Origin of the sequence: Mesorhizobium sp. M0030 (assembly GCF_040323695.1) — a bacterium.
Classification (GTDB): domain Bacteria; phylum Pseudomonadota; class Alphaproteobacteria; order Rhizobiales; family Rhizobiaceae; genus Mesorhizobium.
Genome location: NZ_JAMYVE010000012.1, coordinates 1 through 55,136, shown reverse-complemented (window position 1 = coordinate 55,136; position 55,136 = coordinate 1). Strand labels below are relative to the sequence as shown.

61 protein-coding genes and 4 pseudogenes are annotated in these 55,136 nt (G+C 60.3%); 42 read left to right on the top strand and 23 right to left on the bottom strand.

Going from position 1 to position 55,136, the window contains the following annotated elements; genetic code table 11:
* Window positions 1–239 precede the first annotated feature (239 nt).
* The 14 genes and pseudogenes from NKJ80_RS22660 to NKJ80_RS22595 all read left to right on the top strand — a co-directional run bounded on the left by NKJ80_RS22660 (window position 240) and on the right by NKJ80_RS22595 (window position 14,272).
* On the top strand, window positions 240–1,853 hold the full coding sequence (locus NKJ80_RS22660) for an extracellular solute-binding protein (RefSeq protein WP_023689432.1): 1,614 nt from the start codon (window positions 240–242) through the stop codon (window positions 1,851–1,853).
* A gap of 81 nt (window positions 1,854–1,934) precedes the next feature.
* Window positions 1,935–2,795, top strand: a complete 861-nt coding sequence (locus NKJ80_RS22655; RefSeq protein ID WP_023689431.1) for a carbohydrate ABC transporter permease — start codon at window positions 1,935–1,937, stop codon at window positions 2,793–2,795.
* Entirely contained in the window at window positions 2,792–3,748 is a 957-nt protein-coding gene (locus NKJ80_RS22650; RefSeq protein ID WP_023689430.1) for a carbohydrate ABC transporter permease, read from the top strand. Before NKJ80_RS22655 ends, NKJ80_RS22650 begins: the two co-directional genes overlap by 4 nt.
* The gene (locus tag NKJ80_RS22645; protein ID WP_023689429.1) at window positions 3,745–4,836 is read left to right on the top strand and encodes an ABC transporter ATP-binding protein; all 1,092 of its coding nucleotides are present in this window, start codon (window positions 3,745–3,747) and stop codon (window positions 4,834–4,836) included. The genes NKJ80_RS22650 and NKJ80_RS22645 overlap by 4 nt, the downstream gene beginning before the upstream one ends.
* A 1-nt stretch (window position 4,837) precedes the next feature.
* The gene (locus NKJ80_RS22640) at window positions 4,838–5,899 is read left to right on the top strand and encodes an ABC transporter ATP-binding protein (RefSeq protein ID WP_023689428.1); all 1,062 of its coding nucleotides are present in this window, start codon (window positions 4,838–4,840) and stop codon (window positions 5,897–5,899) included.
* Window positions 5,900–5,934: 35 nt separating this feature from the next.
* A complete protein-coding gene (locus tag NKJ80_RS22635; RefSeq protein WP_286456739.1) occupies window positions 5,935–7,032 on the top strand; it encodes a Gfo/Idh/MocA family protein in 1,098 nt (365 codons plus the stop codon).
* A 26-nt stretch (window positions 7,033–7,058) separates the two neighbouring features.
* Complete coding sequence (locus NKJ80_RS22630) at window positions 7,059–7,973, top strand: sugar phosphate isomerase/epimerase family protein (RefSeq protein ID WP_023689427.1); 915 nt, start codon at window positions 7,059–7,061, stop codon at window positions 7,971–7,973.
* Between the two features lie 55 nt (window positions 7,974–8,028).
* Complete coding sequence (locus tag NKJ80_RS22625; RefSeq protein WP_023689426.1) at window positions 8,029–8,970, top strand: sugar ABC transporter substrate-binding protein; 942 nt, start codon at window positions 8,029–8,031, stop codon at window positions 8,968–8,970.
* Window positions 8,971–9,031: 61 nt separating this feature from the next.
* Window positions 9,032–10,036 carry an ABC transporter permease gene (locus tag NKJ80_RS22620; protein ID WP_050586906.1) on the top strand — a complete coding sequence of 335 codons (1,005 nt, stop codon included), beginning with the start codon at window positions 9,032–9,034 and terminating at the stop codon, window positions 10,034–10,036.
* Window positions 10,033–10,830 carry an ATP-binding cassette domain-containing protein gene (locus NKJ80_RS22615; protein WP_023689425.1) on the top strand — a complete coding sequence of 266 codons (798 nt, stop codon included), beginning with the start codon at window positions 10,033–10,035 and terminating at the stop codon, window positions 10,828–10,830. The genes NKJ80_RS22620 and NKJ80_RS22615 overlap by 4 nt, the downstream gene beginning before the upstream one ends.
* Window positions 10,824–11,999, top strand: a complete 1,176-nt coding sequence (locus tag NKJ80_RS22610; RefSeq protein ID WP_023673170.1) for an aldose 1-epimerase family protein — start codon at window positions 10,824–10,826, stop codon at window positions 11,997–11,999. The genes NKJ80_RS22615 and NKJ80_RS22610 overlap by 7 nt, the downstream gene beginning before the upstream one ends.
* Before the next feature lie 118 nt (window positions 12,000–12,117).
* Complete coding sequence (locus NKJ80_RS22605; RefSeq protein WP_023685252.1) at window positions 12,118–13,212, top strand: fatty acid desaturase family protein; 1,095 nt, start codon at window positions 12,118–12,120, stop codon at window positions 13,210–13,212.
* 27 nt (window positions 13,213–13,239) lie between these two features.
* Window positions 13,240–13,532 (top strand): annotated as a pseudogene (locus NKJ80_RS22600) (Rieske 2Fe-2S domain-containing protein).
* Window positions 13,533–14,104: 572 nt separating this feature from the next.
* Window positions 14,105–14,272 (top strand): hypothetical protein, encoded by a 168-nt coding sequence (locus NKJ80_RS22595; protein ID WP_155927361.1) that lies wholly within the window; start codon window positions 14,105–14,107, stop codon window positions 14,270–14,272.
* A 253-nt stretch (window positions 14,273–14,525) separates the two neighbouring features.
* On the opposite strand, the gene NKJ80_RS22590 is transcribed toward NKJ80_RS22595, so the two are convergent.
* From NKJ80_RS22590 to NKJ80_RS22555, 8 genes are all read right to left on the bottom strand, one after another.
* Entirely contained in the window at window positions 14,526–14,699 is a 174-nt protein-coding gene (locus NKJ80_RS22590; RefSeq protein WP_023689424.1) for a DUF3606 domain-containing protein, read from the bottom strand.
* A gap of 317 nt (window positions 14,700–15,016) precedes the next feature.
* Complete coding sequence (locus NKJ80_RS22585; protein WP_023673164.1) at window positions 15,017–15,223, bottom strand: hypothetical protein; 207 nt, start codon at window positions 15,221–15,223, stop codon at window positions 15,017–15,019.
* A gap of 203 nt (window positions 15,224–15,426) precedes the next feature.
* Window positions 15,427–15,819, bottom strand: coding sequence for a hypothetical protein (locus NKJ80_RS22580; RefSeq protein WP_023689423.1), 393 nt, complete (start codon window positions 15,817–15,819; stop codon window positions 15,427–15,429).
* 87 nt (window positions 15,820–15,906) lie between these two features.
* Complete coding sequence (locus tag NKJ80_RS22575) at window positions 15,907–16,263, bottom strand: hypothetical protein (protein WP_023685250.1); 357 nt, start codon at window positions 16,261–16,263, stop codon at window positions 15,907–15,909.
* Between the two features lie 75 nt (window positions 16,264–16,338).
* Window positions 16,339–16,971 (bottom strand): DUF4142 domain-containing protein, encoded by a 633-nt coding sequence (locus tag NKJ80_RS22570; RefSeq protein WP_023689422.1) that lies wholly within the window; start codon window positions 16,969–16,971, stop codon window positions 16,339–16,341.
* Between the two features lie 462 nt (window positions 16,972–17,433).
* On the bottom strand, window positions 17,434–17,661 hold the full coding sequence (locus NKJ80_RS22565) for a KTSC domain-containing protein (protein ID WP_286456740.1): 228 nt from the start codon (window positions 17,659–17,661) through the stop codon (window positions 17,434–17,436).
* Window positions 17,662–17,704: 43 nt separating this feature from the next.
* The gene (locus NKJ80_RS22560; RefSeq protein ID WP_023673158.1) at window positions 17,705–17,899 is read right to left on the bottom strand and encodes a hypothetical protein; all 195 of its coding nucleotides are present in this window, start codon (window positions 17,897–17,899) and stop codon (window positions 17,705–17,707) included.
* 193 nt (window positions 17,900–18,092) lie between these two features.
* The gene (locus NKJ80_RS22555; protein WP_023693356.1) at window positions 18,093–18,278 is read right to left on the bottom strand and encodes a DUF3606 domain-containing protein; all 186 of its coding nucleotides are present in this window, start codon (window positions 18,276–18,278) and stop codon (window positions 18,093–18,095) included.
* Window positions 18,279–18,404: 126 nt separating this feature from the next.
* On the opposite strand from NKJ80_RS22555, the gene NKJ80_RS22550 reads away from it, so the two are divergent.
* The 5 genes from NKJ80_RS22550 (at window position 18,405) to NKJ80_RS22530 (ending at window position 20,846) form a co-directional block, all read left to right on the top strand.
* Window positions 18,405–19,283, top strand: a complete 879-nt coding sequence (locus tag NKJ80_RS22550) for an ATP-dependent DNA ligase (protein ID WP_352498347.1) — start codon at window positions 18,405–18,407, stop codon at window positions 19,281–19,283.
* Between the two features lie 71 nt (window positions 19,284–19,354).
* On the top strand, window positions 19,355–19,504 hold the full coding sequence (locus NKJ80_RS22545; RefSeq protein ID WP_023673151.1) for a hypothetical protein: 150 nt from the start codon (window positions 19,355–19,357) through the stop codon (window positions 19,502–19,504).
* 23 nt (window positions 19,505–19,527) lie between these two features.
* Complete coding sequence (locus NKJ80_RS22540) at window positions 19,528–19,749, top strand: DUF768 domain-containing protein (protein ID WP_023673150.1); 222 nt, start codon at window positions 19,528–19,530, stop codon at window positions 19,747–19,749.
* Window positions 19,746–19,976 carry a DUF768 domain-containing protein gene (locus NKJ80_RS22535; RefSeq protein ID WP_023734068.1) on the top strand — a complete coding sequence of 77 codons (231 nt, stop codon included), beginning with the start codon at window positions 19,746–19,748 and terminating at the stop codon, window positions 19,974–19,976. The genes NKJ80_RS22540 and NKJ80_RS22535 overlap by 4 nt, the downstream gene beginning before the upstream one ends.
* 207 nt (window positions 19,977–20,183) lie before the next feature.
* Window positions 20,184–20,846, top strand: coding sequence for an outer membrane protein (locus tag NKJ80_RS22530; RefSeq protein WP_023673148.1), 663 nt, complete (start codon window positions 20,184–20,186; stop codon window positions 20,844–20,846).
* A 575-nt stretch (window positions 20,847–21,421) separates the two neighbouring features.
* Here the strand turns inward: NKJ80_RS22530 and NKJ80_RS22525 are convergent.
* Window positions 21,422–21,613 carry a hypothetical protein gene (locus tag NKJ80_RS22525; RefSeq protein ID WP_023673145.1) on the bottom strand — a complete coding sequence of 64 codons (192 nt, stop codon included), beginning with the start codon at window positions 21,611–21,613 and terminating at the stop codon, window positions 21,422–21,424.
* A gap of 219 nt (window positions 21,614–21,832) precedes the next feature.
* On the bottom strand, window positions 21,833–22,294 hold the full coding sequence (locus NKJ80_RS22520) for a Ros/MucR family transcriptional regulator (protein ID WP_023673144.1): 462 nt from the start codon (window positions 22,292–22,294) through the stop codon (window positions 21,833–21,835).
* Window positions 22,295–22,563: 269 nt separating this feature from the next.
* Between NKJ80_RS22520 and NKJ80_RS22515 the strand changes: the two genes are divergently transcribed.
* From NKJ80_RS22515 to NKJ80_RS22475, 9 genes and pseudogenes are all read left to right on the top strand, one after another.
* A complete protein-coding gene (locus tag NKJ80_RS22515; RefSeq protein WP_023686036.1) occupies window positions 22,564–23,313 on the top strand; it encodes a Crp/Fnr family transcriptional regulator in 750 nt (249 codons plus the stop codon).
* Window positions 23,314–24,625: 1,312 nt separating this feature from the next.
* Entirely contained in the window at window positions 24,626–24,859 is a 234-nt protein-coding gene (ligD, locus tag NKJ80_RS22510; RefSeq protein ID WP_156937204.1) for a non-homologous end-joining DNA ligase LigD, read from the top strand.
* Window positions 24,849–25,467: pseudogene (gene ligD, locus NKJ80_RS22505) on the top strand (non-homologous end-joining DNA ligase LigD). Before ligD (NKJ80_RS22510) ends, ligD (NKJ80_RS22505) begins: the two are co-directional and overlap by 11 nt.
* Before the next feature lie 168 nt (window positions 25,468–25,635).
* Window positions 25,636–26,602 (top strand): annotated as a pseudogene (locus NKJ80_RS22500) (ArdC family protein).
* A pseudogene (locus NKJ80_RS31490) lies at window positions 26,599–26,820 on the top strand (DUF2958 domain-containing protein); the annotation flags it as partial. The pseudogenes NKJ80_RS22500 and NKJ80_RS31490, both read left to right, overlap by 4 nt.
* A gap of 157 nt (window positions 26,821–26,977) precedes the next feature.
* Window positions 26,978–27,331, top strand: coding sequence for a hypothetical protein (locus tag NKJ80_RS31485; RefSeq protein ID WP_084023758.1), 354 nt, complete (start codon window positions 26,978–26,980; stop codon window positions 27,329–27,331).
* A gap of 188 nt (window positions 27,332–27,519) precedes the next feature.
* Window positions 27,520–28,128, top strand: coding sequence for a hypothetical protein (locus NKJ80_RS22485; RefSeq protein WP_352498346.1), 609 nt, complete (start codon window positions 27,520–27,522; stop codon window positions 28,126–28,128).
* Entirely contained in the window at window positions 28,125–28,517 is a 393-nt protein-coding gene (locus tag NKJ80_RS22480; protein WP_023702904.1) for a phage holin family protein, read from the top strand. The genes NKJ80_RS22485 and NKJ80_RS22480 overlap by 4 nt, the downstream gene beginning before the upstream one ends.
* A complete protein-coding gene (locus tag NKJ80_RS22475; protein WP_352498345.1) occupies window positions 28,514–29,356 on the top strand; it encodes a hypothetical protein in 843 nt (280 codons plus the stop codon). The genes NKJ80_RS22480 and NKJ80_RS22475 overlap by 4 nt, the downstream gene beginning before the upstream one ends.
* Window positions 29,357–29,503: 147 nt before the next feature.
* Here the strand turns inward: NKJ80_RS22475 and NKJ80_RS22470 are convergent, their stop codons facing one another.
* The 6 genes from NKJ80_RS22470 to NKJ80_RS22445 form a co-directional block, all read right to left on the bottom strand.
* A complete protein-coding gene (locus NKJ80_RS22470) occupies window positions 29,504–31,135 on the bottom strand; it encodes an ABC transporter ATP-binding protein (protein ID WP_031262582.1) in 1,632 nt (543 codons plus the stop codon).
* A complete protein-coding gene (locus tag NKJ80_RS22465; protein ID WP_023734823.1) occupies window positions 31,125–32,009 on the bottom strand; it encodes an ABC transporter permease in 885 nt (294 codons plus the stop codon). The genes NKJ80_RS22470 and NKJ80_RS22465 overlap by 11 nt, the downstream gene beginning before the upstream one ends.
* Window positions 32,006–33,052: an ABC transporter permease gene (locus NKJ80_RS22460; protein WP_023734822.1), complete on the bottom strand. Its 1,047-nt coding sequence runs from the start codon at window positions 33,050–33,052 to the stop codon at window positions 32,006–32,008. The genes NKJ80_RS22465 and NKJ80_RS22460 overlap by 4 nt, the downstream gene beginning before the upstream one ends.
* A gap of 87 nt (window positions 33,053–33,139) precedes the next feature.
* Window positions 33,140–34,747: an ABC transporter substrate-binding protein gene (locus tag NKJ80_RS22455; RefSeq protein ID WP_352498344.1), complete on the bottom strand. Its 1,608-nt coding sequence runs from the start codon at window positions 34,745–34,747 to the stop codon at window positions 33,140–33,142.
* Window positions 34,748–34,868: 121 nt separating this feature from the next.
* Complete coding sequence (locus tag NKJ80_RS22450) at window positions 34,869–35,222, bottom strand: Rieske (2Fe-2S) protein (RefSeq protein ID WP_023690448.1); 354 nt, start codon at window positions 35,220–35,222, stop codon at window positions 34,869–34,871.
* Between the two features lie 11 nt (window positions 35,223–35,233).
* Complete coding sequence (locus NKJ80_RS22445) at window positions 35,234–36,316, bottom strand: amidohydrolase family protein (RefSeq protein ID WP_031201701.1); 1,083 nt, start codon at window positions 36,314–36,316, stop codon at window positions 35,234–35,236.
* Window positions 36,317–36,445: 129 nt separating this feature from the next.
* Here NKJ80_RS22445 and NKJ80_RS22440 point away from each other — a divergent pair, with 129 nt between their 5' ends.
* From NKJ80_RS22440 to NKJ80_RS22430, 3 genes are all read left to right on the top strand, one after another.
* A complete protein-coding gene (locus tag NKJ80_RS22440; RefSeq protein ID WP_352498343.1) occupies window positions 36,446–37,303 on the top strand; it encodes a LysR family transcriptional regulator in 858 nt (285 codons plus the stop codon).
* A gap of 210 nt (window positions 37,304–37,513) precedes the next feature.
* Window positions 37,514–38,470 carry an FAD-binding oxidoreductase gene (locus NKJ80_RS22435; RefSeq protein WP_198027084.1) on the top strand — a complete coding sequence of 319 codons (957 nt, stop codon included), beginning with the start codon at window positions 37,514–37,516 and terminating at the stop codon, window positions 38,468–38,470.
* Between the two features lie 1,068 nt (window positions 38,471–39,538).
* Window positions 39,539–40,270, top strand: coding sequence for a hypothetical protein (locus NKJ80_RS22430; RefSeq protein ID WP_023694064.1), 732 nt, complete (start codon window positions 39,539–39,541; stop codon window positions 40,268–40,270).
* Between the two features lie 1,568 nt (window positions 40,271–41,838).
* Here NKJ80_RS22430 and NKJ80_RS22425 read toward each other — a convergent pair.
* From NKJ80_RS22425 to NKJ80_RS22420, 3 genes are all read right to left on the bottom strand, one after another.
* On the bottom strand, window positions 41,839–42,141 hold the full coding sequence (locus NKJ80_RS22425) for a DUF1330 domain-containing protein (protein WP_352498342.1): 303 nt from the start codon (window positions 42,139–42,141) through the stop codon (window positions 41,839–41,841).
* Window positions 42,142–42,432: 291 nt separating this feature from the next.
* The gene (locus NKJ80_RS31480; RefSeq protein ID WP_502902222.1) at window positions 42,433–42,576 is read right to left on the bottom strand and encodes an exopolysaccharide production repressor protein; all 144 of its coding nucleotides are present in this window, start codon (window positions 42,574–42,576) and stop codon (window positions 42,433–42,435) included.
* 340 nt (window positions 42,577–42,916) lie between these two features.
* Window positions 42,917–43,726, bottom strand: a complete 810-nt coding sequence (locus tag NKJ80_RS22420; RefSeq protein ID WP_352498341.1) for a VOC family protein — start codon at window positions 43,724–43,726, stop codon at window positions 42,917–42,919.
* Window positions 43,727–43,827: 101 nt separating this feature from the next.
* Here NKJ80_RS22420 and NKJ80_RS22415 point away from each other — a divergent pair, with 101 nt between their 5' ends.
* From NKJ80_RS22415 to NKJ80_RS22405, 3 genes are all read left to right on the top strand, one after another.
* Window positions 43,828–44,463 (top strand): LysR substrate-binding domain-containing protein, encoded by a 636-nt coding sequence (locus tag NKJ80_RS22415; protein WP_084023813.1) that lies wholly within the window; start codon window positions 43,828–43,830, stop codon window positions 44,461–44,463.
* A gap of 111 nt (window positions 44,464–44,574) precedes the next feature.
* Window positions 44,575–44,889 (top strand): transposase, encoded by a 315-nt coding sequence (locus NKJ80_RS22410; protein WP_198029761.1) that lies wholly within the window; start codon window positions 44,575–44,577, stop codon window positions 44,887–44,889.
* A 42-nt stretch (window positions 44,890–44,931) separates the two neighbouring features.
* Window positions 44,932–45,210, top strand: coding sequence for a hypothetical protein (locus NKJ80_RS22405; protein WP_023734835.1), 279 nt, complete (start codon window positions 44,932–44,934; stop codon window positions 45,208–45,210).
* Between the two features lie 109 nt (window positions 45,211–45,319).
* Here the strand turns inward: NKJ80_RS22405 and NKJ80_RS22400 are convergent, their stop codons facing one another.
* The 3 genes from NKJ80_RS22400 to NKJ80_RS22390 form a co-directional block, all read right to left on the bottom strand.
* Complete coding sequence (locus NKJ80_RS22400; protein WP_245260902.1) at window positions 45,320–45,508, bottom strand: hypothetical protein; 189 nt, start codon at window positions 45,506–45,508, stop codon at window positions 45,320–45,322.
* Window positions 45,498–45,722: a hypothetical protein gene (locus tag NKJ80_RS22395; RefSeq protein ID WP_023716269.1), complete on the bottom strand. Its 225-nt coding sequence runs from the start codon at window positions 45,720–45,722 to the stop codon at window positions 45,498–45,500. Before NKJ80_RS22395 ends, NKJ80_RS22400 begins: the two co-directional genes overlap by 11 nt.
* A 584-nt stretch (window positions 45,723–46,306) precedes the next feature.
* Window positions 46,307–46,684: a class I SAM-dependent methyltransferase gene (locus NKJ80_RS22390; RefSeq protein ID WP_023734843.1), complete on the bottom strand. Its 378-nt coding sequence runs from the start codon at window positions 46,682–46,684 to the stop codon at window positions 46,307–46,309.
* Between the two features lie 964 nt (window positions 46,685–47,648).
* On the opposite strand from NKJ80_RS22390, the gene NKJ80_RS22385 reads away from it, so the two are divergent.
* The 7 genes from NKJ80_RS22385 (at window position 47,649) to NKJ80_RS22355 (ending at window position 53,238) form a co-directional block, all read left to right on the top strand.
* On the top strand, window positions 47,649–47,840 hold the full coding sequence (locus NKJ80_RS22385; protein ID WP_352498340.1) for a hypothetical protein: 192 nt from the start codon (window positions 47,649–47,651) through the stop codon (window positions 47,838–47,840).
* A gap of 562 nt (window positions 47,841–48,402) precedes the next feature.
* Window positions 48,403–49,644 (top strand): pilus assembly protein TadG-related protein, encoded by a 1,242-nt coding sequence (locus NKJ80_RS22380; protein ID WP_352498339.1) that lies wholly within the window; start codon window positions 48,403–48,405, stop codon window positions 49,642–49,644.
* Between the two features lie 4 nt (window positions 49,645–49,648).
* Window positions 49,649–50,089, top strand: a complete 441-nt coding sequence (locus NKJ80_RS22375) for a TadE/TadG family type IV pilus assembly protein (protein ID WP_352498338.1) — start codon at window positions 49,649–49,651, stop codon at window positions 50,087–50,089.
* Window positions 50,079–50,489 carry a TadE/TadG family type IV pilus assembly protein gene (locus NKJ80_RS22370; protein WP_352498337.1) on the top strand — a complete coding sequence of 137 codons (411 nt, stop codon included), beginning with the start codon at window positions 50,079–50,081 and terminating at the stop codon, window positions 50,487–50,489. The genes NKJ80_RS22375 and NKJ80_RS22370 overlap by 11 nt, the downstream gene beginning before the upstream one ends.
* Before the next feature lie 379 nt (window positions 50,490–50,868).
* Window positions 50,869–51,249, top strand: a complete 381-nt coding sequence (locus NKJ80_RS22365; RefSeq protein WP_023690706.1) for a hypothetical protein — start codon at window positions 50,869–50,871, stop codon at window positions 51,247–51,249.
* Window positions 51,250–51,914: 665 nt separating this feature from the next.
* Window positions 51,915–52,160 (top strand): hypothetical protein, encoded by a 246-nt coding sequence (locus tag NKJ80_RS22360; RefSeq protein ID WP_023673947.1) that lies wholly within the window; start codon window positions 51,915–51,917, stop codon window positions 52,158–52,160.
* A gap of 703 nt (window positions 52,161–52,863) precedes the next feature.
* Window positions 52,864–53,238, top strand: a complete 375-nt coding sequence (locus NKJ80_RS22355; protein WP_245260896.1) for a VanZ family protein — start codon at window positions 52,864–52,866, stop codon at window positions 53,236–53,238.
* 660 nt (window positions 53,239–53,898) lie between these two features.
* Here NKJ80_RS22355 and NKJ80_RS22350 read toward each other — a convergent pair.
* A complete protein-coding gene (locus tag NKJ80_RS22350) occupies window positions 53,899–54,171 on the bottom strand; it encodes a hypothetical protein (protein WP_023690703.1) in 273 nt (90 codons plus the stop codon).
* A 320-nt stretch (window positions 54,172–54,491) separates the two neighbouring features.
* Between NKJ80_RS22350 and NKJ80_RS22345 the strand changes: the two genes are divergently transcribed.
* The gene (locus NKJ80_RS22345; protein WP_023673960.1) at window positions 54,492–54,662 is read left to right on the top strand and encodes a DUF1515 family protein; all 171 of its coding nucleotides are present in this window, start codon (window positions 54,492–54,494) and stop codon (window positions 54,660–54,662) included.
* The last annotated feature ends 474 nt before the right edge of the window (window positions 54,663–55,136 follow it).

The window sequence follows — 55,136 nt, the reverse complement described above, 5'->3', positions numbered from 1 at the left end:
GATGCGCAAGGAGGTTGGGCTAAATCGCGTCGTGATACGTCCCGTGCTACGAATGCAGATTTCCCATCAAATCGAGGCATTGAGCCGGTGTGTCGACCTTTGCATGACGTATTTTCTCCGCAGTTGCGGTGTTACGATGTATTTTGAGTATTTATGATGTTGACAGCCTTCCGGTGCTGCCGTCAATATCCCTCAGATGGGCTCGTGGAGGAAACATCGGGCCTGAGGGAGGAATTCCAATGTCTGATTTGATCCGCATATCGCGACGCGGCTTGTTGGCGTCCGGAGGAAAGGCGGCGGCGTTCGTGGCTGCGGCTGGTATCGCACCGCAATTCATCCGTCCCGGCCGTGCCGTTGCGGCCGACGCGCTGGCGCCAGGCATGGTAGGCGGCCCCACCGGTTTCGAGGGCGCCGAGCGCTATCAATATGGCGCCGAGACGCCGGAAGGCCGTGCCGTTGAGGCGGCCAAGGCCTTGAAGGGAGCAGGCAAGGCGCCGGCCAAGATCGTGCTTGGCCTGTCGGATGGCTCGATTGGTCAACTCACACAGCCTTTCCCGGCGGGTGCGCCGTCGATCAAGGAGCTGTGGGAAAAGGAAACCGGCATCCAGATTGAGATCGTCGGCCTGCCGAACGGCCAGGAATTCACCAAGACGATGCAGGACATCTCCACCAAGGGTGGGGCCTATGACATCTACTCGACGGAATGGAACCGGCTAGGCGACCTCGCTGAGACCGGCGGCATCGCCAAGCTCGACGACTTCGTCGCCCAGTACAAGCCCGAATGGGACGATCCCAAGACCGGCTATGTCGACGGCGCCAAGGGCGTGTCGCTGCTCAACAAATATCGCGGGTCCAACTATGGCGTGTCGCTGGACGGCGACTTCCAGACCTGGGTCTACCGCACCGACCTGTTCGGCGACGCTGCCGAGCAGAAGGCGTTCAAGGACAAATTCGGCTACGATCTGGCGCCGCCGAAGACCTGGAAGCAGCACAGTGACATCGCGGGCTTCTTCCAGCGCCCCGACAAGGGCCTGTTCGGCTCCACCGACCTGCGCAACCAGGGCTGGGGCTACACCAACTGGTATCAGCGCTATGTCTCGATGGCATCGCCCAACCAGTTCCTGTTCGGCGACGACGGCAAGCCGCTGATCAATTCCGAGCACGGCATTGCCGCCACCAACGAATATGTCGGCTCGCTCGTTCATCACTCGCCGGACGCGATCTCCTGGGGCTGGCCGGAGCAGTATGGAAATTTCGCCAAGGGCGGCGCGGCGATGACCTGCGCCTTCTCGAACCTGCCGAAATTCCTCGACAATGCCGGCAACAAGGATTCCGCCGTCACCGGCAAGATCGGCTCGATGCTGCCGCCCGGCCGCGAAGTCGACGGCAAGCTGATCAGCCGTTCCGTGCTGTGGTTCTCGCTGACCGGCATGGTCTCGTCTCAGTCGAAAAACCAGGAGGTCGCCTACCTTTTGCTGCAGTGGCTGGGCTCCGCCCGCATCTATGCCTGGATGAGCGCCAATCCGGGCGGCTATCTCGATCCGTTCCGGCTCTCGGATTTCTCCGATCCGCTGGTGCGCCAGACCTACCACGCCTACCACATCGACGTGGTGCGCGAGACCGTCGCCCGCACGGTGCCGACGATCAACTATCCCGGCGCCACCGCCTTCCACAACGCATTGGACGAAAACCTGATGGCGTCGCTGACCAAGGCCAAGACAGCGGAACAGGCGATGGCCGACACGGAAGCGGAGTGGAAGAAGATCGCCCGCCGCATCGGCGAGGACAAATTGCTTGAAGCCATAAGGACCAACAAGGAGGCCTGGCCGACTGTTCTCGATCCAATCAGCTGATCCGTCTCCCTGGATCAGCGCTGGAGGGGAGGAGCATCTGTTCCTCCCCGCCGCAGTCAACGCCACCAGCAAAGCAGCCAGATGAAGCGTTCCGTCCCCTTCGAGATATTCCGCTACGCCGCGATCTTCGCGGCGATGGCGGTGACGCTGGTGCCGATCCTTTGGATGGTGTCGATGGCCTTCAAGCCGATCGCCGAATGGTCGGCGACCGGCGCGGACCTGACATGGTGGCCGAAGAACCCGACGCTGGGCAATTTCCAGTTCGTCTTCGGCGAGTCCAACAACAATCTGATCGTGGCGCTCGACCGCACCGCGCTGAAGCCGATCCTGTCGTCGCTGCTGTCTTCGGTGTTCGGCACGGCGATCGCAATGTCGGCGGGCACGGCTGCGGCCTACGGGCTGTCGCGTTTCGGCTCGGGCCAGAACCTGCCGCTGGCGCTGATCCAGCTCAGGCTGTTTCCGCCAATGGCGGTGATGATCCCGGTCATGATCATGTGGGCCTTCCTGAACTTCACCGACAGCTGGTTTGGCCTGGCCCTGATCTACGGCATCGTCACCCTGCCGTTCGCTTTCTGGCTCATGAAGACCTTCTTCGACGACATGCCGCGCGAGATCGAGGAAGCGGCGCTTGTCGAAGGTTGTTCGCGGCTGCGCGTCTTCACGCGCATCACGCTGCCGATGATGCGCGCACCGCTGGCCAGCGCCGCCCTCTTCGTCTTCATCCTCAACTGGTCGGACTATCTGATCGCGCTGCTCCTGACGACGCGTGAATGGGTGACGATCCCCGTCTACATGGCCTCGCTGTCCTCCTCGATGACCGGGCAGCTCTATGGCGCCAAGGCCGCGCTCGGTCTTATGGCCGCGGTGCCGCCGGTCATCATGGGCATTGCCATCCAGCGCCATCTGGTGCGCGGGCTGACGTTCGGCGCGCTCAAGCAATGAGCGCGGTGACCGTGACTGTCTCAAAGGACGCAAAGGCCGCGCTTGGCAAGCCCGCGCTGCGGGACGAGGGAGTGCGGCTGGGATTCCGGCTGACGCTGCCGGCGCAGATCCTGGTGCTCTTCATCTCCGCCTTCCCGCTGCTGATGCAGCTCTACATCAGCGTCACCGACTGGTCGCCCCTCTCCGGCCTGGGCTGGTGGAACGCATGGGAGATGTGGAACAGCTTCGCCAACTACACCGACCTTGCCGCCGATGCGCGCTTCTGGAGCGCGCTGAGGCGCACGGCTATCGTCATGGTCGTGTGCGTGCCTGTCGAATTCCTGCTTGGCCTGGCATTGGCGACGCTGTTCGCGGACGATTTTCCGGGCAAGCGGGTCTTCTATTCGATCCTGCTGATGCCGATGATGGTGGTTCCGGCGGTGGCCGGCTACATGTTCTTCATGCTGTTCCAGTCGGGCGGGCCGCTGAACGACATCCTGTCGGCACTCAGCGGTTCACGCGTCACCATCGCCTGGCTGTCTGACCCCACACTGGCGCTGATCGCGGTGATCATCGCCGATATCTGGCAGTGGACGCCGCTGATGTTCCTGATCCTGCTTGCCGGCCTGGTCGGCGTGCCGCAGGACCAGATCAAGGCGGCGACCCTGCTCGGCGCCAACCCGTGGCAGCGCTTCGTCACCATCGTGCTGCCGAAGATGAAGACGATCATCATCATCGCGCTGGCGATCCGCGTCATCGAGAACTTCAAGATCTTCGACACGCTCTACATCATGACCGGCGGCGGCCCCGGCGTCGCCACGGAGACGATCTCCGTCTACATCTACAAGGTCACGACGCAGGACCTGATCTGGGGCTATGTGGCGGCGATCGCGCTGGCCATCCTTGTCGTGCTTTCGATCGTTGCGGTATTGGCCATGAAGCGCATGGCGCGGGCAAGGCTGGTGCCGGCATGAGCGCGATCCAGCTGCGCAACCTGGTCAAGACCTTTGGCGAGTTCACGGCGCTGAAGACCATGGATCTCGATGTCGCCGATGGCGAGTTCATGGCGCTCCTCGGGCCTTCGGGCTGCGGCAAGTCGACGACGATGAACATGATCGCCGGCATGGAAGAGCCGACCAGCGGCAAGATCCTGTTCGGCGAGCGCGACATGGCCGGCGTGCCCATGGGCCGCCGCGGCGTCGGCTTCGTTTTCCAGAACTACGCCATCTTCACCCACATGACGGTGCGCCAGAACCTTGCCTACGGCCCGCGGATGCGCGGTGCGGCGACAGCCGAGATCGACCGCCGCGTCGGCGCCATCGCCGAGCTGCTGCAGTTGACGCCGCTGCTCGACCGCAAGGCCGACCGGCTCTCGGTCAACATCCTGCAGCGGGTGGCGATCGGGCGCTCGGCAATCATGGAGCCGGCGATCTTTCTGCTCGACGAGCCGCTGTCCAATGTCGACGCCGCCTTCCGGGCGGTGATGCGGACCGAGCTCAAGCAGCTGCAGCGCCAGTTCAGGCAGACGATGGTCTACGTCACCCATGACCAGCTCGAGGCCATGACCATGGCCGACCGCATTGCCGTCATGGATCACGGCGTGCTGCAGCAGGTGGGAACGCCGCTGGAAGTCTACAACAATCCGGCCAACGTCTTCGTCGCACGCTTCATCGGCGCCCCGGGCATGAACCTGCTGAGGGGGAGGCCGGCGGAGAGCGATCGGGGCCTGGTGGTCGATCTCGGGCAGCTGGGGGTCACGCCGACGCTGCCGGATGCGCTGGCCGCCACCTTGCGCGGATCGCGCTCCGAGGTGCTTTACGGCTTCCGGCCCGAACAGGTGTCGCTGGTGCAGAGCGGGCAGGGCCTCGCCATTCCGGTGAGCTTCGTCGAGCGGATCGGCGCGAGGACCATCGTCCATCTCGGCGATGGCGAGACCGCCGTGAAGGCGGTGTTCGACAATGCTGTCGGACTGTCGATCGGCGAGCTTGCCGTCGTCGCCCCCGTGGCATCGTCCGTGCGTGTCTTCGATGCCCGCAGCGGCATTGCGATGAAGGCAGGTTGACATGGCCGATATCGTCTTTCGCAATGTCAGCAAGCGTTACGGCACGACGCTCGCCGTCGACGACGCCTCGTTCACCGTCAATGACAACGAATTCTTCTGCTTCTTCGGGCCGCCGCTGGCGGGCAAATCGACAATCCTGCGCCTGGTGCTCGGGCTGGAGACGCCTGACGCCGGAGAGATCCTGATCGGCGGCAAACCGGTCAACACCGTCTCTCCGGCCGAGCGCAATGTCGCCATGGTGTTCCAGAACCTGGCGCTGTTCCCGCATATGAGCGCGCGCGAAAATGTGCGTTTCCCGCTGGTCGAGCGCAAGGTCGCCGAGGCCCAGATCGAGAAGCGTGTCGCCGACGTCGCCGCCAAGCTGCATATCGGCCACATCCTTCACAAGCCGCCGGCGCAGCTTTCCGGTGGCGAGCGGCAACGCGTGGCCATAGCCCGGGCCCTGGTGCGCGACCCGAACGCCTATCTGATGGACGACCCGATCTCTGCGCTCGATGCGCGGCTGCGCGAGGAAACGCGCGTCGAGCTCAAGCGCATCCAGCGCGAACTCGGCAAGACGCTGATCTACGTCACCCATGACCAGGAAGAGGCGATGTCGATCGCCGACCGCATCGCGATTCTGGAGAATGGGAGGATCCGACAGATCGGCGCCCCGTCCGAGATCTACGACCGCCCGGCGAACACCTATGTGGCGCGACTGCTTGGTTCGCCGATGATGAACATCCTTAAATCCGTTCGCGGCGAAGATGGCGTCGAGGCCGCCGAAGGCACGGTCAGCATCGACGATCGCGCTGCTCCGGCCGACGCGATCGAAATCGGGCTGAGGCCGGAGGACATCAAGGTCCGGCCCTGGGTCGACGGGGGCGCTGGCCGCCCGGCGCGCGTATTCGAGGTCGAGCCGCTTGGCGGCTACACGGTGGTAACGCTCGCCGCCGGAGAGGCGCGGCTGAAGGCGCTGCTGCGCGGCCAGCCCGACATCAGGCCGGATGCGGTGGTAGCGATATCCTGCGAGCCGGCCCGGGTGCATTATTTCGGGCAGGACGGAGGCGCGTTGGCGAGATGATCGCGGCTGCGAAAACAGAATTGCGGGAGGAAGACATGGCGAGCGAAGGCTTCGAGCCGGACGTGAAGGTCCGCACGAAAGAATACCGTATCGGCTGCATCGGCGCTGGCATGATCATGGCCGAATGCCATCTTGCCGCCTATCGCGAAGCGGGGTTCAACGTGGTGGCGATCGCCTCGCGCACCCGTTCCAATGCGCAGAAGGTCGCCGCGCGTTGGGACATCCCGACCGTCCACGACACACCGGAACAGCTGATCGAGAATCCCGAGATCGAGATCGTCGACCTGGCGTTTCCGCCCGATCTGCAGCCGGCGCTGATCCGCCATGCGCTGAAGCAGCCTCACATCAAGGCGATCCTGGCGCAGAAGCCACTGGCGCTGTCGGTCGATAAAGCCGTGAAGCTGCGCGACGAGGCAGCTAAGTCAGGCAAGATCCTCTCGGTCAACCAGAACATGCGCTACGACCAGTCGATGCGCGTGCTGAAGCAGATCATCGACAGCGGCGCCCTGGGCGACATCGTCTTCGCGCAGATCGACATGCATGCGATCCCGCACTGGCAGACTTTCCTTCAGGATTACGACCGGCTGACGCTCGCCAATATGAGCGTGCATCATCTCGACGTGCTGCGATTCCTGTTCGGCGATCCCTCGGAAATCACCACGCTGACACGCAAGGACCCGCGCACGGCGTTCGAGCATAGCGACGGCATCACCGTCTCGACGCTGCGCTTTCCCTCCGGCGTGCTCGCCGTGTCGCTGGAGGATGTCTGGTCCGGACCGCGCCAGGAGGGCTATCTGGACGACCAGCACATCAACTGGCGCGTCGACGGCACCAAGGGTGTCGCCAAAGGCACGATCGGCTGGCCGAAAGGCGTGGCCTCGACGCTGACCTATGCCTCGACCGAGACGACCGGCGGCGAATGGGTCAGCCCGAGCTGGGACACGATGTGGTTCCCGCATGCCTTCATCGGCGTCATGGAGCAACTGCAGCATGCGGTAAAGACAGGCGCGCCGCCGGCATTATCGGTGGCCGACAACGTCAAGACGATGGCGCTGGTCGAGGCCGGCTATCGCTCGATGGCGCAAGGCCGCACCGTCAAGCTTTCCGAAATCTCGATAAAATCAGCCAACTGAATCGCTTACAGGGAGGAATTCACATCATGATGCAGGCAGGTATTTTCACGGGCTATTTCCCGTACGGCCTCGAAGAGACGGCGAAGAAGATCCGCGGGCTCGGTTTCAACACGGTGCAGCTCGACCTGCATTTTAGGGATATCGATCTGTCGGCCGGGCAGATCACTGAGGAAAAGGCCAAGCAGGTGCGCGACGTCTTCCGCGACAACAACCTGCCGATCTGCTGCGTGTCGGGCTACACCAACATCATCCATCCCGACAAGGCCGAGCGCGACAAGCGCGTCGGCTATCTCAAGGAGATCATCCGCAACGCCCGCAGCTTCGGCTCGCCCTACGTGATCTCCGAGACCGGCACCTACAACACCGAATCCGACTGGGTCCATCATCCCAAGAACAAGACCGAGGAAGGGTTCGAGGAATGCCGCAAGGTGATCGCCGAGCTTGCCCAGACCGCCTATGACCATGGCGCGGTCTTCCTCCTCGAGACCTACGTCAACAACGTCGTGGGCTCGGTCGAGGAGACGGTGAAGATGTTCGCCCAGGTCGACCATCCGGGCCTCGGCCTGCTGATGGATCCGACCAACTATTTCGAAACCCACAACATCGACAGGATGGACCAGATCCTGAACCAGGTGTTCGATACGCTGACCGACAAGATCAAGATCGCGCATGCCAAGGACGTCAAGCGTTCGGGCAGCGACAAGTCGGAAAAGCATGCCGACATCGGCGACGAGGATGCGATGGAGAGCCACACCTTCCGCGGCGTCGGCGAGATCGAGCTGCCGGCGCCCGGGCTGGGGTCGCTGAATTACGATCTCTATCTGCAGCGGCTGGCGGAAAAGCACCCAAACATCCCGGTCATCATCGAGCATCTCTCGGAAGACGACGTGCCGCGCGCGAAGAAATTCCTCGACGGGAAGTTCCGCGCCAACGGCCTGTGAGCGCCGGTTGCGCCGCCGGCGCATGGCGGCGCAACTCCAACCAAGGGAGGAATGAATGTTGAAATTCGCATTGAAAGTGGCTGCTGCGGCAACGCTGGTGGCCGGGGTCTCCTTGAGCCTGCCGGCATTCGCGCAGGACGGCCAGAAGACCTTCTATCTGCTGTCGCATGGTGGCCCTTCGGACGCGTTCTGGATCGACTGGAATGCCGGCGCAACCAAGGCCTGCGACCAGCTCAAGGTGACCTGCAAGATCTCGTTCAGCGGCGGCGACATGGCGGCGCAGAAGGAGGCTTTCAACTCGGCGCTCGCCGCCAAGCCGGACGGCATCGCCACCACCTCGGCTCAGCCCGGCCTGTGGACGGAGGAGGTGAAGGCCGCCAAGGCCGCCGGCATCCCGATCGTGTTCTTCAACACCGACGATCCGGCGACCGGGCGGCAGGCCTATGTCGGGGCCGACCTCAGGGAAGCGGGCGTCATCTGGGCCAAGTATCTCGTCGACCACAAGATGGTGAAGCAGGGCGACAAGGTGTTCCTGCCGGTCGAAGTGCCGGGCGCCAGCTACCAGCAGCTCGAGACCGAGGGCATCGCCAGCGTCTTCGATCCGCTCGGCATCAAGTACGACGTGGTCGATTGCGGCACCGACCCGGCCGGCATCATCGCCAAGATGACCGACTACATGGTCGCCAACAATCCGCCGGCAATCATTGCACTGGGCGATTCCGTGGCAGCAAGCATCAAACGCGTCTTCGACGGGGCCGGTGTGTCGGCCGGCAAGGTCCCGGTCGTCGGCTGGGGCAACTCAAAGGAGACGGCCGAGGCGGTCAAGTCCGGCTTCGTCAATGCTGCGGCCTGGCAGTACCCGTCGGCGCAGGGCTTCATGCCGGTGGCGCTGCTCGGGCTAGCGGCCTCTGGCGAGCCGATCGGCTACGACATTCACACATTCAGCCTCTACGACGCCTCGAGCGTCGAGCCGATCCTGAAACTCTACAACAAGTGACGACAATCGGCGCCCGCCCCGAAATGGCGGGCGCCGGACGAAACGCATGGTCCTGACAGATATGGCAATCACAGCAGACGACGACACGCAGCGAGCGAAGGGCAGGTCTGCGCTGCTGCGTTCGCCGCAATTCTCCTCGCTCATCATCCTCATCGTGCTGCTCGTGGTGTTCGCCATCGCCGACGGCAACTTCCTGTCGCCGCTCAACATATCCAACATGATGGCGTTCCTGCCCGAGCTCGGCATCATCGCTCTCGGCATGACGCTGCTGCTGACGGCGGGCGAGTTCGATCTATCGGTCGGCGCCGTGTTCGGCCTTGCGCCCGTCGTGGTGATGCTGCTGGTGCAGAATGGCGGTATCGACATCGGCGTCGCCCTCCTGGCCGGGCTTGTGCTGTGCATCGCGATCGGCGCCATCAACGGGCTGATCGTCACCAAGATCGGCATTTCCTCCTTCCTGGTCACGCTGTCGATGCTGCTCGTCGTGCGCGGCGCGGCGCTCTACATCACGCAGGGATTCCCCCTGAAGTCGTGGGACCAGCCCGGCTTCTTCGTCACGCTGCTTGCCGGCAGCTTCAATGTAGGCTCGTTCCGGTTCTACACCTCGCTCTGGTGGTTCATCGGCCTGTCGCTGCTGGCGATTTACATCCTGCGCTACGCCAAGCTCGGCAACTGGATCAGCGCCATCGGCAGCAACCGCAACGCAGCGGTGGCGCGCGGCGTGCCGGCCGACGCGGTCAAGATCTGGCTGTTCATCCTGACCTCGGTGGTGGCCGGGCTGGCCGGCATGATCAGCGCGTTCCGGATTTCGGCCGCCTCGCCGGTGGCCGGCACCGGCTACGAACTCGAAGTGATCGCCATGGTGGTGGTCGGCGGCACGGCGCTCACTGGGGGGCGCGGCACCATCCTCGGCACCATCGTCGGCGCGCTGATGCTGCGCGCCATCCGCAACGGCATCGTGCTGATCGGCGTGCCGGGCTTGGCATACAACATCTTCGTCGGCGTCATCATCCTCGCCATGCTCATCCTGCACGCTTTGCTGCAGAAGAACGCCGCAAGGAGCTGACGATGGAAGTGCTGCGTCTGCAAGACCTGCAAAAGTCCTTCGGCAACGTGCGTGCGCTGAAGAACGCCTCGTTCACCCTCAACGAAGGCGAGGTGGTTGCCCTGCTTGGCGACAATGGCGCCGGCAAGTCGACGCTGATCAAAGCGATCTCCGGCGTCTTCCCGGCCGACCACGGCGACATCTTCGTGCGCGGCGAGAAGGCGTCGATCCGCTCGACGCGCGACGCGATGGACCTCGGCATCGAGACTATCCATCAGGACACATCGCTCGCGCCGGACCTCAGCATCGCGCGCAATCTTTTCTTGGGTCGGGAGCCGGTCAATTTCGGCTGGCTCGGCGTGTTCGCGCCCCTCGACCTCGCCAAGCTTCGCAACGCCGCCTCGGCGCTGCTGAAGCGGGTCGGCATTTCGAAAAAGCTCGATGCCGATGCACTGGTGAGCACGCTCTCGGGCGGTGAGCGGCAATCGATCGCGATCTCGCGCGCCATGCAGTTCGCCGCCAAGGTGATCATACTCGACGAGCCGACCAACAATCTTGGCGTCGAGGAAACCCACGGCGTGCTGCGCTTCGTCAAGGAGGTGCGCGACGCCGGCCACTCGGTGCTGCTCATCACCCACAACATCCACCACGTGTTCCAGGTCGCCGACCGCATCATCGTCATGCGCCGCGGCGAAATCGTCGCGGAACAGACGGTCGCCGACACCGACCTGTTGACGGTGGAAAGCATCATCACCGGCGCCGACATGTCGGCCTTGCTCAAGGAGGCGGGCAAAGTGAAGGACGTCGCATGGTAGAGCTTTACGGCAAGACGCTGTCGCGAAGGCAGGTGGCCGAGCGGTCCGGCATGCTGTCGCAGTTTGCCGGTGTGCGGCTTATGACGCTCGGCGACGGCGTGGAGCGCGGCATCCGGATGCTCGAGTTCCGCACCGGCTCCGGCCTGCGCTTCACGGCGCTGGTCGACCGGGCGCTTGATATCGCCGATTGCGACTTCCGGGGCCAGGCGATCGGCTGGCATTCGCCGAGCGGCTTTCGCCACCCCGGACTGCACGAGCATGAAGGGGAGGACGGTTTCGCCTTTGGCCGGTCGTTCTCGGGGCTGCTCGTCACCTGCGGCCTCGATCATATACTGGGCCGGCAAGACGTGCCGGCCGAAAGCTACAATTATCCCGGGCGCAAGCGGGTATTGCACTCGCTGCATGGCCGCATCGGCACCGTGCCGGCGCGGCTGACCGGCTACGGCGAGGCCTGGGACGGCGACCGCTGCGTGCTGTGGGCGGAAGGCATCGTCCAGCAGGCAACCGTGTTCGGCGAGGATCTCCATTTGCTGCGCCGCATCGAGGCCGATGTCGGCGGCAGCGAGATCCGCCTGTCGGACCGCGTCGTCAATCACGGTTTCAGCCGCACGCCGCATATGTATTTCTATCACGTCAATGTCAGCCATCCCTTGCTCGACGAGGGTTCGCGCTACCTGGCGCCGATCCGGGATGTCGTCTGGGCGGCGCACGCCGGCGAACGCTACGAGGCGCAGAAAGTCGGCTACCGAACCGTGCCGGCGCCGCAGCTGGGGTTCAGCGAGCAGGTCTGGGAGCACGAGCTTGGCTCCGATGCGGCGGGCGAGGTGCCGGTGGCCGTCGTCAATGACCACCTGGGCCTCGGCTTCGAGGTCGTTACCCGCAAGGATCAGCTGCCCTGCACCTATCAGTGGCAGAACTTCCAGGCCGGCCTATATGCCTTGGGAATCGAACCTTCGACGCATCATGTTCTGGGCAATCTCGCCGCGCGCGAACGGGGCGAGATGATCTGGCTGGACCATGGCGAAAGCCGCTCCTATGACGCCGTGTTCCGGGTGCTCGACGGTGCCGGCCAGATCGCCCAAGCGGAAGCGAGGATAGGGTCGATCGCCCGGCAGCCGCAACAGGATTACCCTGCGCCGTCGGGCGCTTTTGCGAGACTGCAGGCGTGACCGGCTTGAAACGCACGATCGGTTGCCGCGGCGGGCGGGAAGTGCGCCGGAATACGGAAGCAGGCGCGGCCCGGCCGGCCCCAGGCGGCCCTTGCGGAGCGCAGGCGGGAAAGCGGAGATGACGATGACGGCAAGCAGGAAGCGCGACTACAGCCTGGTCGGTGAAAGCACCAAGCGCGCCATTGAGACCGGATTGGCTTCGGCCGAATGGTATCACACCGATGTCCCGCGCAAGGCGATCAAGGAGTTGATGCAACGCTCCGACGGGCCGGCGATCCGCGACACGATCATCTGGGTCGCCGCGATCCTGGTGTCGGCCGCCGGCATCGTATGGTTCTGGGCCACGTGGTGGGTGGTGCCGTTCCTGTTCGTCTATGGCGTGCTTTACGGCTCGTCCAGCGACTCGCGCTGGCACGAATGCGGCCACGGTACCGCGTTCCGGACGCGCTGGATGAACGATGTCGTCTACCAGATCTCAAGCTTCATGCTGATGCGCAACCCCGTGCAATGGCGCTGGAGCCATGCCCGCCATCACACCGATACCATCATCGTCGGCCGCGATGCCGAAATCGCCGTCATGCGCCCCCCAGATCTGCTGCGGGCGGCGCTCGCCTTCACCGGTATTCTCGATTTCCGCTATTCGCTGCCGGCGCTGGTGCGCCAGGCGTTCGGCAAGCTGTCCGATGAAGAGAAGAGCTATATCCCCGAGATGGAGCAGCACAAGGCGGTGATCGCTGCGCGCTGGCATGTCGCCATCTATGCGGCGACAGTCGGGCTGGCGCTGTTCACGTGGTCGCTGCTGCCGCTGGTGCTGATCGGCCTGCCGCGCCTCTATGGCAGCTGGCACATGGTGCTGACAGGGTTGCTGCAGCATATCGGCCTGGCCGACAACGTGGTCGACCATCGGCTGAACACCCGCACCGTCTACATGAACCCGGTCAGCCGCTTCATCTACTGGAACATGAATTATCACGTCGAACACCACATGTTCCCGATGGTGCCCTATCATGCGCTGCCGAGGCTGCACGAGCTGATCAAGCACGACCTGCCGGTAGCGAACCCGTCGATGTGGCATGCCTATCGCGAGGTCTGGCCGGTGCTGCTGAAGCAGCTGCGGTACGAGGATTTTTATCTCAAGCGCGAATTGCCGCCGACAGCCAGACCCTATCGCGGCGAATTTCACCAGGTGGATATGTCGGCGGCGGCTGAATAGCCATAGCGGATGGTGCGGGAGCCGGAGATGGCCGACTGGATTGAAGCGTGCGCGGTCGATGACATCGAGGAAGAGGATGTCATCTGCTTCGATCCTCGCGGTTTGCCGCTCGCCCGATGACGAGCTCTTCGCCACCGACGGATATTGGACCCATGAGAAGGCGCATCTAGCCGAAGGGCTGGTGATCGACGACGTCATCGAATGCCTTGAAGCACATTGGCCGCTCTGCGACCGGCCAGGTCAAGGGCGCGCCGGTCTGCGTCAAGCTCGCGATCTATCCGATGAGAATCGAGGCCGGCAAGGTGATGATCCAGATCTGACGCGTGGTAACCGGTCCAGCACCGCGTTTAGCAAACTCAGAGTGACGTTTTCCTGAGCCGAAAGAGACAGACCGTCGCCGACGGGCGCGCCATGGAGGGTAAGCGCCAGCTGACCATGCTGCGCGTGCTGGTCATGGACGTGGCCGAGGGCCGCCGACCGGGCTGAGGTCGATCGTCTCGATGCCGCCGGAGTTGTGCTGAACCCTAGATCGCGATGCGGCCCCCAGCCTGTTCACCGTGCCGGGCTAGAATTTCTTCGAGATCGGCACCGCCGACTGTTTTCTAAGTTGGGCTTTCCGGCTCCACAAGACGGGCACCGACGCCGTCATTGCAGCGCCGGCTATGCCACGGTCACCGTGCCCAGACATATGTGCTTGGCCCTTTGACCCTGATCGACGAGGTCCTGATTCACTGCTGCTTCTGCTGATCAGCTTTGAGGTGCTGATTGTGCGGTTTGATCTGGCAGCGTTGATACTGGGCGCTACCGCGATCGAAGCGGAAGGACAGCGCCTACCGCAGCGGCAAAACGACCGCCTGAACAAGATCAGTGTGAGGGAAGGAGATGGAATTTATTGGTGCGCAGCGAGCGCGGCAAAGCTGCGCAGGTGATCGTGGCTGGAAAGCGTCGCTACAAAGGCTGTGCGTTGTCAGTTTGGAAGCCGACACGCGTCCGGCAGACGACGGTGATCTCGCTGGCTGACTGCGGCGCGGGATTATTATTGAACGACGGCAGGAAGTAGGCTCGGTGCCACGCCGTGCGTCCAGGACTCGGGTTGGAGTGGATTATGGTTCGGGGTGACCATAGCCGATCTGCGCAGCCTCGAACCTCCAGCGCTTGCCGCATGTTGGGCAGGGGTACAATTTTCACTTTCACGCTCGACCTGCTCCGCGTGTGCGTCAGGATGATGCTACACTCAAATTCTCACCACGGCTCAAGGTTCTCCTCGGCAGCGAGGCTTCATGCCGTAAGCGAGCCGCCCCGGGAAACTGATTTCAATTCCTTCGCAGCCGCAACGAGGCGCGGTCATTCCCGGCGGCTTTGATGAGCTCCATCACCTGCTCAGGCGTGATGCCGTTCTGCTGGGCAAAATGGAAGAATTCGTTGCGTTCGTTGGACGAGACCCGGTTCCTGTCGCGAAAATCACGCTCGGTTTTGTTGTCCGTCATCATCTTCTCCTTTCAACCTCAATTCGCCGGCCCGAACCGCCCCCTTGGAGCAAAACCCGAGACCGCCCAACGCGGAGGCTGATCGAGCCTCGCTAGGGCTGCTGCGAGTAGACGAAAGCTCCAACTGGCGAAAGCTGGGGGAGCTTGTCCAACGCCGGGGTGGGCTCGGTGCACGCCGTGGCATCGCTTCGGCGACTTTAACCACCCGCCCAGAACACGGATGGGAGCAGCCTCGGAAAGATCCGCCCACCAGGCAATGAAGCTACGCGAACACCGAGTTCCTCGTCCTGTAGCATCAGCAGACGCTCGTGGATGTCTTACCCGGCATTCTCGCCGGAATGATCGAAGTGGATGGCGAGGCCAAAGGCGAGCGCTCGCTCGGCGATCATATTGACAAGATGGCTTTCGCCGATCGACAGCGCCGGAACGGCCTCTTTCAACGCCTCGAGAGCGTGCCGTATCGACAAAAGACCCCGCCGCTTGCGGCTGCTCACATATTGATCGATCAGGGATTCCAGTGGCATCTGCCTGCCTCCGCTTCGGACAGGATCTCGTAGCGTGGCTGCGGAGCAACAGCATTCACATTGGTTAAGAGATGGCGGCGAACGCCATCATGCATGCCGCCAAAAACAGACGGCGGTGGGGCTGGCTGATTTACCCCGGGTTGGAGCGCTACCCTCGGGTAAGCATGGCACGACCGTCGCGCCGGGTTCGGACATTTTCGGTGCTACTGCTCCGGTACCGCGGAGGTTTGTGGATGGTTGCGTGCCGCCTCGGCGATTTCCGGAATGAATTTCGTCGCGGTGCAGCTTCGGTTTACATTGGCGCGGGCGGTAAATACCTCTTGCCCGCAGACTTGCGAAGCGAGCGCGATCGGCACGTGCACCGCCAGTGGCAACTCGGTCTCAGCCACTCCCAGATGTCTTGCAACCTGTTGCTTCACCTCCGGCCGGCCGAGCGAGACGTCAACGCCGACATCATCCTTGCCGGTCGGCGACGATCCTTGCGCCGGCAGTCGACCCTGCTTGGCTGTTTGCGACGAGTCGCCGGATTGCTGCGCGGGCTGACTTGTCTGCGCAGATGCCTCGACGCCCAAAGTCAGCGAGGCCGCCAGTCCCAAAAAAGCCCGGAGCCCCAAAGACGCAACCCGAAGTCCGAATGTGCTCATTGTCATGTTCCTCACCGTGCGGGGTTCAACCTGGCGCGCTCAGAGTTCGGTGTTGCTTCGGCCTCTTTCGAAGACAGGGATGTCTTCCTCCTCCTCATCATTGTCACCGGTTGGTATGTCCTCGGCGTAGCTGCGGGTCAGTTCCTCGGTTTCGCTTAAGCCGTCGATCGTCTCATTGGCGCCTGCCCCTTCATCATGACGACCGGTAATTTCGCTGCGGGGCCTTGCGCCGATCGGCTGGTCGACATCGTCGGCTCCCCCGAAACCTGGCTCCGCGCCGTGCCTGTCTTCGTGGCCCACGGGGCTGTCCAACACGGCGGCATCCTCCGGGCGAATGGGTTCATCATTGGCGAAGTCACTTCGTCTCGAATGCGAGGTCTCGTTTTGCTTTGGCATGTCAGGTCTCCTGTTCGTTTGGCAAATTCGACGACGCTGGTGCTTGCACGCCGGACTACCTGAGCGACGCACCCTTTAGAGCCTGCATCGACGACCGCTTGAAGGTTGCAGCGTCCCTGGGGGCGGAGGCAGTGCCAGAGGGTTGGCACAGACTCCACAGCGCCGCGAAGAACCAACGTCGTGGCCAGATCCACTCAGCCCTGAGAACCGCTCTTGCTCAGTTGCTGGGCATGTTTGAAATGCTGCCGGATGAGCCGGCGCGGTCTTTTTCGCATGGGCCGCCAAATGTTTTTCCTGACCGTTTTCCGCATAGGAGGTCATCAGCGTCAGGGCTTCCTGGTGCGCTGCAACCTGGGCGTCGACGTAGGCGTTATCGAACGCCCCTCTGCTGTCGTTGCTCAATGCTTCCAATTGGGCAGCATGCTTGCTTGTCATCTCCGGTGCCACTGCGACGTCGTCCTTCTTTGCCGCCGCAATGAGCCGCTTGGAAGAATTCGTGTGGTCCTTGATCATCATGCGAGCGAATTCCTTCACTCGTGATGTCTTCGATTTCCGCAGCGCCAACTCACTCGACTGGATCTCGAACATGTCTGAACTCGCAGCTGCTTTGACAAATTCCTGCGGGGACGTCGTCGCGGTCTGAGCCATTGCCCCCGGGCTGATGAGACCGATGGCGATCGCAGCCAAAAGCACTTTGACGAAATACATGTTGTGCTCCCAACACGGCCGAGCTGCCGTTGTTCCCCTTTTTGTGACAATAAATACCGGGCGGCAGGCGTAGACCCCGAATGGCTCCTGCTCAGCGCTTTGATCATAGATCCGGCCGTATTGCAGGACCGGTGACTGCGCGGAGCTCAGCGCGGTTCTCCGACAAGGCACTATGATCGCAGAGCAGCCGACCGACTTCGTAAGCCCAGTGGATGCGCAGGAGTGCGCTGTTTGCCGACCCGTCGCCGTGGGTCACGCGTCGTGGCAGACCTGTCCGACAGGCCCATGAAAACTTCTGCAAAGCTGCGATGATGATGGGCAAATAGGCCCAACACCTAGCTTAGTATAAAACGCGCCCGCTGGCCCCGGCCGGCGGGCTCTTTCGTTTGCCCTCGGAACCTGGGTCAATTCGCACAGTTGCTCCCCTGGGGTGGCGCGGGCCGCCTCGAATCTGAGATTCTGTTAATCGCCCGAAGCGGGTGCTACCCTCCCTGCCGCGAGCCGGAATGCATAACGATTGCGGATGTGGCTGTTAAAATAGACGCCCTTGGCAAAGGCAGCTTTGAACGCGGCAAAGGCCTCAGCAGGTACGTCCAAAAACTCGTAATGCTTCCCGCTCGCTACAAACCAAACCGAGAGAACCCTGGTGCTGGGGTCATAGTCGAACTTGCGTATCGAGGTCGACGGCATGGTATGCCATTCAAAAACTCAGCCAGCCGAGTTGGATCGTCAGCTACAGGCTGAAACAGTATTCGAAGACGTGCCCGCGCTTCTCGTCGGCAACCCTGATCCAAATGGGTTCGCTGGTGCGCAGGGTGACGTCGCGCTCCGTCGCTTCCCGCGCCGCCCTGATCGGCGTTGTCGCGTGCACGATGTGGGTAGCCGTCACGGTATCGCCATCCATTTCCTCAACGTGGTATTTCGGCACTTGTGTTCCTAAGCGTCTAGTTCGAGAGGCTGATCGTGATCCGGATCGGAATGATAAGCGACCTGGCGAAAATCGCGCATATCGATCTGTTGCCCGCAAACAGGGCAAGGGAGGAAATGCGCGAGTTCGCTCGCGGGCGGGCCTTCATGTCGGTGCCCAGTTATTGGTCTGCCGAGATCCGATAGCCTGGTCATTATTTCCGCAGAGCCTTCGCTTCTCGCTCCAGCGTTTCGCGTTGGTTGCCGTGCTTCGCGATCAATTCCTTGACCTGCTGCGGGGTGATCCCGGCCTTGGCTGCGAAATACTCGACTTCATAATCCTCATCGGCCGAGACCTGGTCCCGATCGCGAAAGTCCCGCTTGCTCTTGTCGTCGGCCATATCGATTCCTCCTTCGCTCATCCCGCAACGCCGAGTTGACGTGTTTGTTGCACCCAAGAGGCTGATTTCCGGTTTCGGAACTATTTTAGCTCAATCTTATTGAATCGCCGGAGGGCGGATCAGTGCATGCGTTTGAAGTTCATCGAGCCGTTGATGCCGACCCTTGTGGAGAACCCTCCCGAGGGTGAAGGCTGGACCCACGAGGTCAAGTTCGACGGCTACCGATCGCAGATGATCATCGATGAAGACGGCACACGCATTTATACGCGCAACGGCCACGACTGGACTGCGAAATATCGCGACCTGGTGAGAGAGGCCAAGCGCCTTGGTGCCGAAAGCGCGATTGTCGACGGTGAGATCATCGTCTTGAACGAAGCTGGCCTTTCGGACTTCGGCGATCTGCGCAAAGCGATCACCCGCCGACAGCAAGACCTCTATTTCGTCGCCTTCGATCTATTGCACCTCAATGGGCACGATCTGCGCGACATGGCGCTTGAGGAGCGGCGCGAGATCCTGGCCAGCATGATCAAGCCCGGGCGGCGTATTCAGTTCAGCGAGCCTCTGCCCGGCGAAGCCAAGGCGATCCTCCACTTGCTCGACCAAGCCGGACTTGAAGGCATGGTGTCGAAGCGGAAGGACAGCAAATACCGCAGCGGTCCGTCAGCCAACTGGCTGAAGGCCAAGTGCTATGCGATCGACGAGTTCGATCTGCTCGGCGTCGAGCGTGAAGCGGGCAAGCCGGCTTTCGCTCTCATGGCCGAGCGGGGCACAGGGCGCTATGTCGGCAGCGCGTTCGTCACCTTGAACCGGGAAATGCGCGAGAGGCTATGGAAACGCGTCCAAGAGCACCCAGGCACGGCGCCCAAGGGCGTCATGAAGCGGCCTGCGACGCAATGGGTCAAGCCGGGGCTGATCGGCCGCGTAAAGCACCTGCGCGGCGAGGATGACCTGCGCCACGCCTCACTGCAGGACTTCCGAGAGGATGACACAGATGGCCGTGGCTAGGAAAGATCAGGAGCGCGCCACCTACGCCTGGATGTACGCCCAAGCGAGCAAGGATGGCAAGGAGACGTGCGGTGCCAGCCTACTGGGGAGAGCATGCCGACGCGTGGCTGCAGGGCTTTGACGGTGAGCCGGTGGCCGCCTTCGGCAAGACCAAGACTGTCAACGACGAAATGGAAGCCGAGGTCGACGAAGCTGCCGTCGAGCGCCCTGCTGGAACCTAAGCGCTGGATCGAGCTTAGGCTTCATGAGCACACGCGGCGTCAACTTTCTCGATCGCTGGATCGGCAACAATTTCCCCGAAACGGCTAAAACCGACGCCGTTTCGGTAAGTGAGTACATACACAAATTGTATGCCGACGCTAAAGCCTTGACGATCGAGCGCGAAGAGATCGACGAAGAGGTTGATAGCCTATATCGGACGCTGGTCGATGCCGTCGTGCACTTTGCCCCAGGTGTTTCCGAATGAGCAAGCCGGCCGTCCTATTTTTGAACCAATGGATAAAAAAACACGATCTATCCGACGCCGGTGCGCCGAAAGAGCGAGCGGAGATCGAGCAGCTCGCAAAGCGCCTAATCGCCGACGCAGAGGCTGAGGGGATTGCGGAAAGCGAGCTGACCGAGGCGTTCGACGACAAGGAGGTCGACAGCCTTTATCGTACCCTCCTCGATGTTAATTCTGGGATACCGAAATGAGTGTTCCCGGCCTGAAGGTTCTGGACAGTTGGCTGGCCGAGCAGTTGCCCACTGTGGCGAGGGGCGATCCGATCGCCACCAGCGAGTTGGCATAAGGTTCTCATGTAAGTGCGGGCGGCCGATTTGAATTCGGCCAACTGTGGCAGAAAAACAACTGCATCAATCGGCGCGCTCTGCTACCAAAAAGGTAGTTACAGGAGATCACCTATGAAGAAGCTGCTTCTTGGTCTGTCGTTGTCTCTGCTGGCTTCGTCGGCGTATGCTGCCGATGCCATCGTTGCAGAAGCCGCGCCGGTCTTTAGCTGGACGGGTGGGTATGTCGGCCTACAGGCAGGCTATGCTTGGGGGAATGGCAACATAGACGAAATCGGTGGGCCGGGCTTTGTCGACACAGATCCTGACGGGTTCCTTGGTGGCGTCTACGCCGGTTACAACTATCAGATGTCCAATAACATTGTGATTGGCGCGGAGCTGGACGTCGTATATGCGAATGTTGATGGCAGCGGCCAAGTCTTCAGCGCTCCTGGTATCCCGATCCCGGGCGGCATCGCCACCGAAGAACTCAACTGGAGTGCGGCGGCAAGACTGCGCCTAGGATATGCCGTTGATCGCTTTCTTCCTTATATTGCGGGTGGCGTTGCGTTTGGCGATGTCGACATAAGTAATAATGGAGGCGGACCTTCGTTCGGAGATACATTCACAGGATGGACGATAGGCGTGGGCTTGGATTATGCCATGACCGACAATCTGCTGCTGCGAGGCGAGTATCGCTATACCGACTTCGGTACAGAATCCTTTGGTGGTCTGGTCAATGCCGACGTTGATCTGAAGACCAACGAGGTTCGCTTCGGCATCGCCTACAAGTTCTAATCCCTGATGTCATAATAGCCTGTCGCTCACCGCGACGGGCTTTTTTGTGCAAGAACCGTTTGCGGCGATCCCCTCAACGGAGTTCGCTACCATGGTCAAGACGAAAACCCCTCACAACACGTTTCGCAGGAACAGCTCGCCCGCTTCAAGATCGAGGCGGAACGGCTGCACAAGGCAATCGTCGGCCCGATTGTCGCCGATCTGCGACAATCACCAGGCCGTGCAGGATCCGCATGAAGTGCTGCTCAAGAACGTGAACAATCACCGACAGGGATGCGCTATCCGATGGCCTCTTACAGGTCCGGCGTCGCTGCCTAGTGCTGGATAAGTGGAGTCCCGAGACCGGGGAAGGGCAGCACGTTGCCGCCCGTCCCCCGCCGGCGGCGCAGTTCAACCTCTCGATAGACGAGGATGCCCATCACCATTTCCGCGCTGGCGATTTCCGATCTCGATGGCAACGACTTGAGCTATTGGTGCAGTTGTCGCGTTTCCATGGTCGCAATGTGGCCGGCGATGGCTTCGATGCTATCGCCCAAATTCGCCAGTAACCCTGCGGACCTCTGCATAGGCTTGCTCTACAGCCGCGAAAACGTGTTGAGATGCAGACGCGACCTTTGGCCTTCTGCAAAGGCCACGGCATAGGATTCGAGCTTGAATGATCGGGTGAGTTCCTGGTCTTCCTCGATCACGCGGACAAACCACTCGCCACAGGGTTTGCCAACTTCGACACAAGGGCGTGCTTTGCGAATTGGAATTATGTCAGCCATGGCGTTGCCTCCCAGCAATCAGGCCAAGCGGAGATTAACGTCGTAAGCGGCCTACAACAAGAAAAGATTGGGCAGCAATACGAAGCTGAGGTGTGGGCCACAAATGGCCGGCGCCATGGGTTGGGGAACCTGGGTGGGCACCGGCCAAGAGCGGACAGGTCCGCCGCGATGCATACATCGCCGATTGGTGCCGCGGTGGTAATGGTGTGATCGCGGAAGCTACGCTTTAGCCTTAGCCGTCGGCCTTGCCTTGCCCGTTGCAGTTGCCGTGGGCTGCGGTGCCTTCCTACCCAGACCGATCGACTTCGCCATGGCAGACCGTGAGGCCGCATAGTTGGGAGCGACCATCGGATAAGTGGATGGCAAGTTCCACTTCGTTCGATACGCGTCAGGAGTGAGACCGAAATCCACGCGCAGATGTCGCCGAAGGGTTTTGAACCGCTTACCATCTTCAAGACAGATGATGTAATCGGGAAATACTGACCTTTTTGGATTTACCGCAGGCACTGGTTCTTCGGTCGCGGCAGCCACGCGATGGCCAATCCCAGACAGCGACCCGTGCACTGAGGCTATCAGGTCCGCCAAGCCCGCGACCGGCACGGGATTGTTGCTGACGTACGCGGATACCACATCCGCCGTGAGTTCTACCAGTTCAGCGGCGTGGTCGGGGGCGTCGGTCATGGTGTGAGTCCTCGAATTTGAGAACGATCTATTATAGCTGCTGCCGCAGCTGCGCAACTCGAGGCCCGATGATGGGCCGCTTCCCTCGTAAGCACCAATCCTGTTGAGCCTGTGTTTGCCGATGGGGAAAGGACCATCGGAAGCAGTGCCAGACTTATCACAGGTTAAGTCGGTCCGGTGTTTATGATATAAGGTCGGGCATCATTCGCGTTCTGCTGGCCGCGGGTGACTGAGAGACCATAGCGCTCCCGCCCAAACGGAGAGCCGACATGCTTTATCAAAGCCCCTTAACCGCCAAGTTCCATCGTGCCTTCACCCTCACGTCAGGTGAGCGTCAAGCTCTCGACGCGGTAAGAATAAGGATCGTTGCGATTGGCGCAAACCAGAACTTGGTCCGGGAAGGCGACCAGCCGTCCCGGTGCATAATGGTCCTGGCTGGCTTAGCCAGCACCTCGAAGGTAACAGGAGACGGGAAGCGTCAGGTCACTGCTTATCATGTGCCTGGCGACATGCCCGATCTGTTGAGCCTGCACCTCGATCTGTTGGATAGCGACGTTCGAACGGTGAGCGCTTGCAGTGTTGGCTTCATAGATCACTCGGCTATCCGGCTGCTCTGCGAACGCCACCCCAGGCTGGCGGCAAATCTTTGGCGAACGACACTGGTTGATGCATCGATTTTTCGCGAATGGGTGGTCAATGTCGGGAAGCGCCAAGCGCTTGGCCGAGTGGCCCACCTTCTCTGTGAAATCATGCTACGTATGGAAGATGCCGGACTTGCGTCCGATCAAACCTGCGCTTTTGGTGTGACTCAAGCTGACCTTGGCGAGGCGACAGGGCTGTCGGCAGTCCACATCAACCGCACGCTCAAGTCTCTTCGGGAGAAGCACCTTACATCACTTGTGAATGGCCAATTGACCATCCATGATTGGGAAGGACTGGCCTTTCTTGCTGAGTTCCGGCACGATTACCTGCACTCAGCAAGGAACAATAAAACGGCCGAGTTCATGTCAATGCACTGATTGCTCCAGGGAAAAATCGCCAGAAATGCGGATTGGCTCCAAGGGTAGCCGGACCACTTGTTGGCCTTCGCTGGCCATCAGCGGTGCGATCGCCCCCCAACATGGTCAATGCTTTGATGGCGCGTCGAAGCGTTAGCGCAAGGGGTTCACTTGCGCGCAGAGTGCATTCGGATGCTTACCGGCCCACATGGGCGTTGACTGTCCGTATGGCCGTCTGCGTAGCACCATCCATCCCCTCAACTGATACTTCGGCACTACAGGGTTTCCACCTCTCTTCATGGCTTTCGATTGGCCGCGCGATCGACCAATTTGTGGGCTCAGCCGCATCAATTCGAGCCCCGCTATTGGCTAGCGACTGTGGAAGAGGTTCCTGGGGCACACCATGCCGGCGCCCAAGGGAATAAATCTCGGCGACGCAATGGGTCAAGCCCGGGGCTCATGCGTCGCTGCAGATTTCGGGAGGACGGCGGATATTCGCTTTACTCCGACCGAAAGCGTGCCAAGGGACGTCGCCAGCTAAACAGCAACCGGCGTTGACGCTTGGGAGCGCCTGGCAGCGTTCACGGTGGCCTGTATGGGCGCTCGACATTTCGCGAGTGGCATGTGTTGCGAGCTTGTTGCAGATCATGTTCGCACCATGCAACGGCAAAACGCCTCATCGAGCGCTATGGAAAAGCCGCATTGTCAGTTCGGTCGAGCGAGCGCTTTTCTGCACGAGTTGTGACAGGGGAGGGCCTGTCAGGCTTGGAATTCACAAGCTGCAACGCAATTGAGGAAGAAGCCGAAAGGGTGCAAGACCAGATCGATTCTTGCAGCCAAACTCGGCTCTGGTGTGGTTCAATCCTGTTTGCATCATCGCGGATCAGCGGTCGGACTGTCGAGAACTGAACTGCGCGATCTCAGCCGGTGGGCTTCGAACCAAAACATGCGGACCACCGCGGACGGGGACAGTCGGTCCCGCGTCCCGTCCTGCGGCCGGCGCTATGCTGACGCTCCTACGGCTGTCCTGTTCACCGCCCGCGGCGGGGGGCGAATTTCCTCCGTCCTGCGCGTGACAATTGTCCGCTGTTGCGGCCGCGCGCAGGAACTGCGGCTTATGCGCCGTTCTTCCTTGAGCGCCGACGGTCGCCGGCGCGGTGCTTGGGCATGGAACCGAATCCCAGGCAGCGTATTGACATGTATCCGAGTTCCTTGTCCGAGTAGACGGCACTCTCAACAAAAGGCGCAAACGGCCCAGAGACTCGGCCAATCTCGATCCGGCAACGAGATCGCCGCTGCTGTCGGCGTCAAGTTGACGCATTCGGACAAGGTCATGTATCCAGGCACCAAGGTGACCAAATCCACGCTCGCCGCCTACTACGCAGTGGTCGCCGAGAAGATGCTGCCGCACATTCAGGATCGGCCGCTGTCGCTGGTGCGCGATACTCACGGCGACCTGCAGCAGACCTTCTTCAGAAGCACAACCTGCCAGGCGTGCCCAGGGCCATCCATGATGGCCACTTGGAGAAGGTGTCCGGTAAGGAAAGCCGCATCTCGTGGTCGATGACTTGGCTGGGCTGATCGCGGGCGTCCAGACCAACGTGCTCGAATTCCACATCTGGGGAAGCCGTCGCCAGCAGCCGGATCTGCCGCACCGCATGATCTTCGACATCGACCCCGACAGGGCTTGGGCTTTGCTGCCGTCAAGCAGGCAGCCCTCGACATTCGGAGCATTCTGGAAGCGCTTGGATTGCAGTCGTGGCCGTTGCTGTCCGGCGGCAAGGGCGTTCATGTGGTCGTCCTGCTCCTCCGGAGGCAGACTGGGACGAGGTCAAGAGCTTCTGCCAGGACTTCGCCGAACTGCTGGCCCGTACAGATCCGTCGCGCTTCGTCGCCAATATGAGCAAGGCGAAGCGCAAGGGCCGAATGTTTCTCGATTACCTGCGCAACGGCCAGGGCTCCACTGCAATCTGCCCCTGGTCGACTCGGGCACGCGCGGGGGCGTTGTGCGCGGTGCCTGTCAGCTGGGATGAGTTGCCCACCTGCGAAAACGCCAACGGCTTCGATGTCTTCGCCGCCGCCGCGCGGGCTCAGTTGCGCGACGCCTGGGAAGGTTATTTCGACGTCGAACAAACGCTTACCGACCGCATTCGGCACGCAGTCCGGCAGCAATAACCATAGGTCAGCGACACTACTGATTGGCGCGGACCGCCTTTGCCCCGAGTTCAGGAGCGTCCCCTTCGAGGCCTGGGCTATGCCTCTAGAGTGAGAGTACGGACCGGTTTGCCGTGACGGGTTGAGAGCTGGAGGAGAGGCCTCCGGCGCCCGTCGCGGAGAAACCCGATGTCCAGACATTACGCTCGCGCCGGCGCCGACCGGACAAGCCTCTATGATGATATCACCAACAAGATCATCGCCGAGCTGGAGGCTGGGCGCTTTCCCTGGGTGCCCTGGGGCACGGCGGCGGCGCAAGCACCCCTCGCCATGCCGGCCAATGCCGCCTCTGGCCGTGCCTATTCGGGGATCAACGTGCTGATCCTGTGGGGTGCGGTCGTCGAGCATGGCTTTCCCGTCCAGGGCTGGCTGACTTTCCGCCAGGCGCTATCGCTGGGCGGCCATGTCCGCAAGGGCGAACACGGGACCACCGTCGTCTATTCTGACCGCTTCATCCCTGACGACGAGAAGAAACGCGCGCGGGAGACCGGCGAGGCAGCGCGGGCCATACAGTTTCTGAAGCGCTTCACCGTCTTCAACGTCGCGCAATGCGAAAATCTGCCCGACGATCTGGCGATGTTTCCGCCCGCACCAGAGCCCGGACTGATCGAACCGGCCGTCGAGGCACTAATCAAGGCGACAGGGATCGATTTCCGCATCGGCGGCAATAGCGCCTATTATGTGCCGGCGCACGACTACGTGCAGGTGCCGTCTCCGCAGGCGTATTTCGAGACCATTGACTGGCACCGCACCGCCCTGCACGAGCTTGGCCATGCGACCGGCCATCCCTCCCGCGTCGGCCGTGACCTCGGCGGCGCCTTCGGCACAAAGCGATATGCTTTCGAGGAACTGGTCGCCGAAACGGAAGCAGCCTTCTGCTGCGCCTCGCTAGGTATTGTGCCGACCGTGCCACGCCGATTACCTGGCCTCCTGGCTCGATGTCCTGCGCGAAGACAACCGCGCCATCGTGCGTGCCGCCTCCCAGGCCAGCAGGGCAGCCGACTGGTTGCTCGCCTTCCTTCCGCAACCTGACAACGGAACCAGGGCAGGACCCGCCAACGTCGATGAAGTCGAAATCGAGAAGAGGGCGGCATGATCGTTCTCACCGAGGAACTGCGCGTGCCTGCTCGCCAATAGCCGCGATCGCGACGCCGGTGGTGAAGCTCTTCAAATCAACTCGGCGAAGGAATTTGGCTCGCAACCGCGCTCGAAATGACGTCGATCCGGCTACCTTTCGGCATCGGCATCGAGCGGGACATGCTCTTTGGCACCGACCTGCCGATTTCCGTCTGGGCAGAGAGGCGCGACGATACCAGGCAAAATTCTGGGCACTCCGCCCACGTCACGAGTCCTCGAAGCGCAGGCCGATCTTTCCCGCTGCATGTTCCTGCACGCGTTCGGAAACGCAGATCCTGCCAGGCTCGGCGATCCTCTCTAGACGCGCGGCGATGTTGACCCCCGCGCCCAAGACGTGACCGTCCTGTTCGATGATGTCGCCGACGATCTTGCCGCGATGCGTGGCAATACAGGGATCGAGGTGGTCACGTTGATGGCTGTTCAAGCGCTCGAGGGCACCTTCTTCGTCAGCGCCCATCAGTTGACTGTACCCGGCGAGGTCAGCCGCAAGGATCGCCGAGAGCTTGCGCTCGACCCGACCGATTTCCATCCAGTCCCTCTGCAAGGCGTCAGGATCATATTTGCCCAGGTCAAGCGATCCAAGTCCGCTCTTCCGGTTTTCTTTGGGATCGCGTCAACCATGTCGGGCGCACCCGTTCGTACGGAGCAACTGGGGCTCCGCACGAGGGACAGGGCAACTCACTGGTGACTGGGTGCGTGCCTGACGAAGCTCTTCGTTTCGGCTGAGATAAATGCTCTCACTTACGGAACATCGCAGGTTCGTCGAAGTTGGAAAGCTACGGAGGACGTGCACATGAACAGTGTCATTTATCTTATAGGCCTTATCATCGTCGTGCTCGCGGTCCTCTCCTTCCTCGGTTTTCACTAGGTGGCCTCATGCAGCATGAGAAGGATCAGGGCGGACAGCCCACCGAATTCGACAAGGCGAAAAGCGACGTCTCCGAAAGACTTCGCCAGGAAAATGAGCGTGCCAGCGAGTTGCTTCACGACGCGCGGGACGAGGTGACCCGTAAGGCTGGCGACTATGCATCTGAAGCCACGCAGGTCATCTCCGACAAGGCGGAGGAGGCGCAGCGCGACATCGGATCGAGCTTGGCGGCGTTGGGTGGTGCACTGCGAGCGGCCAGCGATCACCTTGCCAGCAACGATGAAAGGAACGCATCGAAGTTCGCTTTGGATGCTGCCAGTGGCCTTGAGCGGCTTTCATCGTCCTTGAAACAGAAGCCCTTTAGCCAAGTCCTTGATGACGTGCAGTCCTTCGGCCGGCAAAATCCCGGTGTCCTGCTTGCGGGATCGGTGTTAGCCGGATTGGCTCTCGGGCGGTTCATCAAGGCTTCTCCACCGGCAAGGCGCGAATCTCAGGCTGCTCCGGGAGACCTCGGATCACACACCGATCAGGCCCAGGGTTGGTCCGCTGATCGTTCGCAGGATTTTGGCCTCGTCGGCGATGACGGGGCCACGCAGAACGCGGAGCAGGACAGATGAACACCCAGGACAATCCCAGCCTTGCCGGGCTAGTCACCGATTTGGCCCAGAATGTCACCACTCTGGTGCAAACCGAGGCGAGGCTGTTTCGGGCCGAGCTCTCTGAAAAGCTTACCAAAGCCGGAGCAGGTGCCGCGGAAGTGCTGGGCGGCGCGATTTGCCTGCTCGCCGCGCTCTTGGTGTTGCTGCAGGCGCTCATTATCGCACTGACGCGGGCAGGGCTTGGCGCGGGGTGGTCTTCCCTGCTGGTCGGTGTCGTCGTGGCGGTCCTCGGCGTCATCCTGCTGCGGACGGGGACGGCCAGCATGGCGCCTTCGGAACTTACCCCCGACCGGACCCAGGGACAGCTCAAGCGCGACGCGAGCGCGATTAAGGAGCAGGTGAGATGAACGAGAAATCCGCAGCCGAACTTGAACGCGAGGCCGAGGCGGCTCGCGCTCGGGTGATGGAGACCGCCGAATCCATTCGAGGCAAGATGACGCCGGGACAATTGCTGGATGAGTTCACCGGGCTGTTCTCGGGAGGGGAGAGCGCGGCCATGCTCAGCAATCTCAGAACGCAGGTCCGAGACAATCCTTTGCCGGTCACCATGGTGGGCGCAGGTCTGGCCTGGCTGATGTTCGGCAGCGGTACCTCAAACGCCGCCCACCGTTCGGCTGGCTATCCATTGCCTTCAGCGCCGGGACGACATGATGCAGCAGGGGAGCGCGGCGGCTTGGGCGGCACGCTCTCCGATGCCGCGGAATCGATCTCCTCGAGCGCTGCCAGCGTCGGCGACACCATATCGAGCACCGCAAGAGCCGCTGCGGCGGGTCTGACGGGAAGCGCTGCCAATGCAAGCTCGACGACTGGGGACATGGCGGCGAAAGCCCACCGCTCCGCGCAAGATCTGTTGGAGGATCAACCCTTGGCCGTTGCGGCCGTCGGTCTCGCCATCGGCGCCGCTATAGGTGCAATTCTGCCCCATACCGCAACGGAGGACGAGCAACTAGGCGCCTATGGCGACAAGCTTCGCGATTCCGCCGAAACTTTGCTCGACAGGGGCCTCGATGAGGCCAAGCAGGTCGCCGCCGACGCCTATCAAACCATCAAGCAGGAAGCTGGCCGGGAACATATGGAAGCAGACACGATGGCCGATCAGATCGGCGAGATCGTGAAGTCCACAGCAGACAAGACCGAGCATGCCTTGCGCGAACGTATTTCCGATACGTCTCAGCGTCAAACCTAGCCTGATGGTCCTGGATCAGCGATAGACGGTTCCAGAAGGCGTGCATAATGGTCGCGCTGATCGCTGCGCGTGGAGCTCGATCATGCCCTTCAAAGCACGTGGAAGATGGGCGGACGGGGACTTAATTCCTGACCACCTTGCAACCTGTCAGATTTTCCGACTGGCCAGCAATCTTGTCAGCCAGTCAGGATCCATTTCGGGAACAGAGGACAAAAGCCGTTCGGTGTAAGCGGCATACGGAGGTGTGAGAACCACGCTCTTCAATCCCTGCTCGACGACTTTGCCGCCGTGCATGACGACAATCTCGTCTGCTATCGCGCGCACCGTGGCAATGTCATGGGTAATGAAGATGTAGCTCATCCCGAGTTCACGCTGTAGGCGCATCAGAAGCTTGAGGATCTCCTCCTGCACAATTTGGTCGAGCGCGGATGTGATCTCGTCGCAGATGATAAGCTCCGGTTCGGCAGCCAATGCCCGCGCAATGCAGACGCGTTGTTTTTGGCCACCTGATAGCTCGCCAGGTAGACGTTCCAGAAAATCCTCGCTCATCTCGACCATGTGCATAAGTTCGCTTATCCGGCGATCTCTCTGCGCGCCTTTGAGGCCGAGGTAGAATTCGAGTGGCCGATCTAGGACTTCTTCGACCGTTTGGCGCGGATTAAGGGCGTTGTCGGGCATTTGATAAATCATCTGGACGCGACGCAGGACCTCCTTGGGCCGCGCCTTCAGGCTCTTGGAAAGGAGCTGGCCTGCGAAAGAAATCGAACCCGAACTTGGCGGCAAGAGTCCGGTAACGACTCGAGCGAGCGTCGATTTCCCAGAACCGGATTCGCCGACCACAGCGACTGTTCTTCCGCGCGGAACCTTGATGGAGACATCCTGGAGCACCTTGACCCCTCCGGCATAAGCCGCGGTGACGTTGTCTATCGTCAAGAGATAGTCATCGGCTGGAACTTCGGGCTTGGCGAGCTTGCGGACTGCCCAGAGCGTCCTCGTATATTCCTGGCTGGGCGAGGCCAGCATCTGACGTGTGTCAGCCACCTCCACGGTAACTCCGTGTCGCAGAACCATGATGCGATCCGCCATTTGCGCCACCACCGCCAGGTCATGCGTTACGTAGATTGCAGCAGTACTGAATTCCTCAACGATGTTGCGAATGGAGGCAAGGACTTCAACCTGCGTGGTCACATCGAGCGCCGTTGTTGGCTCGTCGAATATTATGAGGTCCGGTCGACAAGCCATTGCCATCGCTGTCATGGCCCGTTGCAACTGCCCGCCTGAGACCTGATGAGGATAGCGAAAGCCTATGCTCTCGGGTTCTGGGAGCTGAAGACGCCGATAAAGATCCACGGCGCTCCGGTTCGCCTCTTCCCGGCTGACGATTCCATGCGCCACCGCGGTTTCGATGGTTTGTTCCAAAAGTCGATGTGCCGGATTGAAGGAGGCCGCCGCGCTTTGCGCGACATAGGCAATGCGGGAGCCCCGGAGACGACGGCGCCCCTTTTCATTGACTGCCAGGAGATCAATCCCGTCGAACAGGACCGAGCCCTGTGTGATCCGGCAGCCCGGTTTGGCATAGCCCATTGCGGCAAGGCCAATGGTGGACTTGCCGGCGCCTGACTCGCCGATTAGGCCAAGAACCTCCCCCCGCTTCAGCGTAAGATCGATCCCGCGGACGATGGGATGCCACTGTTCGTCCGAGGATCCCTCCACATGCAGATTGCGGATTTGCAGTAGATCCTTTCCTTTTTCGCGTGAGCCTGGATCGCTACTTTTCATCCCGCAACCCGCTTGTTGCGTGCAGGTACCAGTCCACAACGAAATTTACGGATACGGTAAGAAGAGCTATCGCGCCGGCCGGAAGCAGCGGCGTGACATCGCCGTAAGTGATCAGGGTTGCGTTCTCGCGCACCATTGATCCCCAATCGGCCGTCGGCGGCTGAATACCGACTCCGAGGAACGACAGCGCCGCGACTGTCAGGAACACGAAGCAGAATCGCAAGCCGAACTCGGCGACCAGTGGAGGCATGACATTGGGAAGGATTTCCTTGGCGATGATCCATCTCGGTCCCTCGCCGCGCAATCGCGCCACCTCGACATATTCCATCACGGCCACGTTAAGCCCAACGGCGCGAGAAAGCCGAAAGACACGGGTAGAATCGAGAAGCGCAATGATAACAATCAGGCTGGTGATCGACGAGCCGAAGATCGACAGAAGCACCAGCGCGAAGATCAGACTCGGGATCGACATCAGCACGTCCACCGCACGCGACAAGATCTGGTCGAGCCACCCCCTATACAATGCGGCAAGGAGGCCGAGCGACACGCCTACCGCGAAGGAGAGCAATGTAGTCGCGACCGCGATAGCGATGGTGTTGCGCGCACCGTAGATCAAGCGGGTGAGCATGTCGCGGCCGAGCTGGTCGGTTCCCAATTTGAATTCCTGATTCCACGGCGCGAAGGCTTCGCTGAAGACCTGCGTCTCGCCATATGGGGCTATCCAGTGCGCGAAGACCGCAACAAGGACGTAGCCAACGATCACCACGATGCCGAACCATGCACTAAGCGGTGCCTTCTTCAGCGCTGTTTTCGCCCGGCTGGCACGCGAGCGCCTCAGCCTCTGAACCGCCGCGATAGATTGGGATCTGGTCATCGTGGGTGCAAGAGCCTGGGGTTGGTGGCGATGGAAATAATGTCGGCCAGCAGGTTGAGAAGGATGTAGGTCGCGGCGAAAATCAGGGCACAGGCCTGGACAACCGGAACGTCCCTGGATTTTACCGCATCAACCATCAGTTGGCCGATCCCGGGATAGACGAAAACGACCTCGACCACGACCACTCCGACGATGAGATATGCCATATTGAACGCCACGACAGTGACGATGGGAGCCCAGGCATTGGGCAGGGCATGCCTCAGCACGATCACCATCGGGGACATTCCCTTGAGGCGCGCCATATCGATGTAGGGACTTGCGAGCATGTTGATGATGGCCGCTCGGGTCATGCGCATCATGTGGGCCACGATCACGAGTGTAAGGGTGATTGCCGGCAGCGCCACTTTCCAGAGGTGCTCCCAAAATGGGGTATGATCGTTCACATTCGACAGTGTCGGAAATTTGGGAACCGCATTGAGTGCCCAGGTCAGTGAGATACTGAGCCAATGGGGCAGGGATTGAGCGAAATCGGATGCAATGAACGTGTCGCGCGAGATCACCAGGTAGGCGAGCATATAGGCGACGAAAAACTCCGGGAACGAAATAGTTGTCAGTGTCACGGCATTCACCAGCCGGTCGAACCAGCCGTTGCGGTACAGCGCGGCGAGAATGCCAAGCCCGAGCGCCAGCGGAACCGCTATCAGCGCGGTCACCGCTGCAAGAAACATCGTATTGTAGAGGCGTGGCGCGATGATCTCAGCCACGGTACGCCGATATCCGGTGCGGCTCGCGAACGAAGAGCCGAAGTCGCCGTGAAGCATTTGCGCGACCCAGACGAAATAGCGCTCGACAGGCGGACGATCGATGCCGATTTCCCGCTGAAAGGCGGCGACCGTTTCGGGCGTCGCCGACTGCCCGAGCGTGGCCTTGGCGAAGTCGCCCGGAAGCATCGCGATGGCAGAGAAGATGATGATGGACACGATGAACAAAGTGACCAGGCCGAGGCCAAGGCGCTGCAGAACCGTTCTTGCGACGGGGTTCATTTGAGTGCCGTCTCCCTTTGGGCGGCAGTCCTGCACTCGGAGCAAGCCGACCGGAGCCTCACAACCATCGTGGCCCCGGCCGCCTTTTCATGCCGTGGCGATCCACCAGCGTTCGGCCATTTTCAGTCCATCGTTCTCCCAGTTGGGCGCCACTTCGCCATGTGCGAGCTTTTTGGATTGGGCGCTGACGAAATTGTTGAAGACCAGCACGATGCTGCCGCCATCGTCGTGGGTTAGTTGCTGCATCTCGGCATACATTCCCGCTCGCTTGGCCTCGTCCGTCTCGGCCCGCGCCTTAACAAGCAATTCGTTGAAATGGGGATTTTTCCAGAACGACTCATTCCAGCTGGAGTCCGCGGCGAAGGCTTGCGTGAACATCCAGTCGGCCGTCGCTCGACCGCTCCAATAGGATGCGCACCAGGGTTTCTTGAGCCAGATATTGTCCCAATAAGCGTCCTCGGCCTCCCGCACGACATTGACGTCGATGCCGCATTGGGCTGCCGTCTCGCGAATGAGCGAAGCCGCATCCACCGCGCCTGCAAAAGCGGCATCGGCGACCGAGAGATCCACCTTCAGGTTCTCCATTCCGGCCTTTTTCAGGTAGTGCTTGGCTTTTTCCGGATCGAAGTTGTGTTGCGGTTGCGGATCCTTGGCGAATTTGATCGCTGGCGCGATCGGGTTGTCGTTAGCCACGGTGGCGTGGCCGAGAAAGATCTTGTCGACGATTTCTTGGCGATTGATCGCCCATTTCAATGCCATTCGCACGTCTGGATTATCAAACGGCGCCATCGCGGCATTCATCGGCAAGGTATAATGTCCGTAGCCGGTGACCTCGACGATTTCCACCTTCGGATTGCGTTTCAACATGCCGAGGGTCTTGAGGTCGGCGCGGCCGATATAGTCCACCTCGCCCGTCGACAAGGCCGCCATGCGAGCGGCAAGATCAGTGATGGCGATGAATTCCACCTCGTCGAGATAGGGCCTGCCGTTTTTGAAGTAGTTTGGATTGCGCTTGAGTTTCGCCGAAACGCCGGGCTGGAAATTCTCAAGGAGGAAAGCGCCGGTGCGAACCCCTGAAGCCCAGTCCGCCTTGCCGTCCTTGGCTGGCATGATGACCAGATGGTAGTCACTCATGATGTAAGGGAAATCGGCGTTGCCGCTCTTGAGCGTGAAGACCACCGTTTCCGGGCCGTCCGCCTTGATCCCGGCGACGGACTCCAACAGCGACTTCGCCGCCGACTTTGTGTCCTTGCCCATGTGATATTGCAATGACGTCACGACGTCATCCGCCGTCACAGTCTTGCCGTTGTGGAAGGTTGCGCCTTTGCGCAGCTTGAAGGCCCAGGTCTTGGCCCCATCCGAAGATTCGAAGCTCTCGGCGAGGTCCGGTTGGACATTGCCTTTGGCGTCGACCTCAGTGAGGCTGTTGGATAGCGAGCCCGAAAACGCGGTTTGTGTGAACGTATCGGGGTAGCCGGCCGGATCGATTGAATCCGTCGTCGCGCCATGAGCCATGCCGAGCTTGGCGAAGCCGCCGTGCATCGGTTCGGCACGCGCCCTGGCGACGAAGAGCGTGTCGGCGGCGGCGACCGTCAGGCCTGCGGCTATCCCAAGATGAATGAAGTCGCGGCGGGAAACTTTGCCGCCACCGACCAGGCTTTGCGGGATACCAAGCTTGTATTCAGATTCTGACATTTGACTCTCCCATTGCGGAGTTCTCCGCGTTATTTTTTTCAAGCACCTGCGAACAAATCTGCTAGTTGGCTTCGGCCATCTTTCTTCGAATTTTTCCAATCCCAATCGGCTTTTGGGCCAATCAGGCCGTCACATAGATGCTGCCGGCTTCGACGGTGACTGGAAATGTGCGAGCGCGAATGGACGGATCGACCAAGGCTTCACCTGACTTGATGTCGAATTCCCAGCCATGCCAGGCGCATCGAACGATCTCGTTTTCGCGATGATAGATGAATTGCGCTTGTTCAACGGGCGCGGTTGTCCCGCATTGCGGTCCCTCGCAAAGTGGAGCGCCGCGGTGCGGACAGACATTCAGCAGCGCGTGGAATGAATCTCCGATGCGGAAAATCCCGACCGAAAGGCTGCGGATCTTGGCGATAAACGGAGATCCTGTTTCGATCTCGTGGACGCGGCAGATATATGTCTTCTCGGGCATCGTATGGTTCCTCAGGCAGCATTCGCGGCTTGCGCACGGGGGATGCGTTTGTAGACTTCCAACGCATTCAGTCCCATGATCTTGCTCTTCCAGGCAGGAGGGATTTGCAGCGTGTTGGCATCGTCGTAATCCCAGTGCGGATAGTCCGACGCAAACATCAGCGTGTTTTCCCCGTCCATCGCTTCGAGCGTGGACCAGAGATGTTGGATGTTTGCAGGTTGCTCCAGCGGCTGCGTGGAAAAGCGGATGTTGCGCCGGCAATATTCCGATGGCAGCATCTTCAGCCATGGCGTCTCTTTACGCAGCGCTTTGTAGTCGGCATCCAGGCGCCACAGGACCGACGGAACCCAGGCGACACCGCACTCGATGATCACGAAGTAGAGGTCCGGCCACTTCTCGAAGACGCCATGGGCGATCATGCTTGCCACGTGCGACATCGCGGACATGTGCAAAATGGCATGCGTTTCCCAGAAGAATGTCGTGGGCGCAGGCGCAATGGCAGTTGAATTCACGCCGCCATGCCCGCCCAGATGTATGGCGAACGGCAACCCTACTTCAGCGCAAGCTTCGTAGATCGGATGGTAGAACGGGTCTCCATACGGCTTGACGGACCCTTGGGAAGCGAGAACCTGGACCATACGCGGATAACTGCCCAGACGGCGTATCTCGGCGGCAGCGAGCTTCGGATCCTGTGGTGCGATGATGATCGAACCCATGAAACGATCGTCTTTCGGCAGCCATTGGTTGATCTGATAGTCATTGTAGGCGCTGACCAGGGCGCTGGCATAGTAAGGATTGGCGAGGGTCGACGCCTCGATCGGCTCATCGCCGGTGAGGATCGCCACGTCGACTTTGTACTTGTCGAGGTGCTTCTCTTTCATGATGAGATAATTGTCGGCTTCCGTCTTCGGACGGACGTCCTTGCGGGAGAAGTCCTGCGGATGAAACCAGGGGCGATGGCCATGCGGAAATGCGCCGACTGGACCTGTTTTCTCGCCCTCGGTGAACATGTCTTTCCACAAGCCGGAAAGGTATGGCGTCAACACGGTGGCGCTTGACCAGTAATTGTGACAGTCGCAATCAACTATGAACACTTTGTTCCGCTCCGTGGCCCGTCCCGGCGGTGCGCCGGCCGATGATCTGGTGCAGCTTCCCCCTTGAGTATTGTTTGATCAAGCTTATGGTAGGCAGGAACATGATCGAATTTTTCGATCGGGATTTCCATGCAGCTTGATCACATCGAAACCTTTCTCGACATCATCGAATCGAGAAATTTCAATCGCACCGCAGATCGGTTGGGCTTAACCCAATCGACAATCAGCACCCGCATCAAGAACCTGGAGAGCGCAATCGGATCTGAACTGTTCCAACGCGGACGCGCCGGGGCAGAGCCGACTGCCGCAGGGCGCCGGTTCGAAGCCTACGCAAGATCTCTGGTATCCACTTGGTCGCAGGCTCGCCACGATGTCCGGGCCTTCAACCGTTTCGAACGCACCTTGCGCGTTGCCGCCCAAGTGGGCATGACCCGCTCAGTCCTGCCCGGGTGGGTCGAAACCCTGTGCCAAGCACTTCCGAAGTCCTCAATCCATGTCGAGTCGGATTATTCGAACCAGATGGTCAGCGACCTCAGCATGGGAAACCTGGATATCGCGGTGCTTTATGCCCCCCGCTACTTGCCTGAGATCGCATACGAGCACCTGATGGTCGAGGAATATTTAATGGTTTCGACTGCCGCCAGAAACCTGTCGGACGTCGATCCCGACACCTACATCCGCCCAGGCTACACCGTCGTGCTGGAGAAAACGCACGCAGAGATGCTGGCTCAATTGGCGATCTGCCGACTTTCGACCGGATCGGAAGCTCTGGCGGAGATCATGCTCCGGCGAACGGGCGGCACTTGCTACATGCGCAGCGATGATGCGCGCAGGTTTACCGGTGAGATTCCATCGTTCCTGGTCGAAGGAGCGCCGACCTTGCACCAGCCAGTCCATACGGCGATACTGGCACGCCGCAAACACGAACCGATCATTCGCAAAGGCATCCGTGCTCTCCATCTCGCTGTTATGTCGCTGGAGGTTTAATCGATATTCCCGATCATAACGCTGGGATAATATTGCTGTTCAGCGGGGTAAGAACTGGCATGTTCGCTCGACCTAACGCCGAGCCGCACGATGAATGCATACGCCTCCATCCAAGCCTCAGATGTCGTGCCCACCATGCGTCAGCGGCGATGGGCACAAAAGACGCGAGATATAGTGCTCTGCCGTCGCGTGATAGACGAGACGCACGATGTGAAAACATTTGTTCTCACATCTGCCGCTGGTCGGATGTTCTGCTTCAGCGCGGGCCAGTATGTTCTCGTGCACCTCAGGATCAACGGCGCCACAATAACGCGCGCCTACTCGGTATCGTCACCGCCGACGCGACCGCTTGATCTTCAGATCACCGTGAAGCGAACGCAGGGCGGGCTCACTTCCAACTGGATCCATGACCATTTGACGCCGGGCAGCGAGATCGAGATCGAAGGGCCGCTCGGTTCGTTCAATCTGGATAAATTGCCGTCGGAGAAACCTGTTTTCCTTTCGGGCGGGAGCGGCGTGACTCCGACCATGTCAATGCTGCGTGCGCTTACAGACCGCGCAGACGACAGGGAGATCCGCTTCATTCACAGCGCGAAAACCCCAGGCGACATCATCTTCCGAGCGGAACTGGAAGCACTTGCCGCTCGCTTTCCCAATGTTCAAGTGACTTTGGTTTGCGGCCAGGGAGGTCCCGCTTGGACGGGTTCAACCGGCCGAATTGATGGTCGGATGCTGCTGAGCCTGGTTCCCGATCTTCACAAGCGCACCGTTTTTGCCTGTGGGCCCGAAGGATACATGAAGACGGCACGCGCCTGCCTTGATGCAATAGGCTTCCCGCCGGCGCAGTATCACGAGGAGAGTTTCGGAGGCAGCAATGGTTCTCGGTCGGAATTGGGCTTGGCGATTTCGTCTTCGGTCCGTTTTGTCCGCTCGGGTGTGGAGCATCGCTGCGCGCCCGGAGAGACCCTGCTGGACGCGGCGCGGAACTGTGGCATCTACATCCCAACCGCCTGCCAGCAGGGCGTTTGCGGAACGTGCCGAATAGCCAAACTATCCGGCGAGGTTACCATGGACGATTTGGGCGGACTGAATGCTAAAGAGAAATCTGCCGGCTATGTCCTGGCATGTTGCAGCCGCCCGCGAGGGACGGTTTTGCTCGATGCTTAGCTCGGCGTTGTTGACTGTTGGAAGATTCCGTCGGCGCACGCATCGGCGTCAGGGTCTAACCCAACGGCTCGACGCTCGAAGCTGTCAGTCCGTTATCGGCCCCCAAATGAGACGTTGGAAGCATTGAGGGCAGGGGACAGTTCGTGGCGCAAACGAGATAGCAGCTCCGAGTAGTCATCGCTGTTCGCGAAACGGTCGATTTCTGGACATCGCAATGTCGGGTATGGACTAACGCGCTATCTCGGCTCGAGGACCCATTCAGGTACGCGCCTGACATTAGGTATTGAGCATAGATCCGTGCGTCCCGGAAAGCGGACGCGGCACGATCCGGGTTAGGCGAGTAAGATAATACGCTCGATGACGGCGGCGCGCGCGGGAACGTCGCAACCAAGGATGAAGCTGTTGCTGGAGTCGAGCGGGCATTCACGCGGCCATGCCGGAGCAGATCGGCGCTACGACGGCCCAGCAGCCTTTGTCGCGGGGGGTTGTGTGCGTCAAGTTCTGCAAAATGGGGCAACCATGATGCTGGTCCTGCGGCTTGGCGCAGAGCGACCAGCGATCGCCATTTCCGATGCCAGCGCCTAAGCCTTTTATGAGACCTAAGCGCAGCTTGCCGGCCGCAGCATGGTCCCAATTTGGGACGAATAGTTTGGCACCCATATTGCACCCACATCTTTCGCCGGCTGATCCCCGGTCCTGATCGCGTACTCTGATCAGGTGTAAGGCTCGCCGGGCTCGAGGTTGTTGGGGTCTTCGCCCGGCGAGTTGTCTGCCAATGCGCAGTCACAGCCACATGGTGACGCCATACTCCGAAATGCCGCAAGCATTCCGCGGTTGTGCATCGCCCGACCAAGGTCGATCGGTATGGGACTTCAGTCGCGCTAAAGGGGGATACGGTCTGCGACTCCGGATTTTTTGCTAGATTTCAGAGGGTTACAAAGCGCTTCGCAGTCGTCAGTCGCTCATTGCAACAAGCATTTATCTAAAGTTCATTCAGTCGAATTAGGAAACTCTTATAAGCCGCTCTATAACGAATCGGCGAGGTGGCTATTCGCCTGAGGAGGTACCATGACATCCCGAAAAACCCTTTTGGCGGCGCTTGCCGCGCTTGCGCTAGTGACCGCTCCTGCTTTCGCTGGTGCGGGTGGAAACGGTGGTGGTCACGGCAATGGTGGTGGTCACGGCAATGGTGGTGGTCACGGCAATGGCGGTGGTCACGGCAATAGCGGCAAGTCCGGCAACGGCGGCGGGAAGTCCGGCAACAGCGCTTCGCACGGCAAGTCGGCATCGGCTCACGCCGGAAAGAAGGCCTCGGGCGAAGACCAGGTCGCCGTCGACGACATTGAGGTCGCCGCGACGCCTAAGGACAAGAACATTCACGCCAAGCTTGGCCGGCTGAACTCGCTGCAGCGCAACATCAACGCTTATATGAACTCCAAGAGCAAGAAATTCGCCGGCATTCAGGCTTATGTGACAGCTTCGGCTGCCGCCAAGGGCGCCCAAGCCGCGGTAGATGCCGCCCAAGCGGAAGTCGACGCGTTGAACGCCAAATTGAACGACCCGAATACTCCGGCCGACCAAGTCCCGACCCAGGAGCAGATCGATGCAGCGCAGGCGGCGCTCGATGCCGCCAATATAGCGGCGGCCGATGCTGCTGCCGCCGTCCCATCGCTGGATGACGCGCTCGCCGATATGGCCAACAAGCCGGTCGACGCCGAGGTCACCGAATGGGCCAACAGCGTGCTTGCCGAGAAGATCGACGAGATGGCTTCCAAACAGGATCCTGCGCCAACGCCGTAAGACCGGTCACCGCTGAAACGACCCTAGTCGAACGTGCAAGCCGCCGGGTCACACCCCCGGCGGCAGGGAGACGACGAGCTTGCCACCTTTTCTCCTCTTTGAGGGCGACCCCTAAACAAGCGGAGTCGCTACCGACGCTTAGGAACAAAAGTGCCGAAATACCGTGTTGAGGAGATCGCAGCCGATGCCGTGACGGCCACCCACACCGTCAACGCGAAAACTCCGATCAGGGCGGCGCGCGAAGCGGCGGAACGCGAGGTCATTCTACGCCCGGCCACATCTTCGAATACAGCTCAGCCTGTAGGGCGGTCCATACCCGGCTGGCCGCGGCTCACGCTGGTTTCTTGAAACGCACCATGCCGTCGACCTCGATGCGCAAGTTCGACTATTGACCCGGACCAGGGTTCTCTCGGTCTGTTTGAGCGAGGGGGGAAGCAATACGATTTCCTGGGCGTGCCGCTTGAGGCGTTTGTCGCGTTCAAATCTGCCCCACCAAGGGCCGCTATTCAACAATCACATCCGCAACCAACTATGCATTCCGGCTCGCCCAAGAAAAGGCTGCAGGCTCCTTGGACGATTAAGGGAGGTTCTTTCAGAAAAACGGCCCGCGCTGATCGAAGGGCGCGGGCCGGTCCGTTGCCGCCGGTCGGCAGCGGGAGGCATCCATTCCGGCCGGTGCAAACCAGCCCCTCCCGCCACAATTAGCAACCTTCGGCAGTCGTTTTCATCTGTCCAGGGGCTGCGGACTTGGCACTGGTGTCATCCTGTTGACCAGGAGCGGCCTGCTTAGCACTGCCACTCTGCTGGCCGGGCGCACAGTCCTTCGCTGAGTTCGAATTGGTCGACTTCGTTGTGGTCGAATCCGTGTTGTTATCTGTCGTCGGCATCGTTGTGGTAGTGGAGGAGCCACTCGACGTCGTCCCTGTTGTCCCTGTCGTCCCCGCGAACGCAAGCCCGCTGGAAACAGCCATCATGGCAGTGGCAAAAAGAAGCCGCTTCATTCTTCATCTCCTAATGACAAGTAATGTCCCTTCCATTCGATAACGGGGGATGCGAAGGATCGGTTCCAATGCGATCTTGTGTTGACCGGCAGCTTTGGGGCGGCCGTTAGCGGACTGGCAGCCTTCACGCGGCGGATCTTCGGTAGCTGACATTCCGGCTAGCGCGGACATCGCCTTCCCCATGGGCAGAAATTAGTCTCCTGGGGCCCGCCCACGTTTCTCTCAAGCCACCGATTTCATGGCCGACAGGTTATCACGATGTGTCTGAAGGTGGAGAAGCTGATCGTCGCCCTTGGTTGTGCAGCCCTTCAGCCGTGGGCCAACCTCCGAACACCCTTGAAAAAGAACTTGAAGTCGTCCCGCACCAGAGCGAACGTCTTCGGATGATCGGGATAACACGGCGGTCACGAGACACCTGTTCCCGCGTTTTTTGCTCGCTCGCCGGCGCAGCGGCAAATTGATCATAGACGGTACTAAGTGGTCTTGCTGCTCCGGCATCTCGCCGTGAGGAAGAAATGACGCTGAGGATGCCCAACTGTCGTCGGGTCCGCTGGCCGCGCTTATGGGTCACGCGGCAGGCGTTGCAATCCCTTCTAAAGCGATGATCCTGGTGTTAGCGGAACGTTTGCGGATCTCGATCAGCCGGGCGTATTCCGGCGAATTATACCAGCCCATCAATGACGCCATGTCGGGGAATTCGACAATGACCAGTCGGTGTGGATCCCAATCACCTTCCAAAACCTTGGTGGCGCCACCGCGGCCCAGGTACCGCCCACCGTACTGCTCTTCGGTAGCGGGAACGTCCCGCCGATATTCCTCGAACAAGGCAGCGTCTTTTACGTCTACATCCGCTATCAGATAGGCAGCCATCTGTGTTTCCTCCTTAGACCCCGCTCGCCCTCCTCGGCTTCGGCGTCGTCGGTCCGCACCCTAACGACGATCTCCGTGGCGACATCCAGCGCCAGCGCGCTTTTCGATGATTGTTGGCGCTGCCACGGCTTTCCTTCTTTCGCATGGTTCGCAAAGATTAGCATGATCGCTGCTCTCGTGTCTGGCGGTCTCCCTCAAAGCGTCATCGAGCGCCCTTCAGATGAGACACCGCCGTCTCGACAGGTAGGCTCGGCAGTGTTCGGTTTTTCTTCGGTTCTTTTCATCCAAAACTTACTTGTAGAAAAGCGCGAATGAAAATAGGAAATATGCAACCTGAAAGATGATAAAAATCAGCAAGGTCCATGCAAGGGACCTCCAGAACGAATCGGTTGCTAGGTAAATCCAGGTCGCTACCACGGTCGACGTGGCAAACATCCCAATCAGTAATCGCGGAAAAAACATCATGTTCAATGCCGCCCCATAGCTGGACCGACCGGTCTCACGTCTACTCCCCAGAAGAACGTAAGGTTTCACTAAATTAGTAATTGCGCAAGCACCAATGGCCAGAACCAAACCTTCCGAACAGCTTTCCCGGGCTGAAATCGAGCGCTTCCTGGCGGCAGCCGAAGCGCTGCACAAGAGCATATTCGGGTCGCTGTGCGTACCACAGCGAGCATGCCAAGCTCTGTGAGGTCCATCGACCCCTTTTGAAGGCGATCGAGAACATCACCGGCCACAAGGCGCAGTTCATCCAAAGGAACGGGACAGGGCCGTCTCAGCCGCGCGGGAGCCGTCTGGCTAGCCGCCGGTCAAGTCCTATAAGCTCGGATGCGAAGCTTCGCTTCTCTTCCCGCAGGGTATTGCGATGCATTTTAAGCGCTTGAGTTTGCCGGCGGTCTTCTCGAAGCGTACACTTTAATACCTGGGGGGCGAAGCCCGCCAGCCGAACGGTTGCCCTCCGCTCGCAGCCAACCGGCTCCGTGGCTCGGTGAATGGCTAGCACTGTCGCAGCAGTCCTCCGAACGCAGCCCGCCATGGCGGTGGCCGGCTTAGCAGTCTGATCCCCCTCGCGGGCGAGATTGTCCACGTCGAGCGGATTGCTGACCAGTTTCAGCGCGCCGTCCGGGTTGCGCGGCCATTCCGCTTCCGGGCGATCCCAATAGAGTTCTACCCCGTTGCCGGGGATCGCGCACATAGATCGCCTCCGAGCCGCCATGGTCATCGCGCCGGTGAGCGTCACCCCTGCTGCTCGCAGGCGGCGCAGCGCAGCCGCCAACGCCGCCCGTGTCGGATAGAGAAAGGCGACATGGTGTAGGCCCGTCGTGCCAATCGGGGGCGCGGCGCCGCCGCGGCTTTTCCAGTTAGTGAGCGCCAGATGATGGTGATATCCGCCCGCCGCGAGAAAGGCAGCCTCCTCGCTTAGCGACATGGTGACGCCGAACCCGAGGGCACCGCAATAAAAGGCTAGCGATCGCTCGATGTCGGCGACGTTGAGATGGACGTGACCGACCCGAACGCGCGGGTTGATGGCATATTTTTCGACGACGCTGGCGGCGTCATTGGGATTGATCGATTGATCGTTCATGGCCTCCGCTCCCCTGCTGGCGATTTCCACAAGCGAAATCATCGCGCAAATGCATTGCCCGGAAAATATGAGATGACTGGAATGAGCATCCCGTTTTCTGCATAATCCGGGAATGCGCATCGACGAGATATGTTCGGCTGACGGCGTCAGTGGAAATCGCGCAGACGCTTCTACCGCCTGTTATTGCAGCGTTCCGTAAGGCTTATCCGGCGGTTGCCGTTGATCTCGTCGTCACCGACCGCGTTGCCGATCTCGTTGCCGACGGCATCGACCTCGCCGTGCGCGTCGGCCCGTTGCGCGATTCCAGCCTGATCTCACGCGCTTTCGTGACGGGTCCTTCAGGACTGTTTGCTTCCCAGGCCTACCTCGACCGCCGGGGCACACCTGTCTCACTGGAGCAACTCGAACATCACGATCTCATCGCCCTCAGCAAGGCATGGGCGCGACCGCTGCCGATGCTGGCGGGCGACCGGAAGATCGGTGTTGACCTGACAGGGGGCCTCGCCTGCGATGATCTGCTAACGGTGAGGGCGCTCGTGGCGATGGGATTGGGCATCAGCTTTCTTCCAGGCTATCTCGCCCATCAGCTCGATCTGGTGCGGGTACTCCCCGAACTGCGTTCACCGTTTACCGGCCTATTCTTTGCTTATCCGGCACAGAAGTTTGTGCCCGCACGGGTCAGGGAGTTCATCGATTTCGCCGCTTCTTCCGTTAAGCGTCTGGGACTTCATCCCTAGCCGCGGTGGGCGCAACGACACGGGTATTGGTTTGAGAGGAATCCGGTGTGATTCATAGATTGCCGACTGATTCTGGAGGTCGGCAATGTCTACGAAGATGACGGAGATGGATTGGTTGGCGGCGGTGGAGGTGTTCCGCGGATCGCTGCCACGGCGCGGAGCCAAGGGTCGGGACGACCTGCTATTCGTGGAGGCTCTGCACTATTCTCAGTCCACAACATTACATGGCGAGCGCTGCCGGAGCGTTTCGGCAAATGGAACAGCGTTTGGAAACGCTTCGACCGGCTGAGCAAGGCGGGCGTGTTCGAAACGTTCTTTGATCATCTCGCTGCGCTCTCGTCGTCGGCGCACTTGGTGCAGATGTTCGACAGCTCCGTGGTGCGCGCTCATGTCTCGGCGGTAGGGGCAAAAGGGCATAGGCGATAAGATAGGTATTGCCCTGCGGAATCCGGTGGGATTCTAACTGGGATGACACACGAATTGCTTGCAGACGACGGTTGGACCGAGACGATTGAGCTTCTCGGCGGCGAAGATTTGCTTACGCGGAGCGCCCGCGAGACGAAGGCGTTCCTGCGTCCGCAGGGCGTTCAATCGGCGCCCGATCTGTTGCGCCTGACGCGCGGCGGCTTCTCGACCAAAATCCATCTGAAGACACCTAACGCGTCATTTGGACAGCGACCCATTACTTGGCCCGCCGGCTCATGCTGGCGGGCTTTTTTGCGTCAGTCGGGAACATCCTCGCTCTGAGGCTGTTCGGTCACACCCGGCTCGTTCTTCAGCGATTCCTGCCGGTGACCAAGATGTCCTCTCCACTCGTCATGGTCGGCCCGCGCAGCCTCGGAAGCAGGCGCGGGCCTCATTCGCCGTCATTGCTGTGTTCTCGGTGCGCAACCGCTTCTTTGAATGCGCGTGCTGCTGCATCCCAAGCGACACGTGAGGAGCCGTTCACGGACAAGATGATTTCGGCTGCCTTCACGGTCAAACCGTGTTTTTCGGCGAACTCTGCGGCTGTGTATGCGAGTTTTGTTTTTTCGCTACTCCGCATTTCTGACTCCATAGATCTCTTGCGCCTCGTGCAAGCTCTGTCGGGCCTGTTGCAGTGATCGATGCAAGTTCGCCAGCAATTCGTCGGCGTCGGCCGTCGGACTGCCTTCGTGATCCAGTAAGCCGACGATAATATCCTGCTTGGAAACGATGCTCTCGTTGTGAACGAGTTGGCCCATAAAATACATGAGCCGGCTCTGTGCCTGTGTGGGCATGGGCCTTCTCCCTGGTCGGGCGAAAGCCTGATGATCGCTCCCAAGCGCCTCGTGCCTGTTTGTTTTTGATTTTTCGAGGCGACCGCAGCAGTGTGCGCTCGTTAGCAGGCCATGGCAACCGGCCAGGCAATTTCAGCATCCACGCTGCGCACGCCGCCCTGACCGCGCGTGCCGGCCCCTGGCGTCGCTCGGCCGCTACTTCAGTGTTTCCGGTTGACAATCGTGGTCGGCGCACCGCATTTTCGCATTGAGGGACAAACGTGGGGAACCCTGCATGAAGAAGCCTTATCAGAAGCCGGACCTAAGAAGCGCGAGAAGCTCTCGGCCGTAACGGCTGTGTGCACGCCATCAACCTGCACCGATGAGTGAGAACCTTTAGGCCCAAGGCGCTTTGCCGAAATTCGCTAGAGAGGGACTGCAGTGAAGAAAGAATACAGCAAGCCAGTACTGACCAAACGTGGGCGTCTCAGCGCAGTGACGGCGCAATTGGCACCCAGTGTTGAACCCAGAGGAGCCTAGGCAAACCCCTGCAACAAAGCCAGTTGGCTTCGGCGGCGGGCTTTTCCGCTTCCAGGCGCCGAAACTTATCTTCGCGTGCCTGTCACAACGAGCCATGCGGTTTCCGTGCTCGGTCTCCGCACTTCAGGGTCGCTGAGCCCTGCATCTCGCAAGGCAGCAATGACCTCATCCGGCTCGCGAGGTGTAAAAATGTCGGCCGGCATGTTCATCCTGTCCATATGCGCCTTCGGAAGGAAGCCAAGCACGACGCGACCGCCTGGTTTGAGGACGCGAGCGAGCTCTGCGGATCCAGCTCTAAGGCTTTGCCAGAAGTACACTGTGTGGACGCTGAGAGCCTTGTCGAATGTGCTATCCGGCAAGGGCAAGTCCTCGACTAGCCCGACTCGGAACTCGGCTCGTCCGGCGCGCACTGCATCGGCGAACCGGCGGCAGGCAGCGTTCACGACATCTGCGAGCGGTCAACCCCGCAAACGAATGCTGCCTCACGGCGAAATTGCGGCAGTAAAACTGCGCCGCCGAAACCGACCTCCACGGCGCGATCTTCCGGGACCAGTTGCACTTGATCGAGAGCGTAGCCGTTGAGCCGGGCATTGCCCCGGTTCATTCCGGCCCGGACCAGCCAGCCGCCGGTTCGGTCGGCCAGGACAGTGGTTTCGCATAAATCGTGGCGCCATCCGATCCCACCCGTATTCGGGTCATCTAGCCACCATGCGCCTAGAAGCGGCCGCCCCGCAAACGCTGCTTCGATAGCGATGACCAGTTGGGTTGTGCTGCGCTCTTAGGCGTCGAATTCCAGCGGCTGGTGGTCCGGTTGCTCGTGCCACATCACCTGGCGGAAGTCGCGACGGTCTACCTTTTGCGCGCAAATGGGGCGCGCATAGAAATGCTCTTCCCAGTCAGGTCATGTGGCTTGCCGGGGATGGGCGGTCCGAGGTCGGCTATTCTGGTCATGCCCGACCGAACCCGTCGCAGCGACAACAGTTCCGGAAAGGCGTGCCTGTTGCCCGATCGCCCGCTCGCATTTTTTGTACCATATATTCGCGGCCTCCATTAGCGTCCTCTCATGGCAACTCTGCGGTACGGGGTAAGGCGGGAACCGGATGGGACGTGGACGGTATTCGACGTGTTCACCGGGCTGCCGGCTATTGTAGCGGGCCACCCATCTGTCGACCTTCCCGACATGGAGTATGCCGAAGAGCTGGCGGCCATCCTGAATGCCAACGACCCAAAGCAGAGGCTATCTCACGGAAGGTTCCCGGGAGGGTTCGCCTGACTGAGGTGTGATTCGCCCGCATTCGTACTGCCCATCCAGGGTGGTTCGTCCGATCCGCACAAGGATTTGTTATTGAACTACCGACTACCAGGGTCTTAAATCGACTTGCCATTGCTTTTCGTAGGGAGGATGTGATGAGCTACGTGGTGCCAATCCGCAAGGCGTTGCCTCGCGTGGAGGTGGTCGGAGCCAGTGGCGAATGGGTCGTGCGCATCATAGAGACCGACCAGGAAATCACACGCTCATTCGGCCTGGAATCGTTTGCGCTGTCCTTCGCTGAAGGCCAGCGGATACGGCTACATCTCGACAAGATTGTGCGGCTTTAGGACCCTCCTGCGGCTGGGTAACCTCAGGGCCGCGACGGTGATGGCCCATGGATATGCTTGAACAGGAGACTGCCGATCTCCTGCATTGCCGTCTATCCGGGTAAGCCGCTAAACGGAGACTTCACCGCAGACGCTGCCGATCATCGGGATCAACACGAAGCTGTCATCCCGAACTTGGTGGTGATCGTGAAATCTTGTGCTTCACAAACCACACCCATGAGGAGAATGCTTCCGCTGTCCGAACTCACGACCTGGCAATTTGGCGCCTTGCGCGAAGCGCGATCGACCCAAGATATGCGTGTGTGGATCTAGGACTCCTGTCGAGGCTCAATGGCGGAACAGCCGCGCAGCCATGTGGCTCTCAATCACGGACGGTCAGGTTGCGGCCCCAAAGCTGCCGGTCAGCAATGCGCCTCCGTTGGCCGTAATGATGACGCCGCGTGAAGCACATGCGAGGCGAGGAGGAATTGCAGCACATCTACTTCGTCTGGCAGGTCGGACTTCATCGAATCGGAACGGGTTTTTTACACATTCGTTTATCTATTCGTGGTTCCTAATACATATGGCATCCAACGCGTTCACCCGGATCTGGTTTGCTTTGGGCCGCCTAAGGCGCCTCACGAACGGTAACGTTGCCGTCATCGTTGCCTTCACCTTGCCGGTCGTGGTCGGCGGCGCCGGCCTCGGTGTGGAGGCATCCTTCTGGTATTACAGCAGCCTTAAGCTGCAGGCCGTTGCCGATGCCGCGGCCTATCCCGGCGCGCTCGAGAAAGTCGCGGGTTCCGATAACCCGACCATCATCGCCGCCGCCACGCAGTCCGCGACCTCGAACAATTTTGCCACGCCGGGCACGATCCAGGTCAACACGCCGCCATTGTCCGGCCCGAACACCGCGAAGAAGGCAGTGGAGGTCATCGTCAAGCAGAACCTCGACCGCTACTTCACGGCGATTTTCAACCAGGCGCCCGTTGCCGAACAGGCAAGGGCGGTGGCGCTGATCAATGACGCCTCCAAAGCTTGCGTGCTGGCGCTCAGTCCGTCGGCCTCCCAGGCTGCGCTCTTTTCCGGCAACACCACCGTCAACCTCACCGGCTGTTCGGTCATGTCGGACTCGATTGCCTCGGACGCCATAAAGACGCAGGGCTCGGCGGTGCTCAAGGCCGACTGCCTGATCACGGTCGGCGGCATGGTGCTGAACAATCCAGCGACCACAGTCTGCAAGTCCAACATCACCCGAGCCTTGCCGGCAGCCGATCCTTTCTCCGGCTTGGCGACGCCGACAGCCGGCAACCCTTGCAAGAATGTCAACGGCAACAAGACGTCGCAAACACTCCAGCCTGGCACCTACTGTAGCGGCATGAGCCTCAGCGGCAACGTCACCCTGCAGCCAGGCGTCTACGTCGTGCAGGGCGGTATGAAGGTCAACGCCAACGCGGTCGTCGCCGGCAGCGGGGTAACCATCTTCATGGCAGGCAGCAACACCGTCAGCATGAACGGCAACGCCAAGGTGACGCTGAGCGCGCCTACCTCCGGAGCCTATTCCGGCGTGCTGTTCTACGGCGACAGGACCGGGACTGCGGCACAGAGCACCTTCAACGGCACAGCGGACTCGCTTTTGACCGGCGCCATCTATTTTCCCAGGCAGCAGGTCAACTACCTTGGCAACTTCTCGGGGAACGGTGGCTGCACTCAGGTCGTCGCCGACACTATCCAGTGGTCAGGCAGTACGACGATCAAGCAGAACTGCAAAGGCCTCGGGATGGACGACATTCCGGCGGCGCTGTCCGTTCAGCTCGTCGAGTAGCCGGATGGGTGGGCGGACCTTGCGCATTGTCCGGGACAAATCCGGGATAGCTGCCGTGGAGTTTTCCATGTTGCTGCCGGTCCTGTGCCTCGTTTGCCTCGGCATCGCCGACGGCTGGTCCTACGTGACGAGTTACCTGCAGATGCGCGCGGGCGTTAAAACCGCGGCCAATCTCGTAATGGCCGGCGCGTCCAATGACACGGGAACGCAGGCGGTCGCGCTTTCGAGCTGGAACGACAAGCCCGAGGACGCCGCCGTCGTGCTGATCCGCTCCTATTTGTGCGGCACCACGGTCGTGGATGAGACCACCATCTGCGGCGGAACAAAGCTGCCGACTGTCTTCGTCCAGATAACGGCCACGGGCACCTGGGTGCCCCCGTTTAACTTCGGTGTCTTCCCGGACCCGCGCGCGATCAGCCATCAGGAGGTGATCCGTGTCCGCTGAAAGGATCGGGTCCAGATGGCGCCGTGACTGCTCCGGCGGAACAGGGCTGGAATTCGCCTTGATCGCGCCTTTCCTGGTTATGCTTTTGTTCGGAATCTTCGCCTTCGGCTGGGCCATGAATGCCGTGTCGACCGTCCGCTATACGCTGGAAACCTCTTCTCGGGCGCTGCAGCTGAACAACACGCTTTCGCAGAGCGACATCCAGGCTATCGCCACGCAGAAATTGGTGAACCTGGGTCTGAAGAACGTCATTGTGACGATCGCGACCGACCCTGCCAGCGGCGGTTTCAAGATGGCGCATCTGACCGCCAGCTATGCCTTCGTCATCGCTTTCCCGTATTTCGACCAGTATCCGATAAATTACGCCACGACCGTCACGGTGCCCCTGGTTGCCAGCTAGGATACGGCCCGCTTGGTTGAGTTGGCGGCCCTGTATTCAGCTTCCCAAGGCAATGCGTCGAAGTCGGGCTTGTGCCCCGCTTCACGGTAGGCGGCCTGAGTGAGGAAGCCTGCTTTGTCCCGCTCCACAACGCAAACAAATGGCGGAGTGCCCGGGCACCTATAAACGCCTACAGCTTTTTCCATGCAACAGGTGTGCTACGGGTGCTCGGAGATGTCGTCCTTCATTACGATGACAGAACAAGAGCGAGGACAGCAGCGGCCCGGCATCACTGAAAGGGTGCGGGTTGGTAAAATTCGTACAACTCTTTTCATTGCGGAGAGAGTTTCGGCGAGCTTATTAATGTGTCGTTTGCCATTGCCTTTTCTGGGAGGCTGCGATGGTTGCAACGCCCATAGATATCGCTCGAGCGGCCACTACGGCCACCTTGCTGATGCGCCAGAAGTCCATGGCGGAACCCGCCACATTTCGCCGGGACATGGATCAATCGCGCAGGGCCATCCGAGCCTCACGCGAGCTTCTGAAGCGCCTTGGTCAACGTCGTCGCGACGTGGCGCTAGGCTGGGAAGATGCCGACCCGTCTACTGTTGCCGTCTCCGCCTTTCAAGCCGACGTTCTCCGATGTGCATTCCGAGCCCTAGTAGGGGAAACGGGTACGCCTGAGTGTCAATGGCGCGATTTAGCCAAGGCCCTGGTGCGCGATTTCACTGGGTGCGAGCTGATCGAAACTGGCTTGGTGGATTGGATCGTCAGCAAGTAGCCGCTGCCCGCCAGCGGCCCAGCAGCGGTCTGCGGGGACTTTGCAGCGGACGCGCTGGGCCTGACCGGTGGGGCGGTGTGGTATCCGCCGGCTGGCGAACATATGCGCCTCCTGCCAACGCCAGCGAAACATCCAAACGAACGAGGCGATCTAACCGCGATCTCGCCATCCAAGGCCAACACATAGGCCGATAGCAAAGGCCTATAATCGCTGAGAGAACGAAAATGGCCGACGCCATGGTTGGGGAACCCGGGTGGGTAGGCGCCGGCCACAAGCGGAACAAGCCCGCCGCGCCACACACATGGCTGATTTGTCATCACGTGGTTATGGTGTTCGCGCAGGGCTGCACCAGCGGAACTTAGTAAACGCCGCTTGGTAAGCGATCCTCGACGCGATCGTTCATCGCCACGACGACCTGGGAAACTTGACGGTTGCAGCCCTCTGCCATGTCAAGCTCAAGTCGTTAACAGCGGCCGCCCGGTCATGAGCAGGCATGCGCCCATCCTAGCATATCGCGCTGCCGGTTTCGCAAGGCGCCGGCAGCAAGGGGGAGGCGACCAGAGCCGATGTGAAGGGGACTAGTCAAGCTAATATTCGCTTGCGCTAATTTAAATGTGCCGTAACGTCATGCTCAGCATTTTTGGGGAGGAGCAACGGTGGGGAGTATGATGAGAGTAGCTGTGTTTTGCGCGGCGATCGTGATCGCTGGGACTGGTGTCGCTATAGCCAAGGAGAAGAAGGTGGTGGTGAGTGACGCCACGGACCTTTGCTCTACGAAGCACTCTGCCAAGAAGCAGGTGCTCGAACTGGACTGCAGGCCGACCGGAACCGCCAAATTGCCGGCCGATGGAACGCCGGAAAAGCCGCGCCTCGGATACGACACCGATCCGTGGCTGGTTAAAGGCCTTTAGAGACTAGCCGCTGGCAATACAGCGCAGCTAAGGGGAATGTGCGCTGGCGGTGAAGCCTTCTTTGTTCTCTCATCGGTGGAACATTGTCGCCTGGAAACGCTTCGGACGGTGCACTGCCCCATCAGTGCAACGTTCCCTTCCTTGTTTGCACTGGCCGGCTGCCGAAAGGTGGCCGGCTTTTTTGTATATAACCGCGACCTGATGTTTGGGATTGTTGATGGACAGCCGCGAGTGGCCGCTGCTGGCCTAGCGTCCAGGATTGGAATATGTAGAGGCGAGATCACCAAGGCAGGGATGACCAGACTAAACAGCGGTTTCGTCTTTTAGCCGCGACGCCGGCGATAATTGAATTCAGAAGGGCGTCGGCCCGGCTGCACAGCTGGGCCAAGGCTGGAAAGAGTTCCGCTCCCGCCCAGCACGATACGCATCGCACCTGGGCGCAAGCGGTACCAATGGCTCGCCTATTCCGCCGCGCCTTTTCGGCAGGAAACCCTCGGCCTCATCACAATGGAGGGCGACATTCGCAGCGCCCTATGGAACCATCCAGAGTGACATAGGCTGTTTCATGGAACTTCCTGATGACATCAGGAGGCCTGTTAAGCATGCCAGTTGTTCGCGCTCGTAGCTCAGATGCAGGTTGGAGCTCTGCCTAGTGCACCAGTATCGGAAGCGAGAACTAGGAACCGGGAGTGCTGCGGATAGATTGCCGCAGTCGAGCTTTTATCAGAGCATGGCAAGGGCTGCCTTTCTCTCCACGTTGGCGGTCGTCCTGTTGCTCGCGCTATTGCCAGACCACTTGCTGCACGCCCTCGGATTGGCCTTTACGTCTCATCACGACAAGCTCAACCACGCCGCCGCGTTCGCCACCTTGTCGGCTTTGGGTAGCCTCGGCTGGCCCCAACAGGTGGTCCGGCTGGCGGTTCTACTTGCTTTAACGGGCGCAGCGATCGAAATCCTTCAATGCGTCACAGGGCGTGACATGAGTGTCTTCGACTGGTTTGCCGACTGCGCCGGAATGGCATACGGGCTGAGAACCATGAGCTGGGTGAACGAGATTCTGGGCGAACCGGTTATTTGATCGCCACAGGCTCCGCTTTACCGCCGCCGTCTTGGCCCCACTTGCCAGCCTCACGCCCGGGGCCGCCTTCGATCACCCTCGCTATTTCAATTTCCGACGCAAAGGCCGATAGCAAGGCGAATGGGTTTCAGGCCGCTCACCATTTAGACTTAGGTCCGATTCTTTCGCGCAAATGGCCGAAGCCGGAAACATTTCTCCTTCTACTTTGTTGCAGTGGCCGTGCCGCTGAGGAGAACATGCACAGTGCCTCTATCAAATGAACTGCGCGACGTACCTTTAGAATTCCAATGCCCCTCCTGTTCACGCCCTATGGTGAGAAGGGGATCCTGGCTGAAAACGATTGCCGGTTTCAAATGCGATAGTTGCAGGTCCAGAGTGCGGATCGGCTACGAAGAGAAGCTGGCCATATTCGACCGGCACCTTAAGCGAGGCGCGCCGGATCTGGGCCGACGACCAATGGAGTGCGATCCCGGCAACGGTTCCTGAGAGTGTGTCGGCAATTCAAGCTCCAACTGCTTGCGGTCTGCCGCAAGTCCAAGCTTTCATCTGGTCGCAGGGTCAGGCGGCTCTTTCGTCCGCACGGAACCGATGATGGCGAGAGGTTTCGATGCGTCGGAGCACCGAGCAGGTCTACACGTTTTTCGTAGCGACCACCAATCTCTAGCTGACCACTTCAACGCTTTGACGAGGTGCGAGCAACTTGATTTTCAATAGTCTTTTTCGGGCCAACATGCGCGCCGCCTCTGCGATGCGGCCTCCGTAAGCATCGGCGACGAATGATAGCGTCGACAGGTCAATAATGAGGTCGTCGATCGCGCCCGCCAAGACACTGGACCCGCGCCCAAATTGATGCACCAGCGCCCGCACTTCCTTAAGTGCCGTCGAGGCTTCACCCGCATCCAGCAGCGCCTCGATGTCATCGAAAATCTGCATCCCGACCCTCCCGCTTGAAAACGATGGCAATTTCGCGCGAAAAGAAAGCGCCTGCCAAGGTGCTCGCGCACGAAGGCGGCTATTCAGACAACAAGAAAGCCCTGGTGGACCCACGATGAAGGGCGTCCATGGAGGGCGTTCAGCGAGACGCAACCGAGATCCGGCGCGACATTAAACGACAGCGATGCTTGAGCCGCGCTCTCTTACGAGCAATCCGAGCAGCGCCCAGCCGCCAGCCGATCGAAGATGTACGCCAAGACCGACAAGCTGGTGCAGCGTTTTGCCAAGGCTGAAGACGCGGTGAATCGCTCAGCGAAGACATGACCGGGGTGAAGGCGGCCACTGCCGAGGTGACCCGGTGGAAGTTGATGGGCCTCGGCGCATTCGGCTCACTGCATCGCAGCGGCGGCGCTCGCGTCGCTAGTTACGCCCTATTGGTCCTATCTGGCGCGTGCTGCGTGGCGGATCACGAGTTCTATCCGTGCTGCTAAGTCAGCAGAATTCCACACCACCTCCGGATAGGCCGTCTAGATCCGGTAACCGCACATTCTTGAGCACATTGTACGATTGTTACGCAAAGCAGCGGCCGCATCGACTCTCATCATCTTGGAACTACATTGCCACAATGGCACAGCTCTTTGAATCCGCCCCAGTGAGCGCTTCATTTCAGATGATCGTGGACCACTATGAGACAGCGGTTTCACTCCAGGAGCGCATTGTGACTCGCGCTCGACAAGTCGGCTTGTCAACGAAAAGCGATGACGAATTCCTGGAGTATCTGAATGCCGTCTTAGCGCGGGCGCGCCAAAGCTTGGCTCGCGCTGATCAACGCAGTTGTTAATAAATGGGACATCCGCGGCCCGCAGGCATACAGTGTGCTATCGACGGCAACTCTAAGGGCGTCCGTCGGCTGTGAGCGATCAACATGCTTCCGCCCCAATAGGGAGAGGGAGCTATGACAGACT

Coding starts and splice junctions, on each gene's coding strand:
- NKJ80_RS22375 (WP_352498338.1), top strand. CDS start 49,649: ATGGGTGGGCGGACCTTGCGCATTGTCCGGGACAAATCCGGGATAGCT.
- NKJ80_RS22380 (WP_352498339.1), top strand. CDS start 48,403: ATGGCATCCAACGCGTTCACCCGGATCTGGTTTGCTTTGGGCCGCCTA.
- NKJ80_RS22465 (WP_023734823.1), bottom strand. CDS start 32,009: ATGACCAGATCCCAATCTATCGCGGCGGTTCAGAGGCTGAGGCGCTCG.
- NKJ80_RS22525 (WP_023673145.1), bottom strand. CDS start 21,613: ATGGCTGACATAATTCCAATTCGCAAAGCACGCCCTTGTGTCGAAGTT.
- NKJ80_RS22470 (WP_031262582.1), bottom strand. CDS start 31,135: ATGAAAAGTAGCGATCCAGGCTCACGCGAAAAAGGAAAGGATCTACTG.
- NKJ80_RS22360 (WP_023673947.1), top strand. CDS start 51,915: ATGATGAGAGTAGCTGTGTTTTGCGCGGCGATCGTGATCGCTGGGACT.
- NKJ80_RS22630 (WP_023689427.1), top strand. CDS start 7,059: ATGATGCAGGCAGGTATTTTCACGGGCTATTTCCCGTACGGCCTCGAA.
- NKJ80_RS22575 (WP_023685250.1), bottom strand. CDS start 16,263: ATGCCAAAGCAAAACGAGACCTCGCATTCGAGACGAAGTGACTTCGCC.
- NKJ80_RS22535 (WP_023734068.1), top strand. CDS start 19,746: ATGAGCAAGCCGGCCGTCCTATTTTTGAACCAATGGATAAAAAAACAC.
- NKJ80_RS22385 (WP_352498340.1), top strand. CDS start 47,649: ATGAGCTACGTGGTGCCAATCCGCAAGGCGTTGCCTCGCGTGGAGGTG.
- NKJ80_RS22565 (WP_286456740.1), bottom strand. CDS start 17,661: ATGCCGTCGACCTCGATACGCAAGTTCGACTATGACCCCAGCACCAGG.
- NKJ80_RS22350 (WP_023690703.1), bottom strand. CDS start 54,171: ATGCAGATTTTCGATGACATCGAGGCGCTGCTGGATGCGGGTGAAGCC.
- NKJ80_RS22625 (WP_023689426.1), top strand. CDS start 8,029: ATGTTGAAATTCGCATTGAAAGTGGCTGCTGCGGCAACGCTGGTGGCC.
- NKJ80_RS22650 (WP_023689430.1), top strand. CDS start 2,792: ATGAGCGCGGTGACCGTGACTGTCTCAAAGGACGCAAAGGCCGCGCTT.
- NKJ80_RS22420 (WP_352498341.1), bottom strand. CDS start 43,726: ATGAACGATCAATCGATCAATCCCAATGACGCCGCCAGCGTCGTCGAA.
- NKJ80_RS22450 (WP_023690448.1), bottom strand. CDS start 35,222: ATGCCCGAGAAGACATATATCTGCCGCGTCCACGAGATCGAAACAGGA.
- NKJ80_RS22405 (WP_023734835.1), top strand. CDS start 44,932: ATGACACACGAATTGCTTGCAGACGACGGTTGGACCGAGACGATTGAG.
- NKJ80_RS22635 (WP_286456739.1), top strand. CDS start 5,935: ATGGCGAGCGAAGGCTTCGAGCCGGACGTGAAGGTCCGCACGAAAGAA.
- NKJ80_RS22530 (WP_023673148.1), top strand. CDS start 20,184: ATGAAGAAGCTGCTTCTTGGTCTGTCGTTGTCTCTGCTGGCTTCGTCG.
- NKJ80_RS22570 (WP_023689422.1), bottom strand. CDS start 16,971: ATGTATTTCGTCAAAGTGCTTTTGGCTGCGATCGCCATCGGTCTCATC.
- NKJ80_RS22620 (WP_050586906.1), top strand. CDS start 9,032: ATGGCAATCACAGCAGACGACGACACGCAGCGAGCGAAGGGCAGGTCT.
- NKJ80_RS22480 (WP_023702904.1), top strand. CDS start 28,125: ATGAACACCCAGGACAATCCCAGCCTTGCCGGGCTAGTCACCGATTTG.
- NKJ80_RS22460 (WP_023734822.1), bottom strand. CDS start 33,052: ATGAACCCCGTCGCAAGAACGGTTCTGCAGCGCCTTGGCCTCGGCCTG.
- NKJ80_RS22640 (WP_023689428.1), top strand. CDS start 4,838: ATGGCCGATATCGTCTTTCGCAATGTCAGCAAGCGTTACGGCACGACG.
- NKJ80_RS22400 (WP_245260902.1), bottom strand. CDS start 45,508: ATGCGGAGTAGCGAAAAAACAAAACTCGCATACACAGCCGCAGAGTTC.
- NKJ80_RS22605 (WP_023685252.1), top strand. CDS start 12,118: ATGACGATGACGGCAAGCAGGAAGCGCGACTACAGCCTGGTCGGTGAA.
- NKJ80_RS22645 (WP_023689429.1), top strand. CDS start 3,745: ATGAGCGCGATCCAGCTGCGCAACCTGGTCAAGACCTTTGGCGAGTTC.
- NKJ80_RS22455 (WP_352498344.1), bottom strand. CDS start 34,747: ATGTCAGAATCTGAATACAAGCTTGGTATCCCGCAAAGCCTGGTCGGT.
- NKJ80_RS22585 (WP_023673164.1), bottom strand. CDS start 15,223: ATGCCACTGGAATCCCTGATCGATCAATATGTGAGCAGCCGCAAGCGG.
- NKJ80_RS22555 (WP_023693356.1), bottom strand. CDS start 18,278: ATGGCCGACGACAAGAGCAAGCGGGACTTTCGCGATCGGGACCAGGTC.
- NKJ80_RS22660 (WP_023689432.1), top strand. CDS start 240: ATGTCTGATTTGATCCGCATATCGCGACGCGGCTTGTTGGCGTCCGGA.
- ligD (WP_156937204.1), top strand. CDS start 24,626: ATGTATCCAGGCACCAAGGTGACCAAATCCACGCTCGCCGCCTACTAC.
- NKJ80_RS22365 (WP_023690706.1), top strand. CDS start 50,869: ATGGTTGCAACGCCCATAGATATCGCTCGAGCGGCCACTACGGCCACC.
- NKJ80_RS22540 (WP_023673150.1), top strand. CDS start 19,528: ATGAGCACACGCGGCGTCAACTTTCTCGATCGCTGGATCGGCAACAAT.
- NKJ80_RS22345 (WP_023673960.1), top strand. CDS start 54,492: ATGACCGGGGTGAAGGCGGCCACTGCCGAGGTGACCCGGTGGAAGTTG.
- NKJ80_RS22590 (WP_023689424.1), bottom strand. CDS start 14,699: ATGACGGACAACAAAACCGAGCGTGATTTTCGCGACAGGAACCGGGTC.
- NKJ80_RS22655 (WP_023689431.1), top strand. CDS start 1,935: ATGAAGCGTTCCGTCCCCTTCGAGATATTCCGCTACGCCGCGATCTTC.
- NKJ80_RS22550 (WP_352498347.1), top strand. CDS start 18,405: ATGCGTTTGAAGTTCATCGAGCCGTTGATGCCGACCCTTGTGGAGAAC.
- NKJ80_RS22425 (WP_352498342.1), bottom strand. CDS start 42,141: ATGGCTGCCTATCTGATAGCGGATGTAGACGTAAAAGACGCTGCCTTG.
- NKJ80_RS22485 (WP_352498346.1), top strand. CDS start 27,520: ATGCAGCATGAGAAGGATCAGGGCGGACAGCCCACCGAATTCGACAAG.
- NKJ80_RS31480 (WP_502902222.1), bottom strand. CDS start 42,576: ATGTTTGCCACGTCGACCGTGGTAGCGACCTGGATTTACCTAGCAACC.
- NKJ80_RS22475 (WP_352498345.1), top strand. CDS start 28,514: ATGAACGAGAAATCCGCAGCCGAACTTGAACGCGAGGCCGAGGCGGCT.
- NKJ80_RS22520 (WP_023673144.1), bottom strand. CDS start 22,294: ATGACCGACGCCCCCGACCACGCCGCTGAACTGGTAGAACTCACGGCG.
- NKJ80_RS22515 (WP_023686036.1), top strand. CDS start 22,564: ATGCTTTATCAAAGCCCCTTAACCGCCAAGTTCCATCGTGCCTTCACC.
- NKJ80_RS22395 (WP_023716269.1), bottom strand. CDS start 45,722: ATGCCCACACAGGCACAGAGCCGGCTCATGTATTTTATGGGCCAACTC.
- NKJ80_RS22610 (WP_023673170.1), top strand. CDS start 10,824: ATGGTAGAGCTTTACGGCAAGACGCTGTCGCGAAGGCAGGTGGCCGAG.
- NKJ80_RS22430 (WP_023694064.1), top strand. CDS start 39,539: ATGACATCCCGAAAAACCCTTTTGGCGGCGCTTGCCGCGCTTGCGCTA.
- NKJ80_RS22440 (WP_352498343.1), top strand. CDS start 36,446: ATGCAGCTTGATCACATCGAAACCTTTCTCGACATCATCGAATCGAGA.